Consider the following 57,671-nt stretch of genomic DNA (forward strand, 5'->3'; position numbering starts at 1 on the left):
CCCGCACAAGCTCCTGCCAGGTCGAAGGGGGGCCGGGCCCACACCGCCGGCCACCAGGCCCCCGCACCCGTGAACCCAGCAACCGCGGGCGGGGACAACCGCGGGACACCCCACCAGACCGATACTGTTTCTGAATTTTGCGGCTCCGCCCGTCGGTTTGCTTGGGGTTCAGGGGGGCTCGAGCGCTGGCTCCCGGTGGCGGGCCTCGCCCGGCCTGCCCCGTGGGAGAACGCATGAGGTCGTCGTGTGGCGCTTGACCGCGGCTGCGGTCTATGGGGTTCCGGGAGGGCGACACAACGGTCGTCGGCTTGGATCTGTGGAGCGCCTGTCTCAGGTTGAGCTGGGCGCGAGACAACGGCTGTGAGGGTGTTGCTCCAGTTTGGGTGGCCCGTTCGTTGGCCGTAACGTCGGTCGGGACTCCGCTCGGCTGGTGGGATGAGTACCCCGCTGACAGCAGCGAGTTCCGGCTCCCGTGGCTCGGCACGGCCGCTCTAGTGCGGACGGGGAGCGCCCTCGGCTGACCGTCTTCAGCGCGACGACGTCGGGCCGGGATGAGCGCACGTTTGCTTGGTGGGTGACAAGAGGGGCCCGGCTGCTGATCCGCATCGGATCGGCTGCCGGGCCCCTCCTGTCGAACGGCTCGTGGGGAGCTGACCTAGATCCAGGACGGGAGCAGCATGTGCCAGTGCCAGAAGTCGTATGAGACCGTCTGGCCGGTCCAGATCGGGTACCACAGGACGGCGAAGATGATCGCCGCCACGAGGACGAACCCGATGAGCCAGACGCCCTCGGAACGGATCCGCCACCGCGCGACGCCCGTCCACGACTCGGGTAGCCGACTGCGTGAAGGAGACAGCCCGAAGCCGAGGTAGCTGGCAACGGAGCCGCGAGGCGCCAGGCGCCCCTCACCCACGCGTCCGGCCTCGATGGCCCGGGCCTCGTCACGAGCGCGGGCGGAGCCGGCCACCGGCGTGAGGAGTCCCGCGGCGGAGCCGAGGGCGAGCGTCAGGCAGAGGACCACGAAGGGCGCGAAGGCCACCGTGTAGAAGGTGAAGATCGTCCGGTGCGTGTAGTTGAACCACGGGAGGTAGAGGCCCACGTAGCCGATGAGCGCCGCCCAGGCCCTCCAGTCGCGGTCGCGGAGCACCATGAACGCGATGACCGCCACGAGCGCGACGAGGGCCGACCACCACACGGGGATGTTCCCGATCGACGTGATCGCCTGGACGCAACGGTCCGAACCGCACTGCGCACCAGCCATCTCCGCGTCGCTCGGCCAGTAGAAGGACGTCGGACGCCACTGGACCAGCCAGCCGATCGGCTGGGACATGTACGGGTGCGTCGAGTCCAGCGTGACGTGGAAGTGGTACATCGACAGGTGGTACTCGAGCAGGTCGTTGAGGGAGTCCGGCAGCCACGACCGGGGCACCGTCTCGCCGGCGGCGCGCAGCCCTGCGGCCCACCCGTGCTTGTAGGCGGCGGGGTGGGCGAACCACCCGAACCAGCCCGCCACGTAGACGGCGAAGGCGACCGGGACCAGGTGCAGGAAGTCCGCGGCCCCACGACCGAGGATCCCCACGAGCGCCCACGAGCGCCGACCAGCCGCCCGAAGCGCCGTCGTGTCCCAGCAGACGACGAGGACACCGATCGCAGCGAGGAGGTAGGCGCCCGACCACTTGATCGAGCAGGTGAGGCCCAGGCTGATGCCCGTCGCCAGCAACCAGGGGCGGAACCAGGTGCCCAGACGCCGCTCGCCCTCGGGAAGGGCCGCGTTCCGGGCGAGGCGCTCGCGCAACCACCCCCTGTCGCGCACGAGGCAGTAGACGGAGAGCGTCGCGAAGAAACCGATGAAGATGTCCAGCAGCCCGATGCGGGACTCCGTGATGCCCTCGCCGTCGATCGCGAGCAGGAGGCCTGCCAGCCCCGCGAGCAGCGGCGAGCGCGTCAGCCTCATCGTGAGTCGGCCCAGGAGGAGCACGGTGAGGACACCCGCGAGCGCCGGCATGAAGCGCCAGCCGAAGGAGGAGTCCCAGCCGAAGATCTGGCCGCCCAGGCCGATGAGCCACTTGCCGATCTCCGGGTGGACGACGTAGCTGCCCTGCGTCGTCAGGCCCGAGAAGTTGCCCTGGGCGAAGAGGGCGTCAGAGCCGTCGTTCCACGTCGACTCGTAGCCGTTGTGCCACAGGGCGTAGGCGTCCTTGACGTAGTAGATCTCGTCGAACATGAGCGAGTGCGGGTGAGCCAGGTTGATGAACCGCGTCAGCGCCGCGACGAGCGTGGCGACCAGTGTCGCGATCCAGCCGTTGCGCGCCACGACGGCCGTGATGACGTCGCCGCGCGGACTGAGCCCGAGACGCTCGCGCCACCCGTCCTCGGAGGGCACTTCCTCGCCGGGCTGATGGCGGTGGGCGGAGCTGCCGGTGCCGTCGACAGCGGACGCCCCCCTCATCTCGGTCGACCTGTTCTCTCGGGCGTCGGAGTCGTGTTCGGCGGTCGCGGGGGCAGCGCCCCGTCCGCGCCTGGTCTCGTCGGGCTCGAGGCCCGCGTCCGCGGAGCTCGCCGACGGTGCACTGGGATCCATCACGCGGGCGAGTCTAGGTCGGGCTCCCTGCACGGTCTCCATACTGGCCCCATGACTGAGACCACGCTGACGCCCTCCGACTCGCCCCTCACCCCGCTCGAGGAGCGCGTCCCGATGGTGGACGCCGAGGGGACGGACCTCGGCCCGCGGCCGGGCACCATCACGCTCGCGGCCACCCCCATCGGCAACACCGGTGACGCCTCGCCCCGTCTGCGCGCGGCCCTCGCCCACGCCGACCTCGTCGCCGCCGAGGACACCCGCCGGGTCCTCAACCTCGCGCAGCGGCTCGGCATCCATGTTGCCGGTCGGGTCCTCGCATTCCATGAGCACAATGAGCGGGAGCGTGCCGGCGAGCTGCTCGACGCCGCCCGCGGTGGTGCGGCGGTCCTCATGGTCTCCGACGCCGGCATGCCCTCGGTCTCCGACCCCGGCTACCGCCTCGTCGTCGCCGCGACCGAGGCCGGTGTCCCGATCACGGTCGCCCCCGGCCCCTCGGCCGTGCTCACCGCGCTGGCCCTGTCCGGCCTGGCCTCGGACCGCTTCTGCTTCGAGGGCTTCCTGCCCCGTAAGGCCGGGGAGCAGGACCGTGCCCTCGCCGAGCTCGCCGACGAGCGCCGCACGCTCATCTTCTTCGAGTCGCCTCGCCGTGTCCACGCCACGCTCACCGCCATGGCCGCCGCCTTCGGCGAGGGGCGGCGTGCTGCTCTGTGCCGCGAGCTCACCAAGACCCACGAGGAGGTCCGTCGGGCCCCGCTCGGGGTGCTTGCCACCTCGACGGCGGAGGGCGAGCTCGGGGAGATCGTCCTCGTCGTCGCCGGCGCTGAGCCGCGCGGCGCAGACCCCCGTGAAGCCGCCCGTGAGGCTCTCGGCCTCGCGGAGGAGGGTCTGCGCCTCAAGGCAGCGGCCGCTCGGGTCGCCCAGGAGACCGGCCTGCGCACCAACGAGGTCTACCGGACGGCGCTCGCGCTGCGCGATGAGGACGACAGGTCCTGAGCAGCCCGGAGTCCCCCCCCCCGCTAGGATGACTGTCATGACACCAGTCTCCCGAGCGCTCATCGTCGTCGACGTCCAGCCCACCTTCTGCGAGGGCGGGGCCCTCCCCGTCGACGGCGGCAACGCCGTCGCCGAGTCCGTCGCCCGTTACGCGGCCCAGCGCCGGGACCTCTACGCCCTCGTCGTCACGACCCAGGACTGGCACATCGATCCCGGAGACCACTTCTCCGAGACCCCTGACTACGTCGACACCTGGCCCCCGCACGGCGTCGCCGACACCGCCGAGGCCGAGCTCCACCCGGCCCTCGCCGCGCTCCGCGCGGACGCCGCGGTCCGCAAGGGGCAGTACGCCGCCGCCTACTCGGGCTTCGAGGGCGTCACCGAGGGTGGACGATCGCTCGACGAGCTCCTCCGCGCCGCCGGCGTCACCGCCGTCGACGTCGTCGGGCTGGCCGAGTCGCACTGCGTCAAGGACACCGCGATCGACGCGCAGCGCCTCGGCTACACCACACGGGTCCTCACCGATCTCACGGCGCCCGTGAGCACGGAGCAGGGGGCGCAGGCGCGCGAGGCCCTCGCTGCCGCCGGCGTCGGCCTCGTCGCCTCTGGCGACGTCTGAGCGGGTCCGCGCCGTCCTCAGCGGCGCGGCGCGGTCCCTCCGGGGCGATCGGAGGGCGGCGCCGGGTGGTAGACGACCTGCTTCGGGGCGATGCCGTAGCCGCCTGCGCCGCCCTGGCCCACGGCGGTCGAGCCTGAGGACGGCCCCGGCGCGACGGCCGGGAGACGAGCGCCCCACGCAGCAGCGGCCTGGGGCGCGGCAGACACCGGCCCGTCGGCCCCTAACCCTGTCTGCAGCCGCGAGACCACGAGCGCCGCGCGCCGCCGGCGGCGCCTGACGAGCCAGACCGTGCCCGTCACGGCCGAGACGAGCCCGACGATGGTCGTCGGCCCGGACAGCACGAAGACGTTCTGCGCACGCTGGCGGGCAGGGGAGACCTCAGCCGTGTTGAGCACGACCTCGTGGGTCGCCTCGCAGGAGACCCTGTAGGTGCCCGCGCCGCGCGTCGTCAGGGAGGGGACCTGCGGCGGGGAGGACTGGCTCCGTGCGATCGGGTCCGTCACCTCGACAGGGGCCCCGCCCGGTGCGGTCGCCGTGCAGCGCAGCCCGGTGTCCTGGGAGTACAGGCCGTAGACCTCGTCCGACTTCAGGTCGACGCTCAGGGCGGAGCCGTCCGTCGGCACGGACCGCGCCTCGGCGTCGACCACTGAGGGGGGCGAGGTCATCGAGTAGACGAAGAGGATGAGCCCGAGGACGAGGAGCGCGCAGCCGACGGCGGTGAGGGCGCGCGGCGCGCTCAGCGAGGGTAGGTCCGTGTCCCTGACGACCCCCGCGCGGGGCGCACTGCCGGGTGCGGGGCGGCCGGCGGGCCACGGCTGCTGGTTGACTCCGCTCACGGGGCCCACCGCCCCACCGGAGCGCCCGGCCCGCCCCACGACCGTCGCACCCGCTCGTCCCGTCCACGGCGCACGAAGAACCAGATGATCCCGCCGCCGAGCAGGGCCAGGCCGAGGAGGCCGGCGAGGACGGCCCCGGTGGCGACCAGGGTGCCCGAGACGATGCCCGTCACCGACAGGAGCCGGCCGACCCAGACTGGGGCGCCGGTCGTCGTCGTGCACGTGAGAGCGTAGGAGCCTGCCTCCCCCGTCATGAGGCTCTGCTGCACGGGATGGCCGTTGACGGTGACCGAGGCCCTGGGCTCGCTCAGCTCGACGGGGGAGCCGTCCGGGCCGGTCGCGCTGCAGGTCGGGTCGGAGTCCGCGTACACGCCGTAGACGGTCGCGTCCTCGAGCTCGAGCGAGGTCTCCTGCGCCGAGGCGACGCGCTCGAGGGACGTGGCCGTCCGAGTCATGGCGACGAGCGAGACCACGAAGGCGATGACCGCGATGACGGTGATGACGCCGCCGACCACCATGAGGGTCACAGGGCCCTTCCGGCCTCGTGGGGCAGACGCGGCCGCTCCTGGGGACCACGGGGCGGCGTCGGGGATGCCGGTGCTCATGGGTCGCTCCTGCCTGCGTCGTGCGGTGCGCTGCGCGGCACGACGAGAGCGTGCCCCTCCCACCATACGGGGCAGGGGCCTGGGCGCCAGCCCCGAGCGGCTAGGGTGAGCTCCATGAGCCACATCCTGTCCGCGGTCGCCTGGCCCTACGCCAACGGTCCCCGCCACATCGGTCACGTCGCCGGCTTCGGCGTCCCCTCCGACGTCTTCTCGCGCTACATGCGAATGGCGGGCCACGACGTCCTCATGGTCTCGGGCACGGACGAGCACGGCACCCCGATCCTCGTCGCCGCCGACGAGGAGGGCGTGAGCGCCCGCGAGCTCGCGGACCGCAACGACCGGCTCATCGTCGACGACCTCGTCGCCCTCGGCCTCTCCTACGACCTCTTCACCCGCACCACCGCGGGCAACCACTACCGGGTCGTCCAGGACATGTTCCGCACGGTGCGCGACAACGGCTACATGATCGAGCAGGTCACCCGCTCCGCCATCAGCCCCTCGACCGGCCGCACCCTGCCCGACCGCTACATCGAGGGCACCTGCCCCATCTGCGGCACCGACGGCGCCCGCGGCGACCAGTGCGACGCCTGCGGCAACCAGCTCGACCCCACCGACCTCATCAACCCCCGCTCCCGCATCAACGGCGAGACCCCCGAGTTCGTCGAGTCCAACCACTGGTTCCTCGACCTGCCCGCGCTCGCGGACGCCCTCGGCGAGTGGCTCGACGAGCGCGAGGCCTCCGGCACCTGGCGCCCCAACGTCATCCGCTTCTCCAAGAACATCCTCGAGGAGATCCGCCCCCGCGCCATGACGCGCGACATCGACTGGGGCATCCCGATCCCCGGCTGGGAGGACCAGCCCACCAAGCGTCTCTACGTCTGGTTCGACGCCGTCATCGGCTACCTCTCCGCCTCTATCGAGTGGGCCCGCCGCACCGGTGACCCCGGGGCGTGGCGCCAGTGGTGGAGCGACCCGGAGGCCCTGTCCTACTACTTCATGGGCAAGGACAACATCGTCTTCCACTCCCAGATCTGGCCGGCCGAGCTCCTCGGCTACAACGGCCAGGGCTCCAAGGGCGGCGAGCCCGGCGAGATGGGCGTCCTCAACCTGCCCACCGAGGTCGTCTCCAGCGAGTTCCTCACCATGGAGGGCAAGAAGTTCTCCTCCAGCCACGGCATCGTCATCTACGTGCGCGACTTCCTCGCTCGCTACCAGGCCGACGCCCTGCGCTACTTCATCTCCGCCGCCGGCCCCGAGGCCGCTGACGCCGACTTCACCTGGGCCGAGTTCGTCCGACGCACGAACGGCGAGCTCGTCGCCGGCTGGGGCAACCTCGTCAACCGTACGGCCTCGATGATCCACAAGCGCTTCGGCGAGATCCCGCAGCCGGGCGAGCTCGAGGAGATCGACCGCCTCCTGCTCGACTCCGTCGAGGCGGGCTTCGGCGCCGTCGGCGACCTCATCCGGCACCACCGGCAGAAGGCCGCGCTCGCCGAGGCCATGCGGCTGGTAGGTGAGGCGAACAAGTACGTGGCGGACACCGAGCCCTTCAAGCTCAAGGGGGAGGACGAGGCCACCCAGACGCGACTGGCCACGATCCTCCACACGCTGGCGCAGGTCGTCTCCGACCTCAACCTCATGCTCTCGCCCTTCCTCCCGCACGCCGCCAACGACGTCGACCTCGTCCTCGGCGGGGAGGGGAGGGTGGCACCGATGCCGCACGTCGAGATCGTCCCCGAGCTCGAGCCCGAGGTCCTGCCCGAGGCCTTCGAGGGCCGCACCGAGTACCCGATCATCACCGGCGACTACACGACCGCTCCCGCCTGGGAGCGCCACGAGGTCGCCGTCGGCACCCCGATCGCCAAGCCGAAGCCCGTCTTCGTCAAGCTCGACGAGGCCATCGTCGAGGAGGAGCTCGCCCGCTACGCCGACGCGGCCCCCGACGACGTCACGGGCGCCTGAGCGGACCCGGACCTCGAGCCCCGCGCCGCCGCCGGCTGTCCAGGAGCACCCCGGGCGACCGGCGGTGGCGCCGTCCCCGGCACGTCACCACGGAAGGACCGCCGCACCGTGAGCCACAAGAAGCGCGACCGCTCCTGGCCGCCCGCCGACGCCGTCGAGCCCCTGCCCGCACCGGTCACCGACGACCACACCCACCTGCCCGTGCCCGGCGTCGAGGAGGGCGGTCCCGGCTCCGAGGCGCCGCTCACCGCGGCTGAGCTCACCCGGCGCGCAGCCGCGGTGGGCGTCACCCGGCTCATCACCTCCGCCTGCGAGACCCCCACGTGGGAGGGCAGCCTCGTGCTCGCCCGCGAGCTGCCCGCCGTCCGCGTCGCGCTCGCGGTCCACCCCAACGAGGCCGTCCTCCACGCCGGCGTCCGCGAGGTCGGCCCCGACGGGCTCGACCCGGGCGTCCGCGCCCACCACGACGAGCCGCTCGACGAGGCCATGAGCCGCCTCGAGGCGCTCATCCGCGCCCATCGCGACGTCGTCGTCGCCGTGGGGGAGACCGGCATGGACCTCTTTCGCACGGGCGAGCGCGGCGAGGCCGTCCAGCGCGAGGCCTTCCGCGCCCACGTCGCTCTGGCCAAGGAGCTCGGCCTGCCCCTCCAGATCCACGACCGCGACGCCCACCGCGAGTGCGTCGAGGTCCTCGAGGTCGACGGAGCCCCTGAGCGCACCGTCCTCCACTGCTTCTCCGGGGGGGCGGAGCTCGCGGCGGCCTGCGCCGAGCACGGGTGGTACGCCTCCGTCGCCGGCCCGATCACCTACCCCGCCAACGACGACCTGCGGTCCGCCGTCGCGACCCTGCCCGACGAGCTCCTCCTCGTCGAGACCGACGCCCCCTACCTCCCGCCCAAGCGGTGGCGCGGGCGTCCCAACGGCTCCTGGCTCATGGCCGACACGGTCCGCTCCCTCGCCGAGCAGCGGGGCGTCGCCCTCGAGGCCTTCTGCGACACGGTGCGCCTCAACACGGAGACCGTCTACGGGGCGTGGTGACCGGCCCCGGAGCGGGGCCGGTCACCACGGTCCGAGGTCCCTCCTGTGCCGCACGGCACCCGCACAGGGCTCGTATCACGTCCACCCGGTTGACCGATCTGTGACCTGACGCATTGAACGGGGGTGCGCGCGTCCGTTAGCGTGCCTCCAGTTCACCAACCGTTAGGAAGCTCATCGTGGGTCGTCACTCCCAGCGCAGCACCGGCAGCTCGAACGTCGCCGAGCTGAGGTCGCTCGTCACCCGGAGCCAGCGCTCCTCCTCCGCCCACCGCGCCCAGGCCGCGCCGAAGCGGCGCCAGGGCAAGGTCTCCCCGATGATGTACCGGGCCGGCGGCGTCGCCGCCGCCCTCTCCATCGCCATCTCCGGTGGCGCCTACGCGGCCGCCCAGTCCGGTGGCGAGACGGCCGCCCCCCTCACCGAGAACCAGGCCCGTATCGGCGCGCTGGGTGCTGACACCGCCGCCACCTCCGGCCCGACCGCCTCCGCGGGGGCCGGTATCACCGTCGCCGGCGACGCCACCACGGTCACCACCAAGACCGAGGACAAGACCGACAAGCACGGCACGGTCAAGAAGGAGACGGACTCCCTCGACAAGGGGCAGACCAAGGTCGAGACGGCGGGCGTCGACGGCGTCACCCGCACGACCTACCAGGTGACCACCATCGACGGGAAGGAGGTCTCGAAGGAGGCCGTCTCGACCGTCGTCGTCACCGAGAAGGTCGACGAGGTCGTCCTCGTCGGCACGCACGTCGAGCAGAAGGCGACCACGACCTCGACGGACAGCTCCTCCACCGACAGCGCGGCGTCGGACAGCACCTCGTCGGACACGACGTCCTCCGACAGCGCGTCGACCGACTCCGGCTCGAGCAGCACCTCCACGGCCGTCACCTCCGGCGACCCGCAGACCATCGCCCGCTCCATGCTCTCCTCCTACGGCTGGGGCGACGACCAGATGTCCTGCCTCGTGAGCCTCTGGAACCGCGAGTCCGGCTGGAGCTACACGGCCACCAACGCCTCGTCCGGCGCCTACGGCATCCCGCAGGCCCTGCCGGCGTCGAAGATGGCCTCGGCCGGCTCGGACTGGCAGACCAACCCCGCCACCCAGATCAAGTGGGGCCTGGGCTACATCCAGTCCACGTACGGCTCGCCGTGCGGCGCCTGGGCGCACTCCGAGTCCACCGGCTGGTACTGATCGACGGCCTACGGGCCCCCACCTGACAGGCGCCGCTCCCGGGGACAGCCCGGTCGATCCCGGCGCACCACCCCGACAGGGAGAGCACCATCAACTCCACGCTCCTCAACCGCCCCTCCGTCCGCGCCGGGGCCGCAGCCGCGGCCCTCTCGCTCCTCGTCTCCGGTGGTGCCTTCGCCGCCGTCCAGACGGGCGGCTCGACCGACGCCCCGCTCAGCGAGGGACAGGTCCGGCTCGAGGCGATCGGCGGAGACAGCGCCACCGCTGCCGCCACGAGCGCCGGCCTCACGATCGGCGGGCAGCACGCCGAGGTCTCCACCAAGACCGAGGACACCACGGAGAAGCACGGCACGGTCAAGAAGGAGACGGACTCCCTCGACAAGGGTGAGACCAAGGTCGAGACGGCGGGCGTCGACGGCGTCACCCGCACGACCTACCAGGTGACCACCATCGACGGGAAGGAGGTCTCGAAGGAGGCCGTCTCGACCGTCGTCGTCACCGAGAAGGTCGACGAGGTCGTCCTCGTCGGCACCTACGTCGAGCCGACGCCCGAGCCCACCTCCGAGGCGACCACGGCGCCGACCCAGGCCGCCACTGACGACTCGTCGAGCAGCTCGTCCAGCGACTCCGGGTCCGCCGACAAGCCCTCCTCCGACGACTCGTCGAGCAGCTCGTCCTCCTCGAGCAGCTCCTCGTCGTCGAGCAGCTCGTCGTCCTCGAGCAGCTCCTCGTCGTCGGGCAGCTCGTCGTCCTCGGCCGCGAGCTCGGGCGTGTGGGGCCAGCTCGCCCAGTGCGAGTCCGGCGGTGACCCGACCACGAACACCGGCAACGGCTTCTACGGCATGTACCAGTTCACCCTGTCGACCTGGCGGGCCCTGGGCGGCACCGGCCTCCCGTCCGAGGCGAGCGCCGCCGAGCAGACCCGTCTGGCCCAGAAGCTCCAGGCCTCCGCCGGCTGGGGCCAGTGGCCGGCCTGCGCGGCCAGCCTCGGCCTCCTCTGACACCCGGCTCGCGTCGAGCCCTGTCGCCCGCCCCGGCACCGCCGGCCGCGGGCGACCTGCGTCGCGTCGACACGGATCGTGACGCGACCGTCGCCGGAACTCGCCGTGCCGAGCGCGGTGACGACGACCCCGAGACCTACGCTCAGCACGCCATGCCTCGCACCGTCGTCCGACCCGTCCGCCGCGCCCGGTCGCGCTCCCTCGTGCACGCCGTCCGGGCGCTCGCGCTCGCGCTCATCACGACACTCCCGATCACGACGGCGCCCGCCACGGCCGCGACACCGCGCGCCTCCACCACCACCGTCGTCCACGTCCTCGCCTCCGCGGTCGCCGCAGGAGCCGACGGCTCCGACGCGCGCCCCTACCCGACCATCGCGGCGGCGCTCGCAGCGGCTCCCGCCGGCGCCACCGTCGAGGTCGGCGCCGGTACCTACCGCGAGGGCGGGCTGCGCATCGAGCGTCCCGTCGTGCTCGAGGCGGCCGCGGGGGCAAGGCCCGTCATCACCGGCGCCGACCGCGTGACGGCCTGGTCCCGGTCCGACGACGGCACCTGGACCTCCGACGAGGACATGGTCCGCTTCTGCGACGTCTGCACCATCAACGCCGACCCGGCCAAGGAGGGCATGGCCGCCCACCCGGAGCAGCTCTGGGTCGACGGCAAGCCCCTGCGCCAGGTCGCGACACGGGCCGAGGTGACCGCTGGGACCTTCTACGTCGACGACCCGGACCCCGTCACCAGGAGCACCGCCAAGGACGGTACCGCCGTCTTCTCGCCGAAGCCGCACACCGGCACGCACTACGTCCTCGGCACGGACCCGAGCGGCCACGACGTCGAGATCGCGCAGCGGGCACGCGCCCTCACCGTCGCCGCCGACGACGTCACCCTGCGCGGCCTCACCATCGAGCGCTTCTCCCCGCTCCAGGTCTGGAGCTACCAGGATCCCGAGACGGGTGGGCTCACGGGCGCCGTCATGGTCTCCGTGTCCGGTGCCCGGGCCCGGATCGAGGACATGGTCCTGAGCGAGTCCGCCGCAGGCACCGCCCTCGGGCTGTCCGGCTCCGACGACTCCGTGGTCACCGGCTCGACCTTCAGGGACAACGGCGCGGACGGCCTCGGGGTCAACGGCGGCGACGGCGACGTCATCGAGGGGAACTCCTTCGAGGGGAACAACACGGCCGGCTTCCTCACGGTCGGCTGCGGCGCGTACTGCACCATCGCCGACATGAAGGCGACGCATGCGACGGGCCTGGTCTACCGCGGCAACGTCGTCGACCACACGGGCGCCGGGCGCGACGCCTCCGATCCGACGCAGGCCGCCCAGGACGCCATGCCAGGCGTCTGGTTCGACGAGGGCATGATCGGCTCCTCCGTCCTCACGAGCTACTTCCTCAACGTGCCCGTCCCCGTCTTCATCGAGGTGTCCTCCCGCAACGTCGTCGCCTCGAACGTCATCGACGGCGCCGCCACCGGCATCCGCGTCTCCGGCTCGGACCGCACCCGCGTCGAGGTCAACACGGTCGTCCACGCCCTCACCTCCCTCGAGGTGCGCGAGGACAGCAGGCACAACGGCTGCAACGCCCTCGCCTCGGACGGATCCTGCGCCTCGGTCGAGACCTGGAGCGCCGAGCACGGACTCACCTGGGACACCACCGGCACCAGGATCCTCGACAACCTCCTCGCCTACCCCCAGCGCGCGCGCGACAGCAGCGACCCGTGGCGGTACACCCCCATGGTGCGCGTGCTCGGTGCGGCGAACGACGACGGCTCGAGCTCCCACTGGGCCAACGAGATGATCGAGCGCATGGACGGGGACGTCTACCTGCGCGAGCCGGGCACCCGCCGGCCCGCCGACACCGACGTCCTGTGGAAGGCCGGCCCCGGCAAGGGCGACTCCGTCAACGCCACCGACCTCGATGAGCTCCGGGGATCCGCCGCCGTCACGGTCCCCCATCTCGAGGCCCACGGCACGGACCTGCGCGCTGAGCGCAGGCACGACGAGGTCTTCGCCGACCTCCCGTCCGATCCCACCGACCTCGCCGGAGCGGACCTCCGGCTGGCTGAGAGCTCGCCGGCTGCCGAGGCCGGTCCCGCCCTCGACTCCGACGTCGCCTCCCTCCTCGGACTCACCGAGGCGGAGGCCTCCGCCCCCGCCCGCGGCGCCGTCCTCAACGTCGCCTGGGGCGACGGCAAGGCGCCCACGACCACGAGCTACAGCGCGAGCGCAGCGGCCCACGGCGACGCGGACGGCCACGAGTCATGGCGCGTCATCGCTGGAGCCACGGCCGCAGGCGCCGTCATCGTCCTCATCACCGCCCTTCTCGTCGTTCGGCGCCGTCGTGCCCGTGCCCGGCGCTGACCGGCGTCCGAGCGCGGCGGGACGAGCCGGCTCCCCGGAGCCCGCCCGCTACCCTGAGACCATGCCCGAGACCCCCTCCACCGGCCCCGCCCCCGACGACGGCGCGCCCGCAGGCTCCCTCCAGGAGCAGGGAAGCGGGCTCCTCGGCCCCTCCGACGTCCGCGACCTGTGCGGGGCCCTCGGCATCCGTCCCACCAAGACCCTGGGCCAGAACTTCGTCCACGACGCCGGAACGGTCCGGCGCATCGTCCGGTCCTCGGGCGTGCGCCCTGGACAGACGGTCCTCGAGATCGGCCCCGGGCTCGGGTCCCTCACCCTCGCCATTCTCGAGGCCGGTTCCCGCGTCGTCGCGGTCGAGATCGACCCGCCCCTGGCCCGCGCCCTCCCCGTCACCGTCGCCGACCGGATGCCGCAGGCCTCCCAGCGGCTCAAGGTCGTGCCCGCTGACGCGCTCACCATCGACGGCCCCGCGGCCCTCGGTCTCGCGGAGACGGACGCCCTCCCCACCCGGCTCGTCGCCAACCTGCCCTACAACGTGGCCGTCCCCGTCCTGCTCACGCTCCTAGAGGCCCTGCCGTCCCTGGAGTCCGTCACCGTCATGGTCCAGGCGGAGGTCGCCGACCGCCTCGCCGCCCGCCCCGGCTCGCGCACCTACGGCGTCCCCAGCGTCAAGGCCGCCTGGTACGCCGAGGCGCGGCGCACCATCACGATCGGACGCACGGTCTTCTGGCCGGTCCCCAACGTCGACTCCGCCCTCGTCCAGCTCGACCGCCACGAGCCCCCGACCACGACCGCCACCCGCGAGCAGGTCTTCGCCGTCATCGACGCCGCCTTCGCTCAACGCCGCAAGACCCTCCGCAAGGCCCTCGCCGCCCTTGCCGGGGGCCCCGACGCCGCTGAGTCCGCGATCCGCGCCGCCGGCATCGACCCGACGCTGCGCGGTGAGCGCCTCGACGTCGCCGCCTTCGCGGCCCTCGCCGAGCACATCGACTGGCAGGCCCTCGAGGAGGCGCGTCAGTGAGCCACCTGCGTGCCATCTCCGGTGGTGACGCCGCCCTCCCGCGACGCTCAGGGTCGGCGACCCAGGTCCGCGTCGAGGCCCCCCTCCGCGTCACTCTCACCCACGCGGCCACCCGTGACGACGCCCGGGCGCCGGGCGCCCTCCCCGTGCTGGCCGGCGTCGTCCAGGCGGTGCGGCTCATCGAGACGGTGACGGCTCGGCGCCAGAGCCTCGACGCGCACGGGCTCGTGACCCTCAGCGACGACGACCCGTCGGCCGCGCCGCAGCCCGCGCCCGCCGACGAGCCGGCCGTGCGCGCCGCCCGCCTCCTCGCCGACGAGCTCGACGTCACCGAGGGCGTCGACCTCGTCGTCCGCCGCCGTGCTCCGCTCCACAGCGGTCTCGCCGTCGGAGCGTCCGACGCCGCAGCCGCCCTCCTCGCCTGCAACGTCCTGTGGGGCACGGGGCTGAGCCAGACGGAGCTCGCCGAGCTCGGCGCGCGCCTCGACCCCGCCGTCCCCTTCGCCGTCACCGGCGCCACCGCCGTCGACCACGGCACCGGCGAGCACCTCAGCCCCCTCATGACGCGGGGCGCCTACCAGTGGGTGCTCGCCCTGCCCGAGAACGACCTCGACCCGGCTGAGGTCCTCGCCCGCCACGCCGACCGCGCTGCCTGCGGGCCCGGCGAGCCGGACACCACCGGCAAGCCGCTCGCCGCCCTCACCGCAGCCCTGCGCGCAGGCGACCCCGTCGCCCTCGCGTCCTCCCTCCGCAACGACCTCCAGGAGACCGTCATCGCCCTGCGACCCCGAGTCCGCGACGTCATCGAGCTCGCCGAGTCCGCCGGCGCCCTGCGCGCCCTCGTGACCGGCACCGGCCCCGCCGTCGCCTGCCTCGTCCCCGACTCCGGCACGGCGATGCGCGTCAGCCGGGCCCTCACCGCCTCCGGGCTGGTCGCCTCCGCCGTGCGCGCCGACGCCCCCGTGGCCGGCGCGAGGAGCGTGGGCTGATGGCGCACCTCATCGGACTCGAGTCCATCCGGATCATGGTGGGCTCCCGCGTCCTCCTCGACGACATCACCCTCGGCATCGAGGACGGCACCCGCGTCGGCGTCCTCGGCCCCAACGGCGCCGGGAAGTCGACCCTCCTAGCCGCCATGGCCGGTGCTCGCGAGGTCGACGCAGGCCGGGTCACCCGCGCCGGCGGCACCCGCGTCGCCATGCTCTCCCAGACCGACGACTTCGCCCCGGGCGCCACCGTGCGCACCGCCGTCCACGGGGACGCCCCCGAGCACACCTGGGCCTCCGACCCCGCGGTGCGGGACATCCACGCCGGCCTGCTGGCCGACCTCGACCTCGACGCACCCGTCGCCACGCTCTCCGGCGGGCAGCGGCGCCGCGTCGCGCTCGCGGCCGTCCTCACCGCCGACGCGCAGGTCGTCATCCTCGACGAGCCCACCAACCACCTCGACGTCGAGGGCGTGGACTGGCTCGCCCGGCACCTCAACGCCAGGTTCGCCGGCCGCCGGGCGGACACCGGCGCCCTCGTCACCGTCACCCACGACCGCTGGTTCCTCGACGCGATCTGCACCAACGTCTGGGAGGTCGTCCCCGGCGTTGACCCCGGCAACGGACGGCCTCAGGTGCCGGGCAGCATCGAGACCTACGACGGCGGCTACGCGGCGTACGTCCTCGCCCGCGCCGAGCGCGCCCGCCAGGCGGCCGTCGCCGCCGAGAAGCGCGACAACCTCCTGCGCAAGGAGCTCGCCTGGCTCCGTCGCGGAGCCCCCGCCCGCACCTCGAAGCCCCGCTTCCGCATCGACGCCGCCGAGGCCCTCATCGCCGACGTGCCGCCGCCGCGCGACACCGTCGAGCTCATGGCGATGGCAACCGCGCGCCTCGGTAAGAAGGTCCTCGACCTCGAGGACGTCACGGTGCGCTACCCGCGCCGTCCCGAGGACCCGACCGCGGGCGAGAAGGAGGTCCTGCGGAAGGTGACCTGGCGTCTCGCCCCGGGTGAGCGCGTCGGCGTCGTCGGCGTCAACGGCGCCGGCAAGACGACCCTCCTGCGCCTCCTCGAGGGCGTCCAGGAGCCCACTGAGGGACGCGTCGTGCGCGGCAAGACCGTCCAGGTCGCCGCGCTCTCGCAGTCCACGCACGAGCTCGACGCCCTCACCGACCTGCGCGTCGTCGAGGCCGTCTCCATGGTCGGCGAGCACGTCACCGTGGGCGGCAAGGAGCTCACCGCCGCCCAGCTCGTCGAGCGGCTCGGCTTCACCCGCCAGCGCGCCTGGACGCGCGTCGGCGAGGTCTCCGGCGGCGAGCGCCGCCGCCTCCAGCTCCTCCGCCTGCTCATGACCGAGCCCAACGTGCTCCTCCTCGACGAGCCGACCAACGACCTCGACACCGACACCCTCGCCGCCGTCGAGGACATCCTCGACTCCTTCTCCGGCACTCTCGTCGTCGTCTCCCACGACCGCTACCTCCTCGAGCGCGTCACGGACCACCAGGTCGCCCTCCTCGGCGACGGCTCCGTGCGGGGCCTGCCCGGGGGAGTGGAGCAGTACCTCGAGCTGCGGCGCGCTGCCGAGGCCGGGGCCTCCGACACCCCGACCACGCGCCGTGCGCCGGTGGGCGGCGGGAGCGACGGCTCAGTGGGCTCCTCCGGCACGGGCGGCACCGGGCTGACCGGAGCCGAGCGGCGCGAGGCCCAGAAGAGCCTCGCCCGCGTCGAGCGTCGCATGGACAAGGCGGCCCAGGCCGTCGACCTCCTCCACGCCCGCATGGAGGAGGTCTCCGCCGACCCGTCCCGCGTCACCGAGCTCGTCGAGCTCGGGCGGGAGCTCGCGGCCGCCGAGGCCGAGCAGGCGGACCTCGAGGCCGAGTGGCTCGAGGCCGCGGAGGTGCTCGAGGGCTGACGGCCCGCTCCGGGAGAGATCGGGCACGCACGCCCCGCACGTCGGCTCCCCGACCTCGGGCCGCGCTGCCGCTCCGCATAGGATCGAGGCATGCCGAACGCCTCCCAGACCACCGTCGCCTCGCGGATCGAGGACGTCGTCCGCACGATGCGCTGCTCCGGCTGCGGCCTGTGCGCCCAGTACGAGGGCGTCACCATGGCCCTCGACGACGGCGGCTACATGCGCCCCGTCGTCGCCGCCGACTCCCCGACGCGCACCATGGCCGCCCCCCGCGAGCTCGCGCTCTTCGACGGCTCCTGCCCCGGCGTCGCCGTCGAGGCCCAGCGCCCCGAGGGGGCCGACCGCCACCCGGTCATCGGGCCGTACACGGGGATCTGGGCGGCGCACTCGACCGACCCCGAGGCGCGCTTCAACGGCTCCTCCGGCGGCGTCCTCACGACGATCGCCCGCTTCCTCGTCGACACCGGTCGCCAGAGCACCGTTGTCGGCGCCCGTGCGGACGCGTCGGACCCCTCCCGCACGCAGACGGTCCAGACGGGCGACGCCGCTGAGGTGACCAGCCTCGCCGGCTCCCGCTACGCGCCGGTCTCCAACGCCTCCGCCCCGGAGGCCCTGCGGTCGTCGACGGTCTTCATCGGCAAGCCCTGCGAGGCGCAGGCCGTGCGCCGTATGTCGACCGCGGACGGCGGGGAGCCGCCCGTCATCCTGTCCTTCTTCTGCGCCGGCACCCCGCGCCAGGACGCCACGGACGGCCTCCTCGACGAGCTCGGCGCCCACCGCCCCCTGGAGTCCATGTGGTACCGCGGCCACGGCTGGCCGGGCTCCTTCACCGCCACCGGGAAGGACGGCGAGGCCGTCTCCGTCAGCTATTCCGACTCCTGGGGCGCCGCCCTCGGACCCACCGTCCAGTGGCGCTGCCGCCTGTGCGCCGACGGCGTCGGCGAGTACTCCGACATCACCGCCGCCGACTACTGGGAGTCGACACCGGAGGGCTATCCGGACTTCGCGGAGAAGGAAGGGGTGAGCGCCCTCATCGCCCGTACCCGGCGCGGCTACGAGATCGTCCAGGAGGCCGTGGCCGCCGGCGTCATCGAGGTCGAGCCCCTCGAGCCCGACGCCCTCGCCGCGGTCCAGCCCTACCAGGTCACGCGGCGGCAGTACCTGCCCGCGCGACTGGCCGCCTCCCGCACCATGGGAGTCACGCCGCCGCGGGTGCGGGGCTTCAGCCTCGGCAGGATGGCCGTCAGGGACCCGAAGGGACTGTGGCAGCAGTACCGCGGCTCCATGTCGCGGCTGCGCCGGAAGTTCGGCGTCGAGCCCCCGTGGCTCCGCCGCCGCGGCTGAGAGCCCGTCAGCGCCCGGAGGCCCGCTCCGCGTCCCGCAGGACCGGGGCAGGCTCCATGGCGCGCAGCCCGTTCCAGGCGAGGTTCACCATGTGCGCGGCGACCTCCTCCTTCGTCATCGTGCGGTTCTCCAGCCACCACTGGGACGGCATGGCGACGATCCCCACGAGCATCTGCGCGTAGAGGGGGGCCGTGCGCGGGGCGATCCCGTGCGCCGAGAACTGCGAGGCGAGGATCCCTGAGACCTGGATGGCGACGTCGGCCAGCAGCGTCGAGTAGGTCCCGGCCGAGCGGTCCGAGCCCGAGGAGAGGATCCGGAACCCGTCGGGGGAGTCCTCGATGTAGGTGAGCAGCGCGAGGGCCGCACGCTCGACGATGATTGACGCGGAGGTCGACGAGCGCAGTGAGGCCGTGATCGTCGTCGAGATGGTCATGAGCTCACGGTCGACGATGACCGCGTAGAGGCCCTCCTTGCCGCCGAAGTGCTCGTAGACGACCGGCTTGGACACCTTCGCCCGGGAGGCGATCTCCTCGATGCTCGTCGCGTCGAAGCCCTTCTCCGCGAAGAGGCCCCGCGCCACCGTGATGAGCTGCTCGCGCCGCTCGCCCGCGCTCATCCGCGTCCGCTTGCTCGCCTTGGCCGTCATGGAGCCATCATGCCCCCGGCGCGCGGAGGGCCGTCGCCACCACGGCCGTGAGGGCGACGGCCGGTGGTGAGGCTGCGGCTACGGGCGGCTCACCTCGCGGTCGAGCGGCGGCCGTGGTACCAGGTGGAGACGGCACGGCCGGTCCGGCGCGAGAGCCGGTGGCTCGGGGCCTCGATGACCTTGTGGAAGGCCCAGGCGAGCGGGAGGGCGATCACGGCCGTGATCGGAAGGGTCCACCAGGCGGGGATCGCGCTGGTGAGGTTGCGGACCGACAGCACGACCGGCTCGTGGATGAGGTACAGGGAGTAGCTCATGAGCCCGAGCCACTGGACGACCCGGGAGCGCATGAGGCGTCGAGCCGCGCCGAAGCGCACCGTGAGGACGACGATGCCGGCGGCCGAGGCCAGCACGACCGTGTCCGCGACGCGACCGCGCCAGCCTCCCATCATGAACGGCCACCAGTCCGCGGTCATGGTGACGAGGAGCAGCACGGCCAGAGGCGTGGACCACCGCCGTGGCGTCGCGGCCTGGACGCCCTCGAGGTGACCCCAGTACCAGCCGAGGGTCGCACCGATCGCGAAGACCGGCATGTACGACGCCCAGCCCGGGCTCCCGGTGACGAGGGGGACAGCCAGAGCGAGGACGACGGGGAGCCAGCGTAGCCGCCACCGCGCCACGAGGGCGACGAGGAGGACGCCGATCGGCAGGAGGAACGAGAAGATCGCCTCGGCGTGCAAGGACCACAGGACCGAGTTCCGGTACGCGTGGCTGGGGATCAGCAGCAGCTCGGGCAGGAGGTGCGCGGTCGGCCAGCCGTGCAGGGAGCGCGCCACCGTCCAGGGCCCCAGCGAGGGGTCGGTGGACCGGTGGATGACGTGCATCGTGATCGTCGCCCACACCGTCGCGGCGACGGCCGGCACCCACAGGCGCACGACCCGGCGCGGGAAGTAGTCGACCCAGTCGAAGGAGTCTCCGCGCGCGTCGCGCCGGGCGATCGGGTACACGAGGGCGACTCCCGACAGCACGAAGAAGATGAGGACGGCCTCGTGCCCCATCCAGAGGAGGTGCAGGGGCGTCGTCGTCAGGAGCCGGGCGGCCGTGGACGTGGGGATGACGCCGGGACGCGCCCCGACCTCTCCGAGGGCCGGCACGGTGAGCAGGCTGTGGTGGATGAGCACGATCACCGCGGCGAGGCCTCTCACGCCGTCGAGCTCGACGAGGCGCTGGCTGCGCGGCCGAGCGCTTCGGCTCGAGGTCGGGGAGATAGGGGTCATGGCGTCATCCTGCCCCGGGGGCCGTCCTGCGCCCCAGCCCTCGGACCGTCCCGTGCTCCGTTCCACACCCCGAGGAGCCGTGTCGCGCGGACCCTGTGGGTTCGGGCGGGGCGGGCGCCCGTGAGACACTGGTCGCCGCCGCGTCCCACGGGCCGCGGTCCTCCGCCCTGGTGTAGCGGCAGCACGCAGGCCTTTGGAGCCTTGAGGCCCGGGTTCGATCCCTGGGGGCGGAACGGACGAGCCGCTCGTCGTAGGATGGCGCTGCTCCCTGCACGGACCCCGGTGCGCCGAACGCGACCGGAGCGAAGCGAGAAGAGGATCTGTGGCTTCCACCACCCCCGCCGCCGTCATCGTCATGGCCGCCGGTAAGGGCACCCGCATGCGCTCCGCGACCCCCAAGGTCCTGCACCGGATCGGCGGCCGGAGCCTCCTCGACCACGCGGTCACCGCGGCCCGGGGCCTGCGCCCCGAGCACCTCGTCGTCGTCGTGCGCCACGAGCGCGACGCCGTCGTCGCCCACCTCGCCGAGGTCGCCCCTGACGCGGTCACCGCGGACCAGGACGACGTGCCCGGCACCGGCCGGGCGGTCGCCTGCGGCCTGGACGCCCTCCCGGAGGGCCTCGACGGCGCCGTCGTCGTCACCTCCGGGGACGTCCCCCTCCTCGACGCCGCCACCCTCGAGGCCCTCGTCGCGCAGCACGAGGAGCGGGGCGACGCCGTGACCCTGCTGACCACCGAGCTCGAGGACCCCACCGGCTACGGCCGCGTCCTCCGCGGGGCGGACGGGACGGTCACCGCGATCGTCGAGCACCGCGACGCCACCGAGGAGCAGCGGGCCGTCCGCGAGGTCAACGCTGGCGTCTACGTCTTCGACGCCGCGCACCTGCGCGACGCCCTGGCCTCGCTCGGCACGGACAACGACCAGGGCGAGGTCTACCTCACCGACGTCGTGTCCCGAGCCCACGACGCCGGTCTGTCGACGAGCGCGCTGGTCGTGACCGACCACTGGCTCGTCGAGGGCTGCAACGACCGCGCCCAGCTCGCCGAGCTCGGCGCAGAGCTCAACCGCCGCGTGCTCGCCCGCTGGATGGAGCAGGGCGTCGGCGTCACCGCGCCGCAGTCAACCTGGGTGGACGTGACCGCCGAGCTGGCGCGCGACGTCCAGCTCGAGCCGGGTGTCCTGGTTTGCGGGACCACCCGGATCGGCGAGGGGACCCGAGTGGGCCCTTACGCCGTCCTGACCGACGTCGAGATCCCGGCGGGCGCCGTCGTCGCGCCCTTCGCCCAGCTCGACGGAGACGCTCCCACGCCCACCGCGGGGGAGCGCTGAGCGTGCGAGCGCACGCCGAGGCCACCAACGAGGGCCGTTCCGGCTCCGAGAGGGGAACCATCACATGACGGGCATCATCACCAACGGCGAGAAGCGGCTGGTCATCGTCTCCGGACGGGCCCACCCAGCGCTGGCCCAGCAGGTGGCCGGTGAGCTGGGCACCGAGGTCCTGTCCTCGACCGCCTACGACTTCGCGAACGGTGAGACCTACGTCCGCTTCAACGAGTCGGTCCGCGGCTGCGACGCCTTCGTCATGCAGTCCCACGGTGACCGGGTCAACGACTGGCTCATGGAGCAGCTCATCATGGTCGACGCCCTCAAGCGCGCCTCGGCCAAGCGCATCACCGTCGTCGCGCCCTTCTTCCCCTACGCCCGTCAGGACAAGAAGCACCTCGGTCGTGAGCCCATCAGCGCCCGCCTCGTCGCGGACCTCTACAAGACCGCCGGCGCGGACCGCATCATGAGCGTCGACCTCCACACCGCGCAGGAGCAGGGCTTCTTCGACGGCCCCTGGGACCACCTGTGGGCGCAGCCGGTCCTCGTGGAGTACATCCGCGGTCGCGTCGACCCGACCAACACGACCGTCGTCTCCCCGGACGCCGGACGCATCCGCGTCGCCGAGCGCTGGGCCCACTCCCTGGGCGACACCCCGCTCGCCTTCGTGCACAAGACCCGTGACGTCACCCGGCCGAACGAGTCGGTCGCCAACCGCGTCGTCGGTGACGTCGCCGGCCGCTCCTGCGTGCTCGTCGACGACATGATCGACACCGGCGGCACGATCGCCAAGGCCGTCAAGGTCCTCCTCGACTCCGGCGCCAAGGACGTCATCGTCGCGGCCACGCACGGCGTGCTCTCCGGCCCCGCCGTCGAGCGCCTGTCGACCTGCGGGGCCCGCGAGGTCGTCGTCACCGACACACTGCCGATCCCCGAGCAGAAGCGCTTCGAGCAGCTGACGATCCTCCCGATCGCCCCCCTCCTGGCCGAGGCCGTCAAGGCCGTCTTCGACGAGGGCTCGGTGACGCGACTCTTCGAGTCCGCCGGCGTCTGAGTCCGGTGCGCGCGGTCGCACCCGGACGCGGGTGAGATGAGACGGGCGGGAGAGGCTACCCTCTCCCGCCCTTTCCTTCACCCGCGGCAGGTCCCCTCCTTCACCCGGCCAGGCGCCTTGAACACCCCTCCCGTCCCCCGGGTGGAGTGGCGTGGATCACATGCTGCGGATGGCTGCGGATCCGCAATGAGGGCGCTGGTAGCGTGGCATGCGCCTAATAAATGAGTACCGCCGTCGAAATGGCCTTCGATCCATAAGCATCGGAATCATTCGTGCGCGCGATGCGCAGGCAACGAGGGATTTCGAGAGGAGCACGATGCTGTACGCCACCAGTCAGCGCCGGCAGTTCACGCGTGAGATCGCGGATCGGCTCCGGCGCGGCCTCGGCTCCGTCGCCCTCGTCGCCGCCCCCTCCGCCCCCGGCGTCTGGTCCCTCGGCCCGCTCCTCGCCGCCCAGTGCTCGGACCACGTCCTGCGGCCCCGGGTCGTCCAGATCGACGCGAGCACCACTGAGGCCGCCGTCCTCGCCGGGCCCGATCCCTCCGGCCGCCCGAGCGTCCTCGAGACTTGCGTCGTCCAGGTCTTCGAGCGCCTGCGCTTCGACGCCGAGCTCGACGGCGTCCGTGATGAGCTCGACCGACTCCGTCAGGGCGTCCGCAACGCCGCCCAGGCCGAGTCCCAGATCGTCCTGACGTCGCGCTTCGCCTCCGTCCTCGCCCGTGTGCGGCCCCTCTTCATCGTCCTGTCCAACCTTGGTGACACCTCCGAACCGGTCGTCGCCCAGCTGCGACGCGCAGCCTCCTACCTCGCCGGCGTCCCGTGCGCCGTCATCGTCCTGCTCCCCGCGGGCACCCAGGTCGGCAACTCCGTCCCCCCGCTGTTCACCGCCTCCCTCTCCCAGCTCGACCCCGACGACGCTCACAACCTCCTCAGCGCCGTCACAGCCGCCCACGTCGACCCCATGACCGCCTCCCTCATCGCCGAGAGCTGCGGGGGACGCATCGAGGACGTCCGTGAGAACGGCACCGCCCTGTCGGCCGCGGCACTGGGAGGTCGCGAGCTCCTGCCCTACGAGCCGGTCGTCTCGGCTCCCACCCGCGCCATGGTCGCCGAGCAGGTCGGCCTCCTCGAACCCGACGAGGTCGAGGCCCTCGTCGCCTCCCAGCTCCAGCTCGTCCAGGACGACGACGTCGTCGAGCGCGTCACCGGCGCGCGTCCGGTCCGCGTCGTCGAGGGCCTCGTCCCCGCGCCCGACGCCGCCTTCAACCCGCCGCCGCGCACCGTCACCTCCCACGCCGTCATCGAGTCCGTCACGGAGTCCGTCCGGAAGGACCTCCACCTCCGGCTGGCGCAGGCCTATCCCGAGGGCACCCGGGAGCACGCCTGGCACCTCGTCGGCGCCGGACAGGGCCGGGCCGAGGACGCCGACACCCTCCTCGACGCGACCGCCGCCGAGCTCGACCACGGCCGCCTGCTCCTCGCCCGCCGTCTCACCCAGGTCTTCCGCGACGTGCCCGGCGGTACCAGCGCCCAGCGCAGTCGCGCCCGCCTCCTCGAGGCCTCCCTGGCGCTCCATCTCGGTGCGAGCCTGACCGCCTCCACCATCTACCTCGAGGTCACCGAGTTCGACGAGCTGGCCCCGGAGCACGAGGTCGAGGCGATCACAGGCTACGTCTGCGCACGGGGCGGCGAGGAGATGAGCGCCCAGGAGGACCGCCGCATGGTGGACCGCCTGACGGCGCTCGCTCCCGAGCAGCCCGGAGCCGTCGCCCGGTGCCTCATCATGATGGCGGCGCAGGAGATGCTCGTCGGTGACGAGGTCGGCCCGGCCTCCCACCTTGAGCGCGCCAGGGAGGTCATCGCGGGTGCCGGCTGCGAGAGCCTCGCGGGCTGCGCCTCCCTCGTCGACGAGCTCGCCCGCGGCGACCAGTGGAGCCTGACCGACTCCCTCATCGAGGTCCCCGAGTCGACGCCGCGCTCCGACGTCGGCGTGTGGGCGGAGCTCATCATCCGCGCCTACCTGGCCATCACCGGCGACGCTGGGCAGCGCAACACCGTCGCCATCGAGTCGATGCTGGGTCGACTGTCCGGGGTCAGCCCCCTCATCGAGGCCCACGTCTCCGCCCTTCACGCGCTCCTGGCCGAACATCGCGGCTGGACGGGCGCCGCTCGCGAGCAGCTCGAGGCGGACCGTGCCCGCGTGCCCATGCGCGTCGGCCTCAACGGCGTCGGCGTGGCTCTCGCTGCCCAGGCGGCCCTGCTCTTCGGCGACGACCTCACCTTCCGCGCCTGGCGCGAGGCCATGACCGCCTGGGGCCCGGGCGGCTGGTCCTCGCCCCGTCAGCTGTGGGCGAGCGTCCTCGAGGCCGTCTCGCGGCTCGTCGACGGCGACGCCTCGCTCGCCTCCCTCGTGCTCGGCCCCGCGGTCTCCGCCCCGGTCCCGCACGCCTACCTCATGGCCGTGTGGTCCTCCGTGGTCGACATGGTCATCCTCGAGCCGGGCCTCACCGACCGGGTTCCCGGCCTCGCCTCCTGGCTCTGCGAGGGAGCGCCCGAGCCCCGCGGGGGCAGTCTCGACGACCGCATCATCGAGGTCCTGCTCGTCGACGACGAGGAGGCCGTCGCGGTCGTCTCCCGACTCGTCCTCGACGCCGTGGTCTCCGGCTCCATCATCTGGCAGGTCCGTGCCAACATGGCCTGCGCCGCCAGGCTCCGCCGCTCACCCGAGCTCGACGTCGCCGCCCTCGGTATCAGCGGGGACGCCTCCTCCTCCGCGACCGTCCTCCTGGAGCGCGCCCGCGAGCTCGCCGCCTCCCACGGCATGGAGTTCTGGGTCGCTGCCGCCCGACGTCTCGAGCCGGAGCCCGAGCCCGAGCCGGCGGCACCCGTGGCGACCGCGCCCGTCGCCCCGAGCCTCACCGACACCGAGCTGCAGGTCGCGCGCCTCGCGGCACAGGGCTGGCGCAACAAGGAGATCGCCGGCGAGCTTTACATGGCCGTGCGCACCGTGGAGCTCCGCCTGACAGGCGTCTACCGGGCGCTGGGGATCTCGAGCCGCAAGGACCTCGCCCAGGCGCTCGTCGACACCCACCTCATGGAGGACTGAGCCGGCACCGACGGCCCCGTCCGGCGCCCCGTCCGGGGCTGCCCGCAGTACCCGCGGCGCCCGCAGGAGATGGTCCTGCGGGCGCCGTCGTGCTCGAGCGGAGGACGAGCCCTGGGGAGCGCCGGACTCGCGGCTCCCGGGCGGCCGCGGACGGCCGGCGGTGGACGCGGAACGGGCCCCGCACCGTGAGGTGCGGGGCCCGTTCGGAGCTCTCGCGGCGCCGTCCTCAGGCCGTGAGACCGGCCGTGATCGCCTCGCGCAGCATCGTGGAGGAGGTTGAGAGCGTGTACGGCATGTAGACGACCTCGGCGCCGACCTCGGCCATCTCGGCCTCAAGGCGTGCGCCCTTGGCCGTGCCCTGCCAGTCCGACCCCTTGAAGATGACGTCGAAGTGGTTGGCCTGCCAGGCGAGCCGCTTGTCCTGGGACGTGTCCGGGACGGCGAGGTCGACCACGCGCAGGGCGCCGACGATCTCGAGGCGCTCGTCGAAGCCGATGACCGGGTACCGGTTCTTCATGGCGTACAGGGACTCATCCGTCGCGACACCCGCGATGAGGCGGTCGCAGCGCTTTGCGGCCTCCCGCAGGATGTTGAGGTGTCCGATGTGGAGCATGTCGAAGCCGCCGGGAACGTAGCCGGTGATCATCAGTAGGCGCCCTTTCCGCCCAGCACGGCCTTGGCGGTCGCGGAGGCGATGTGGAGATCGAGTGCGGGGGAGGCGTTGTCGACGTAGTGCCCGTCGAGCTCGACCGTCCTCTCCCATGACAGGTCGGAGCGGCCCGAGACCTGCCAGAGGCCGGTCATTCCGGGACGCACCAGGAGGCGACGGCGCGCCTCCGCGTCGTACCTGGCGACCTCCTCGGCCAGCGCGGGGCGCGGGCCGATGAGCGACATGTCGCCGAGCATGACGTTGAAGATCTGGGGGAGCTCATCGATCGAGAAGCGACGGATGAACTTGCCGACCGGCGTGATGCGCGGGTCGTCAGCGGACTTGAAGAGCACCTCGTTGCCCTCGCCCTTGTCCTGCATCTCCGCGAGGACGGCGGCGCGGCGGGCGTCGGCGTCGACGTACATCGAGCGCAGCTTGAACATCGTGAACGGGACGCCGTCCTTGCCGATGCGCTTCTGCGTGTAGAAGGCGGGGCCGCCGTCGGTCAGCTTCACCGCGATGCCCGCGGGCACGATGATGAGGAGGGCGATGAGGGTGAGGATCCCGCCGGCGACGAGGTCGAAGACGCGCTTGCCGAGGCCCAGGGCCTTGCGAGGGGCGACCTCGACGGCGCCGGTCCACGCGGCGGCCGAGGGAAGGGCGTGCATGCGCTCGGGCGCGACGTGGGACAGGCCCGGCATCACGATGAAACGGGCGTCGGTGCCCTCGACGCCGCGCAGCGCGGCGGTCTGGTCCGCGGGGTGGACCGCGCCCACGGCGAGGACGACGTCGATGTCGTGACCGATGACGAGGTCGTGGAGCTGGCCGGGCTTGCCGAGGACACGCGGCAGGGCGACGTCGGCAGCGGGGCGGGTGGAGCCGCACACGGCGCCGACGACGAGGTAGCCGTCGCCCGGGTGCAGGCGCATCTGGTGGATCATCTCCTCACCGCCGTCACCGACGACGACGAGGGCGCGGCGCAGCCCGTGGCCGTCCATCCGCGCGTTGCGGAGGAAGGACTGGGCGGCGATGCGACCCAGGATGACGGCGAGGGTGCCGAGCGGCGCGGCCACGAGGGTCGCGTACCAGGGGACGAGCGTGCCGAGGACCTGGGCGACGAGGAGCGCGCCCATGACGGTGACCGGGAGGGCGGAGAGCGCACGGCGCCAGCCGGTGGTGGCCTCGCCGAGAACGTCCTCGCTCATGGTCCCGCAGGCCCAGGTCGTGGCGACGAGGAGCGCGTTCGTGCCGAGGACCCACTGGGTGTCAGCGGGGCCCCCCGCGACCGCGAGGGCGATGACGACCGCGGGCACCATCGCCAGGACCACGTCCTGGACGACGAGCCAGGCCCGCAGGCGGCGACGGTAGCTGCGCCAGGAGCGGCGCAGCAGCGCGGTGTCCTCCATCGCGGCGGCGCCGGCACGACGTGCGGAGCGCTGCGCGCCTGAGGGCGCCTGGTGCGAGGTCTGAAGGAGGGACATGGCCACCTAACGGTCGTTCTGGAGGGCTGCGGAGTCCCAGCGGGGATGCCAGGGCGCCGCACGCGTGCGACTGGAGTACCCGGGTAAGGAATTCCGGTCCGCGCGGTGTGACGCACAGTCTGGCCGCGCGCTGGTGGGTGAGAAAGGGTGTGAATCACGCGTTTGGTTCCGTTGCGGTAACCATGCGGTGCGTGCGGTGAGTAGCGGTGACGCGCGGCACGCGACCGTAATCTCCGCGTGATCTCCGCGTGATCTCGCCGTTTTCCAGTCGTGCCACCGCGACCTTCGGTGGATGACGAATAGGTTGCGGAATCGCGTTCCACATGTGCTCCGGGCCACGTCGGTGGTTCAATCCGAAGTGATTTTCCTTGCGATTTTGTGAGCCCGGTCGCGCTGGCTGCGTGACTGTGTCGACTTCGTCACGCGCCTGTGTCGCCAGCGTGGTGGCCCGCCGGCTCGACCGTGAGTCCCGTCCTGGATGCGGCGCTCACCTCGTGGCTACCATCGAGGCGGACCCTGGGGCGGCTGGGGCGGCTCGTCACCACGAGCTCTCCGCTCCGGCCCCTGCCGAGCTCCCTGATGGTCCCGTCCTGCTCGCGACGCACCCCGACGAGCCCATCGCTCGCACTCACCCCTCACCGGAAGCAGCCATGACCGCCGCACCCACCCGTCCACGTCACGACTCCGAGCCCACCACCCGCACCCCGGGCACCGACCGCCGACCCACGGTCTCGGAGAACATCCAGGCCCTCGCCTCAGCCCAGAAGTCGAACGCCGGCGCCCCGCTCTACTCCCGCGTCATCAACCGCCCCGCGGGCCGGGTCCTCGCGGCGGTCGCCCACCGGATCGGCCTCACCCCGGACCAGGTCACCGCGATCTCAGCCGTGTGCACGTACCTCGGCATCATTCTCATCGCCGTCTGGCGTCCCACCGTGCTCGCCACGGTCGTGACCTCGCTCCTCCTCATGCTCGGATACGCCCTCGACTCGGCCGACGGGCAGCTCGCGCGCCTGCGCCACGGCGGCTCGCGGGCGGGCGAGTGGCTCGATCACGTCGCGGACGTCATCAAGCTCTCGACGATCCACGGCGCGATCGCCATCAGCCTCTACCGGTTCGCCCTCGGCTCCGGCATCCACAGCGCCTCGCTGCTGCTCATCCCGCTCGCCTTCGGCGCCGTGCAGAACATCCACTTCTTCAGCTACATCCTCACCTACCAGCTGCGCTACAACGGCGGCACCCCGTTGGCGAAGGACGAGCGGAAGCCGTCCTTCCTCAAGTCCGTCCTCTCGGCGCCGACGGACTACGGCCTCATGTGCTTCGTCCTCATGCTGCGCTTCGTGCCGGTGGCCTTCCTCTGGGTCTACGGCCTCATGCTCGTCGGATACGCCGCCTACGTCGTGCTCGCGCTGCCCAAGTGGTACCTCGAGCTCCGTCGCGAGCGCTGAGCCCGATCCGTCGCGCGTCACGGAGCTGCGGCGCGGCGGCAGCGCTGAGGGGGCGCACGACCCGCTGGTTCGTGCGCCCCCTCGTCGTGTCCTGGACGGGCCCTCCCGCGGGCGTCAGCGGCCGATCATCTCGCTGATGACCCCGGACATGGCCTCGCGGTAGACCGCCGTCGTGAAACGCTCGGCGGCCTCACGCTGACCATCCGTGGCGAGCCGCGCCGCCAGGGCCGGGTCGGCGGCGATCCGCGCGAGTGCCGAGGCGAGCGCCTCAGCGTCCTCCGGGGGCACGAGCAGGCCCGTGACCTCGTCCGTGACGACCTCGGCGAGGCCCTGGACCCGTGAGGCGACGAGCGGTCGTGCCGCGTGCATCGCCTCGACGGCCGTGTTCCCGAAGGGCTCGGCCCTGGACGGGACGACGACGGCGTCGGCGGCCTCGAGGACCTGCCAGGTCGGGTGGACGTAGCCGAGGAGGTCGACGTGCCCGGCGAGGTCCGGCTGGGTGGCCCGCTCACGCAGCTGCTCCTCGTACCACTCGTAGCCCGGGAAGATCGAGCCCGCGACCTGCAGCGAGGCGTCCACGCCGCGAGCGCGCAGGAGGGCGATCGCCTCGAGGAGGACGTCGACGCCCTTGCGGGGTGACAGGCGCCCGACCATCGCGACCCGGAAGTCGTCACCGGCGGTGCGCTCGCGCAGCGGGGCGAGCGGCTCCGGGGGAGCGGCGACCCCGTTGTGGACGACCTGCGTCCGCGAGGCCAGCACCGGCTGCGCCGCGAGGAGCGCGTCGCGGGCGGCGCCGGAGTTCGCGACGATCCGGTTCGCCGCGAGGAGCGGGGCGTTGAGGCCCGCGCGGATGACGAGCCGCTGGGTGTCCTCGGCCTCGTGCACGTGAGAGAGCACCGGGACGCCCGCGAGGCGGCCGGCGACGGGCCACCACGGGATCGTCACCGTGTTCGACAGCAGCAGGTCCGCCCCGCACGCCCGGATGAGGCCCCGCAGGTAGGAGACCTCGCCGGGCGTCCGCATCGCGAGCCTTGCCAGCCCCTTCGGGGTGAGCAGCGTCTTGCGCAGGACGGTGAACGGCAGGACCGCCACCCTCGCACCCACGCCCTCGAGGACGGGGACGAGGGGACCGTCGAGCGGCAGCGCGACGTTGACGCGGTAGCCGGACTCGATGAGCCCGCTGATGGTCTCGACGAGCTGCCAGTCCGAGCCGTAGAGGTCGGGCGAGGGGTGGGCGACGAGGACGAGGGGGGAGGCGGCGCTCATGCGGGGAAGGCCCCCGTCCGACGACCGGACGGACGGTGGCGGACAGGCCCCTCGAGGGCGAGCCGACGGCACAGCTCCTCGTAGCGGTCGGCCACCTCGTCCCAGTCGTAGAGCGCGGCGCGGTCGCGGGAGAGCCGGCCGCGGTCGACCTGGGCCACGGGGTCCGCCTCGGCGGACTCGACGAGGGCGCGCACGTCCTCGGCCGTGCTCCAGTACCGGCCGGCGTCTCCGAGGACCTCGCGGTTGAAGGAGACGTCGAAGGCGTCCACCGCCGCGCCGGCGCCGATCGCGCGCAGGAGGGACGGGTTCGTGCCGCCCACGGAGTGGCCGTGGTAGTAGACAAGGGCGTTGCCGTAGAGCTGGTCGAGCAGCTCCTGGTCCCACAGGCCCCCGACGAGGCGGACCCGGTCGTCCGCCAGGGCGTTGATCCGCTCCGTGTACTCGTTGCCGTAGGGGGCCGAGCCGACGACGACGAGCGGAAGACGGGCACCGGACCGGACGTAGCCGTCGACGACGACGTCGACGTGGTTCTCGATCTCGAAGCGGGCGACGACCAGGTGGAACCGGCCCGCGGCGAGGTCGAGCTCCTCGAGGCGGCTCGACTCCGCGTGGATCCGCAGGGCGCCGTAGGCGATGAGGTCGGTCGGTGCGTGGAACTCGTCCGCGTAGTAGTCGGCGATCCCCTGGGCGTCGGCGATGAGGGCGTCGGAGTAGCGCACGGCGACGGCCTCCGCCGCCCGGTAGTAGCTCTGGCCGGTCGGACCCCACTTGCCGCGGCGCCACTCGAGGCCGTCGACGTGCGTAGCCACCGGGATCCTCGCCGCCCGCAGGACAGGCACGAAGGGGGAGTTGGCCGCGTTGAAGACGATGGCGCAGTCCGGGTGGACCCTCGGGAGGAGGTGCGCCACGGAGGCCGCCGTGTGCGAGAGCGTCTCCAGGCTGCGCTTCTTGACCGCGGGGAGCTCGACGACGCGCATGCCCTCGTGGACGCGGGGGAGCGGGCCCTCCTCGGGCGCGGGGTTGCGGGAGTAGACCAGGACCTGGTGACCCTTGGCGGCCAGGCGCTTGCCGACCTCCTCGATGGCGGTCTCGAAGCCGCCGTAGCGTGCGGGGACGCCGCGCGTCCCGATCATGGCGATGCGCAGGCGGTTCGGGTCGGGGACGGTCATCCACGTGCCTTTCGGTGTCGACAGGGGAGCAGAGGGTGCTCGGGCCAGGGTATCCGCTCGCCAACGGGGTCGGGCGCCTGTCGGGCCGAGACGCCGCGCCGCCGGCGCCGGTCACCCGCTCGAAGCGTCCACGGGCGCCGCATGCACCCGTGGGGGTGAGCCGGGCGCGGGGCTCTTCACCCGCTGGAGGTGAGTCCGGCGGGGGCTGTGTTCACCCTCGTCGTGACGCGTCCGAGACCGACGTGATCCGGACGTGACCAATGCGGTGACGTGCGTCTCCGCGCAATCGCAGTGAGTGGATCGTTGTCGGTTCGTGATCCTCAGCAGAACCCTTGCGCCCCACACTTCCCTCCAGCTCACTTCCTCCAGCTCGAGTCCGCGTCCCCGCCCCGTGGGACGGGGGGGGGCACCTCACCCGGAGCCAGCTCACCCACCCCTTCTGGAGGATCCGTGAAGGTCACTCGTACCAGCCGCCACGGCCTGGCCGCCCTGGCGGCTGCGCCGCTCATCATCTCGTCGCTGGTCGTCGCCGCTCCAGCCTCTGCCTCGGCGTCGGCGTCAACGGCTGGCCGGGGGCCTCGAGCACCGGCAAGGTCCTCAACGGCGACGTCGACGACGCCGCGGTCTACCCGACCCAGCTGAGCGCCGAGCAGGTCGCCGCCCACTACAAGGCCGCCACCAAGACCGCCGTCACCCCCACGCCGGAGCCGACTGCCACCGACGCGCCCACGAGCGCCCCGAGCTCCTCTGCGACGCCGACTGACGCCGGCACCCCCGCCGTCGACGCGGGTGGCCAGGACGCGAGCGTCCGCGCCTCCGACTCCTTCGACCGCACCGGCGCCGGTGCCTGGGGCTATGCCGCGACGGGCGGTGCCTGGGCGGTCTCGCCGGCGACGCGATTCTCCGTGGCTGACGGCGCGGGCGTCATCGCCCTCGACAAGGCGGGCTCGACCTCGACGGCGACCCTGACGGGTGTCTCGTCCACCTCGACGACGGTCGACACGACGTACACGCTCTCCGAGGCGCAGACGGGTGGCGGTGTCTACACGACGGTCAACGCCCGGCAGACCGCCGTCGGCTCCTACGGGGTCAAGGTGCGCACCACCTCGACGGGCTCCCTCCTGGCGAGCCTCGTGAAGAAGGTCGGCTCGACGGAGACGGTCCTGGCCTCGAGCACGGTCAAGGGCTGGAGCGCGGGCGCGCCGGTCCACGTCTCGGTGACGGCCGACGGCACGGGGGAGACGAGCCTGGCTGCCTCTGTCTGGCTGGGTGACTCCGCTCCGGCCGCGCCGATGATGACCGCGACGGACGGCGCCGACGGGCTCCAGACGGCCGGCAGCATCGGCATCACCGAGTACCTCTCCGGCGCCAGCACCTCGACGACCGGGGTCATGCGTCTCGACGAGCTCACGGCGACCAGCGCCGACTGAGGTGGTCCCTGCAGCGCGAGACTCGACGCGGTCCCCAGGCGGGCGGGGCGGGCACCAGCCCGTCCCGCCCGCCGCGCTCGTGCTGTCCCGTCGGCGTCACCCGGGTGACCTGCTCGGGTGGTCGAGGTCCCCACCGGGTGAAGCCCGGGCGTCGCCACCTCACCCTTCGGCGTGACCTCGTCGTGACAACGGTGACGCGTTCGTGACCCTTGCTGTTAGGCACGTCCCACACCGGCCGCAGGGACCTCGCAAGGCGGTCATCGTTGCCCGGCCGTTACCTGAGGGCTCCTGAGGGAGCCGGATACTCGGTCGCGTCAATCCCTGGTCGGTGCGCCCTGTCGCCGCCTCGTTCCCCCTAGTACTCCACGATCGGAGGACCCGTGAAGCTCTCTCGTACCGGCCGTCGCGGCCTGGTCGCCCTCGTCACCGTGCCCGTCGTGGCCGCGTCCCTCTTCGCTCCGGTGGCGGCCTCCGCCTCCCAGGTCGACGACGCCAGCGGCCGCCTTCAGACCGACTACACGGCCAAGCCCCTGCCGACGGTTCAGGTGGACGGTGTGGTGTGGGACCAGCTGGTCGTCGGTGACGTGGTGTACGTGACGGGTCAGTTCACGTCGGCGCGTCCGGCTGGTGCGAAGGCCGGCGTAGATGAGACGCCGCGGTCGAACATCCTGGCGTACGACCTCAACACGGGCGAGCTCATCGAGGACTTCGCTCCGGTCCTCAACAACACCGGCCGCTCGCTGGCGGTTTCGGACGACGGCAAGACGCTGTACGTGGGCGGCTCCTTCGACAAGGTCGACGGGGCCTGGCACGGCCGCCTCGCCGCCTTCGACCTCACCAAGGGCCACGGTCAGCTCATCAGCTCCTTCAAGCCGATGTTCTCCACCACCGTCAACGCGATCGACGTCCACGGGAGCACGGTGTACGCCGGCGGCGCTTTCTCGACCGTCAACGGTGTGGCGCGGGCCGAGCTGGCCGCCGTCTCCGCGGACAGGGGCACGCTGCTGGACTGGACGGCCTCCGCCGCCGGCACCAACTCGCAGGTCTACGCCCTCAAGGTCTCCCCGGACGGGTCCAAGGTGGTCGTGGGCGGCTCCTTCCAGACGCTCAACGGCTCGTCGAACCCGGGCTACGGCCTGGCCATGCTCGACGCCTCCACCGGAGCCATGCTCTCCACGCCCGTCGACTCGACCGTGCGGGTCGCCGGCAACTACGGCGCCATCCGCGACATCGAGGTCGACGACTCCGGCTTCTACGGAGCCGCCTACTCCCAGTCCGTCAGCCAGGCCAACCTTGAGGGCACCTTCAAGGCCGACTGGGACGGCAACCTCACCTGGGTCGAGCCCTGCCACGGCGACTCCTACGGAATCTACCCCGACGGTGACCAGGTCTACGTCGCCGACCACGCCCACTCCTGCCAGACCATCGGCGGCTTCTCCGACTACACGTGGAAGACCGACTCGGGCACGACGCTGACGAAGTACTACCGCGGGCTCGCCTTCACCAACAGCCCCGACGTCACCATCTCCAGCACCGGCACCAACGGCTACAAGGACTGGTCCGGCTACAAGAGCCCCGAGCTCCTCGACTGGTACCCCGACCTCACCGCCGGCACCTTCACCGGCATGAACCAGGCCGCCTACAACGTCACCGGCACCGACGACTACCTCCTCATGGCCGGTGAGTTCACGCAGGCCGGCGGCAAGACCCAGCAGGGCCTCGTCCGCTACGCCAAGCGCACGGCCACGACCTCCGAGGCCCCCGAAGGCACCGGCGACGACCTCAAGCTCACCGCGAGCTCCTACGTCAACGGCCTCGTCAGCATCTCCTACCAGCCCACCTGGGACCGCGACGACACCTCGCTCACCTACAAGCTCTACCGCGACGACCAGACAGCGCCCGTCGACGAGCGCACCATCTCCTCGCGCCACTGGGAGCTGCAGGCGCAGAGCCTCACCGACAAGGGCGTCTCCGACGGCACCCACACGTACCACCTCGTCGTCACCGACGCCGAGGGCAACTCGGTCGACGCGACCACGACCGTCGAGGTCGGCAGCGGCTCGACCCTGAGCCCCTACGACACCCGCTCCGTCGAGCTCGGCGCCACGCACCTGTGGACCTTCGACGAGACCAGCGGCTCCACCCTCAAGGACCTCGTCGGCGGCGACGACATGACCACCGCCTCCGGCGTCTCGCTCGGCCAGTCCGGCGTCCGCTCCGGCTCCTCCGCCGTCGGCCTCAACGGCCTCAGCACCGGCACCGCCACCGCCGCCTCCTCCGACGGTGACATCCAGACCTTCACGGTCGAGACCTGGATCAAGACCGACTCGTCCTGGGGCGGCCCCATCGTCGGCTACAAGAACGGCAGCTCCCTCGACCGCCTCCTCTACATGGACTCCGCCGGCCGCGTGCGCTTCGGCGTCTACCCGGGCACGGTCAAGGCCCTCTCCTCCGGGACCGGGTACAACGACGGCCAGTGGCACCTCGTCACCGCCACGCTCGGCAAGGGCGGGACCGCGCTCTACGTCGACGGCAAGAAGGTCGCCGCGGACTCCAGCGCCACCGCCGCCCAGTCCTTCAGCGGCTACTGGACGCTCGGCGTCGGCACCACCTCGGGCTGGCCCGGCTCCGTGTACGACCGCTCCCTCGAGGGCTCCGTCGACGGTGTCACCGTCTACCCGAGCCAGCTCACCGACCAGCAGGTCTCCGACCACTACGGCTTGAGCACCAACCAGGCCCCGACGGCTTCCTTCAGCGCCTCGACCTCCGACCTCACCGCCGACGTCGACGCCTCCGCGTCCGCCGACGCGGACGGCTCCATCGCCTCCTACGCGTGGGACTTCGGCGACGGCAGCACGGGCACCGGCAAGACCGCCTCGCATACCTACGCCGAGGCCGGCACCTACACGGTCGCCCTCACCGTCACCGACGACAAGGGCACGACGACCCGCACCACCTCCAAGGTCACGGTCGCGGCGCCGGTCGCCGCCAACCATGCCCCGGAGGCTGCCTTCACCGCCACGGTGAGCAGCCTCACCGCCGACGTCGACGCCTCCGACTCCGTCGACCCCGACGGGTCCATCGCCTCCTACGCCTGGGACTTCGGCGACGGCAGCACGGGCACGGGCAAGGCCGCCTCGCACACCTACGCCGAGGCCGGCACCCACACGGTGACCCTCACCGTCACCGACGACCAGGGCCTCAGCTCCCAGACGACCCAGGAGGTCACGACCAGCGAACCGGTCGCGGCCAACCAGGCCCCGACCGCCTCCTTCTCCGCCCAGACCTCGGACCTCGACGTGGCCCTGGACGCCAACGCGTCCTCCGACCCCGACGGCTCCATCGCCTCCTACGCGTGGGACTTCGGCGACGGCACGACCGGCGAGGGCACCTCCGTCACGCACTCCTACAAGGAGGCCGGCACGTACACCGTGACCCTCACCGTCACGGACGACAAGGGCGCCACCGCTGAGACGACCCAGTCCGTCGTCGTCGCCGCCCCCGCCGTCGCCGACGGCGTCCTCGCCAAGGACTCCTTCGCCCGCGACGTCCCGGCCGGCTGGGGTGACGCCGAGCGCGGCGGCTCCTGGACCGTCGCACCGCAGTCCCGGTTCTCCGTCGCCAACGGCCAGGCCGTCATCGCCCTCAACAAGGCCGGCTCCACGTCGACCGCGGCCCTCAAGTCCGTCTCCTCCGACGCCACCGAGGTCCTCGCCTCGTACACGATGACCGAGGCCCCGACGGGCGGCGGCGTCTACACCTCCGTCGTCGGCCGCCAGACCGGCACGGGCAGCTACAACGTCCGCGTCCGCACCGCCTCCGACGGTTCGCTCGTCGCCTCCCTCACCGCCATCAGCGGCGGCAAGGAGACGATCCTCGCCGCCAAGCGCCTGACCGGCACCTGGACCCCCGGCACGCCGATCAACGTCCGCTTCCAGGCCGTCGGCACCTCGCCGACGACCCTCCAGGCCAAGGTCTGGACCGGCGACACCGAGCCCGACGCGTGGACCCTCACCGCGACCGACTCCACGGACGGCCTGCAGACCGCCGGCTCGATCGGACTGAGCGCCTACACGTCCGGGTCCTCGACGTCGACGACCGGAGCCCTCGAGCTGCTCTCCCTGAGCGCCTCCTCCGTCATCGAGTGACCCCACCCGCCGCGGGGCCCGCCGAGCCGTGATCCACGGCCGACGGGCCCCGCGGCGCACCCGCCCGACGCACCGCGACGGGCTCGCAGAGCCGCGCAACGCGCGCGGCAGAATGGCACCGGTCCGCGTCCTCGCGCGGACCGACCCGGAAGGAAGACCACATGACCCTGTCCACCACCGCGCGTCGCACCGCCGCCGGCCTCGGCGTCGTCCTGCTCGCCCTCGGCGCGGGAGCGTGCTCCTCCGACTCGGGCTCCAGCGCGAGCGCCAGCTCCTCCGCGACGGCCGCCTCAGCGGGGGTCACCGCCTCGGACCGGGCCGGAGACGGCGCCACGCTGGCGCCCGTGCCGACCCCGACCGTCACCGTGACCGCCGGATCGACCGCCGCGCCCTCCGCCGCCGTGGCCGCCCCCTCAGACGGCGCCAGCCTCGTGCCCGGCCAGGCCGGCTACACCCAGCCCGAGTCGACCCCCGTCGCCCTCGACAAGGACCAGACCGCCGGTGACGTCAAGGTCACCCTCGGCAGGATCATCTCCACCAAGGGGGTCGCGAACGGGCCCGGCGAGGTCTCCGGCCCGGCCCTCGTCGTCACCGTCACGCTGGAGAACACCGGCTCGAAGGACGTCGACCTCGCCGCCGCCTCCGTCACCCTGTCCTACGGGAAGGACCAGACCCCGGCCACCACCTTCGCGAGCATGGACGAGGCGAAGAGCGTCCCTGCCACCGTCGCGGCCGGGAAGTCGGTCACGGGCTCCTACGTGTTCGCGGTGCCGAGCGACGAGCAGGACGACGTGACCGTCGACGTCGTCGTGACGACCGACCAGCCAGTCGCCGTCTTCCACGGCTCGGCCTCCTGACGGAGGCGGCTCCGAGCACACGAGGAGGGGGTGAGCAGCGCGCGCTGCTCACCCCCTCCTCGTGTCCGGGAGACCGGGTGTCAGGACTCCTCGGAGACAATCTCTGCCTCGGGCGCGGTGCTCGCGTCCGCACCCGGCTCGGCGACCGTGGACCCGTCCCCGTCGCGGCCCGCGGCGCGGCGGCCGTGGTCGGCACGCTTGCGGTCCCGGCCCTCGGCCCACATGGCGTAGAGGATCGCCAACATGAGGCCCACGGCGGTGGCGACGATGACGTCGCCCTTCGCGCCCGTGCGGGCCATCGTGGCGCTCTCCGTCGTGGCCGGGGTCGTCACCGCCGGGTTGAGGACGGTGCCGCCCACCCCCAGGAGCTCGCCGGAGGCGAGCTGGGTCTGCAGGGCCTCAACCGTCGCGTCGACGCGGGCCACGGCCTCCTTCTTCGTCGCGGCGGTCGCCTTGACCGAGAGCAGGAGAGTGCTGGTGGGGTTGGAGGCGGTCACGGCCTTCGCGAGGGCGTCGGAGTCGTCACCGGTGGTCTTCGCCGCGGCGTCCATGATGGCGGGGCTGGTGGTCAGCTCGACGAGAGTCGGCATGGCGGTCATCGCGTAGGTCGCCAACTGGTAGCTGTTGTTCGTCGCCGCAGAGCTCTTCGTCGCCGCCGCGAGGGCGGCCCCCTGCTGCGACTGGGTCTTGTCCCCGGACGACGAGGCCGCGGCGCTCGTCTCCTCACTCGTCGAGCCGGGCAGTCCCGGCTGCATGACGAGCTGCTCCTCCACCGTCGCCGACGGCTGGATCCGCAGCGCCATGCCGACCCCGGCGAGCGCGAGGACGACGGTGATGAGGAGGAATCCGACGAGGTGGTGGCGGATGGCGGAACCGATCTGAGGGGGGTTCACGGTGCTCCTGAGAGTGAGGGTCGCCGCAGGACCACGGCCTCGTCATCGTAGTAGCGTGACTATCCGGTGAGGCTATTGCCCTGCTCACCGAATGACCGCATCATCGGCGGAGAGACCCACGTGCACCACCTGATCATCCTGCTCATCGAGCTCGCCGTCTGCGCCGTGCTCGCGGTCGCGCTCGTGAGGGTCATGGGGCGCAAGCCGTGGCTCGCGATGCTTCTCGTGCTGTGCTCCATCGCCTTCGTCCCCGTGTGGGTCGCGCCCCCGGTCAACCCCTACGTGCCGCCGGCCACGCTCGCGTGCGTCCTCGCGCTCGTGGTGCTGCTCCCGCGCTTCTCCTTCCGGCTCACAGCCGGCGACGTGCTCGTCCTGGCGGCGATGCTGCTCGTCATGGCCTCCCGCTTCGTGGGCGCCAACAAGCTCTACGTCCAGTCCGACGTCTGGCTCGGCGCGCTGCCCGCCTACCTCGTCGGACGCTGCGCGATCGAGACGGTCGGCCGCAAGCGCGTCTACGCGCTCATCGCCGGCGTGTGGGCCGTCGTCGCCGTCCTCGCCCTCGTCGAGTTCGCGACCCGGACGAATATCTTCGTCAACATCCGCTTCCACAACTCGATGTACAGCACGTGGTCCCAGATCCAGATCCGAAGCGGTCTGGCGCGTGTCGAGGGGGCCTTCGGGCACTCCATCGCCCTGGGAACCTCCCTGGCTGCGGGCATCCCCTTCGCCGCGGCCGCGCCCTGGAAGCGCTCCGTGCGCGTCGGCGTCATGCTGCTCATCCTCGCGGGCACGCTGCCGACCCTGTCCCGCACGGGCATGCTCTGCGCGTTCGTCGCGCTCGCCCTGTCCGTGACCCTCATGCGATCCGACCTCGGGGCCGTCGCGCGAGGCTCGGTCATCCTCCTCCTCGGCGCGGGTGCCGCGCTGATCCTGCCGACCATCCTCCAGGTCTTCGCCGTGGCCGGCACTGAGCAGTCGGGCTCAGCGGACTACCGCGGTCACCTCCTGCGCCTCATCACGCGCCTCATCCCGCTGGGCCAGTCGCCGGCCGCCCAGAGCAACGGGCGCTCGACCACGTGGGACGGCTTCGAGTCCGTCGACGACCAGATGCTGCTCGGCGCGCTGCGCTTCGGCTGGGCTCCCGTCGTCCTGCTCAGCATCGGCCTGGCCGTCCTCATCATCCGTACGCTGCGCACGCGCGCCACCGCTCCGCAGATCGCCGTCGTCTCCTTCATCCCCGCCTACGTCACGGTCGCCTTCATCACCCAGCTCGGCACCGTCGTCTGGCTCGTCATCGGTCTCGCCGTCGCGACGCAGGCGGAGCACCTCCTGGGGGGCGCCGGGGCTGGGGAGGGTCATCGACGTCCCGATCCTGCTGCGGTCAGGAGTGCGGATCCCGCTCCCGTCGCGCGGGTACTGACCGCGTAGGGTGACGGCGGCGCGAGCCGCCTCCCTGATCAGTCCCGTCCCACAGCCAGGAGTTCCCTATGAGTGACACGCTGCCCGAGAGCCGCTCCCCGAGAGCCTCGGTCGCCGTCGCCGTCCTCACGTACAAGCGCCCCGACCACGCCAGGGTGCTCGTCCCGGTCCTCGACGCCGCCATGGGCGAGGTGGCCGACGGCCGCCCACTGCGCCTCATCGTCGTCGACAACGACCCCGAGGCCACCGCGCGCGACATCATCTCTGCGGGCGCCGCGTCGGCCGCCCACGAGGTCACCTACGTCCACGAGCCGGAGCCCGGCATCGCGGCCGCCCGCAACGCCGCCCTCGAGGCGTGCACCGAGGATGCCATCGTCTTCATCGACGACGACGAGCGACCCGAGCCCGGTTGGCTGCCCGCACTCATCGCCACCTGGGAGTGGACCGGCGCGGACGCCGTCGTCGGTCCCGTGCTCCCCGACTTCGAGGTCGAGCCCGACCCGTGGGTCGTCGCGGGCGGCTGGTTCGACCACGGGCGCCACTCCACCGGCTACGTGATGCCGGCTGCAGCGACGAACAACCTTCTCCTGGAGATGGCGACCATGCGCCGCCTCGACCTGCGCTTCGACCTCGGCTTCGGGATCTCCGGCGGCTCAGACACGATGCTGACCCGGACCCTCATCCGCGACGGCGGCCGCATCGTGTGGTGCGACGAGGCCGTCGTCAACGACGAGGTGCCCGCCAAGCGCCTCACGAGGCAGTGGGTCACCAAGCGCGCCTACCGCTCGGGCAACTCCTGGGCCTCCGTGGACGTCGCCCTCGCCAAGCAGCAGGGCGGAAGCGCCGTGTTGCGCTCCCGCCTCCACCAGGGTCTGCGCGGGGCGGAGCGCGTCGCCCTCGGCTCCGTCATGGTCGCCACCGCCCTCCTGCGCGGCTCCGAGCGCGCCCACTCGAGGTCCGTGCGCGTCGTCCAGCGAGGCCGCGGCATGGTGGCCGGCGCCCTCGGCACCCGCTACATGGAGTACCGGCGCTCGTGAGGCGCCCGGGCCCACGAGCCGCGCAGCCACGCGACGAAGGCCGTCTCCCCGTTCGGGGAGACGGCCTTCGTCAGTCTGGGCTGATCCGTGCAGGCGCCGACGCACCTGATCAGGAGCGGCCGAAGCGCACCCGGCGCACGTCGCGCAGGCCGTCGCGGGCTCCGCGCAGTGCGGGCAGGACCGTGAGCGAGGGATGCTGGACCATCTGGCGGCGGCCGCCGCGCATGAGGATCGCCCAGGACTCCTGCGGGGTCCGGAGCACCCAGCGCTGGAGCTCCTCGCGCCGGGCCCAGTGGGCTCCGAGGAGCAGGCGGTTGCGGACGTTCCAGTAGTAGTAGGTGGGGGAGTGCCGCGTCTCGCGGGACTCCTCCGCCTGCGTCCCGCCCTGGACGTGCCGGGCGACCGCCTCGGTGTCGTTGACGAGGCGAGCGCCCGCGCGCAGGGCGCGCAGCGAGAAGTCGACGTCCTCCCAGTAGAGGAAGTAGTCGTCCGCCATGCCACCCGTGGCGACCCAGAGGTCCCGGGACACCGCGAGGCACGCTCCCGTGAGCCACTCCTCGTGGCGGTGGCCGGGCAGGGTCTGCGCGCGCGGCGGGCGGACGGCGCCGTCGGTGAGGTCGACGCGGTATCCCCAGAAGGTCTCCCGGCCCTCGCCGTCGACGATCATGGGGGCCACGAGCACCATCGGGTCGTCGTGGACCTGCTGCGCGAGACGCCCCACGGAGGACCGGTCGAGGGTGGCGTCGGGGTTGAGGATGATGACCCGCTCCGCCCCGCGGTGCAGGGCCTCGGCCACGCCCAGGTTGACGCCGACGCCGAAGCCCGTGTTCCTGTCGGGCAGGACCGTCGTCCAGCCGTTCTCGGCCGCCAGGGCGGTGAGCGCCTCGCGCTCCTCAGGAGTGGTGAGGTTGTCGACGACGACGGCGCTCGGGGCGTCCTCGCCCGCCGTGACCGGCACGAGGTTCTCCGCGAGGAGCGAGTGGGAGCCGTAGCTGACGACGACGAGCGCCGTCGTGGGCATGAGCGAGGACATCGGGCGGAACCCTTCGGGTCGGAGACGGCGCACGCGGGCTCCGTGCGCCCGCGCGCCGGATAGTATCGCGGGGACCCGCCCCGTCCCCCAGGGAGAACTCGTGGCTGAAGACCACCGCACCCTCGACGTCGCCGTGTGCACCTTCCGCCGGCCCGCCCTCATCACCACCCTCGTCCCCCTCCTCCTCGCGCAGGCGGACGCTCTCCCGGAGACGGACGTCCGCGTCAGCGTCATCGACAACGACCCCGACGGCTCCGCGCTGTCCGCGCTCGAGGCCGCCGGTCTCACGGACCGCGCCCACGTCGTCGTCGAGCCGACCGCGGGCCTCGCCGCCGCGCGCAACCGCGCCCTCACCGAGGCGGCCGGGCGTGACCTCCTCGTCTTCATCGACGACGATGAGGAGCCCCGCGAGGGCTGGCTCCGCGCGCTCGTGGACCAGCAGGCGAGCACGGGTGCCGCGGCCGTCTCCGGTCCTGTCGTCTCCGAGCTGGCCGCCGGCACGGATCCTGTCACCGCCGCCTCGCCGCTCTTCGCCCGACCCCGGCGTGCCACCGGAGCGCGCCGCGACTCCGCGGCCACCAACAACCTCCTGCTCGACCTGCGCCGGGTGCGCGCCGCCGGCCTCGCCTTCGACCCCCGCTTCTCCTTCACCGGCGGGGAGGACACCTTCTTCACGCGCGGGCTCGTCGCAGCGGGAGGCGAGATCGTCTGGTGCGACGAGGCGGTCGTCTCCGAGGTCGTCCCGCCGGAGCGCTCGACGCCGCAGTGGGTCCGGGCTCGTGCCCGGCGCAACGGCGAGACCTGGGCCTGGGTGAGGATCCTCGGGACCGGGGGGCGCGAGCGCACGGCGCTCCGTGCACGCCTCGCCGCCCGCGGCGCCGCCCTCGTCGCGCTCCACACGGCCCGCGAGCGCCTCGCCTCGGACCCGGTCGCCAAGGCCGACCACGGCCACCGCGCCGCCGGCGGACTGGGCATCCTCCGGGCCGCGACCACCGGGAGGGTCACCGAGGAGTACGCGCGCTGAGCCCTCCGGGCCCGCCGTCCGGGTCCGGTCCTGAGGGGCCCGACCGCAGCGGGTGGGCGCGCGTGAGCCCGCTCACGGGACGCCCGCATTCGGGCCGGGAGCGTCCTGGGTCACGGCGCTCGACGCGCGCGAGGCGCTACCTTTGCGGAGCCTCTGAGCGCGGCGTCCGGCGGACGCCCCGGCGCCCAGCCCCACCGACTGCATAGGACGACATGCGCATCCTCATCCTCTGGGCCTCCCTCGACCAGCCGAACCTCGGTGTCCGCGCGCTCGCGGTCGGCACCAAGGCCCTCGCCCAGCGCGTCTTCCCCGACGCCGAGATCGAGATCCAGGGAACCGGCTGCGGCGACTCGCCCATGGGCATCATGCGCGGCCGCAGCCTCGTCAAGGAGCGCCTCACCGGGGAGAAGGGCTTCTACGACTGGCTCTCCTCCTTCGACCTCATCCTCGACACCCGCGCCGGCGACTCCTTCGCCGACATCTACGGCTTCGACCGTCTGCGCAAGATGTCGATGGTCCCCGAGATCGCCCACGCCACGGGCGTGCCCGTCGTCCTCACCCCCCAGACGATCGGCCCCTTCACGACCCGCCGCGGCACGCTCCTCGCGCGCCGCGTCCTGCGCCAGGCCTCCCTCGTCGCCAGCCGCGACCCTCGCTCCGCCGCCTTCTCCGCCGAGCTCGGTCGTCCGGTCGACGTCGAGTCCACGGACGTCGTCTTCGCCATCGACCACCCCGCCGTCGAGCGCACCCGCGACGTCGTCCTCAACGTCTCCGGCCTCCTGTGGGACGAGAACCCGCACGTCGACGCCGCCCGCTACCGCCACGACGTCGTCGAGGTGGCCCGCCGTCTCCAGGCCGACGGGCGGACGGTCTCCCTCCTCGCGCACGTCGTCGGCGCCGACGACTCCGCGGGCGACAACGACCGCTACCCCCTCGCGGACCTTCGCCGCGAGCTCGGTGACATCGAGGTCGTCATCCCCACCGGGGAGGACGCCCTCACCCAGGTCCGCGAGACCGTCGGCTCCGCCTCCGTCGTCCTCGGCTCGCGCATGCACGCCTGCCTCAACGCCCTCTCCATGGGCACCCCCTCGATCCCGCTGGCCTACTCCCGCAAGTTCGCCCCGCTCCTGTCGGACCTCGGCTGGGAGCACGTCGTCGACCTGCGCGAGGACGGCGTCGTCGAGCGGGTCCTCGCTGAGCTCGCGACCCCGGACCTCGCGGGTGAGGCCGCCGCCCTGCGCGAGCGCGCCGACGCCTCCGTCAGCCGCTTCGCCGACGCCCTCGGCGAGATGGGAAGCACCCTGCGATGAGCGAGAACGAGCTCGACCCGATCACCCCGCCCCTCGACCCGGAACCCGCCTCCGGCGACGCCGTGAACTCCCCGGTCACCGGCTCCGCCGGGACCCGGTCCGTCTTCGACGACGCCGGTCGCGTCACCGTCGCCGAGGACCCCGAGGGCGCCGAGGAGGTCGACGAGCTCGCACCCGCGAAAGGCAAGAGCCTCGGCAACCAGGCCGCGAAGGCCGCTGGCCAGACCGTGTGGACCCAGGCCCTGCGCATCATCGTGCAGCTCGGCAACGTCGTCGTCCTGGCCCGCCTGCTCGACAACCACTCCTACGGCGTCGTCGGCATGGTCACCGCCGTCATCGGCATCGCGACCATCTTCCAGGACTTCGGGCTCTCCACCGCGGCGATCCAGGGCAAGGGCCTCACTCTCGCCCAGCGCTCCAACCTGTGGTGGCTCAACACGGGCGCCGGCTTCATCCTCATGGTGATCGGCATCGCGATCTCGCCGCTCCTGGCCGTCTTCTACCACGAGCCCGCCGTCACCCTCGTCTCGATGGCCATCGCCCCCACCTTCTTCATGGCGGGCATGGTCAACCAGTACCGCGCGGACCTCAACCGCAACCTCCAGGTCGGCCGTCTCCTGTCCGTGGACCTGGTGGCCTCCCTGCTCGCCCTGGTCGCCGGCGCCGTGACCGCCGGCTGGGGCTGGAGCTACTGGGCCCTCGTCGTGCAACGCGTCGTCACGGCGCTCATCCCGCTCATCGTCCTGCCCTTCCTCGCGGGCTGGCTCCCGCGGCGCTGGGACCGGAGGGCCCCGATGCGCGCGCTCCTGGGCTTCGGCGTGCAGATGGCCGGCACCTCGGTCGTCTCCTACGTCGCGGCGAACCTCGACTCGATCCTCATGGGGCGCTTCTTCGGAGCCAACGTCCTGGGCCTCTACAACCGCGCCGTGCAGACCATGCGCACCCCGCTCAACCAGTTCCGACCGCAGGTGACCACCCTCGGCCTGTCCGTCATGTCCAAGCTCCAGGACGACGACGAGCGGGCGCTGGCCTACCTCCGTCGCGGTCAGCTGGGCCTGGGCTACCCCGTCTTCCTCTCGATGGGCCTCGTCGTGGCGGCCGCCCCGAGCGTCGTGGACGTCGTCCTGGGCTCCCAGTGGCTCGCCGTCGTCCCGTACATGCGTCTCGTCGCCATCGGCGAGGGCCTCAGCACCCTGGCCTCGGTGGGTGGCTGGATCTACACGTCCCGAGGGCTCGGGCGCGCGTACCTCCGCTACACCATGCTCTCCGCCGTCGTCCGCATGATCGCGATCGTCATCGGCGCCCAGTTCGGCGCCATGGGTGTCGCGTACGCCTACGTCGCCTCGCCGTTCATCCTCTGGCCCATCTCGGTCCTTCTCGCCGGGCGCGCAGGCAACCTGCGCACCTGGCCGCTCGTGTGGAACGGCCTGCGGATCTTCGCCGTGTCGGCCGTCGCCACCGGGGTCACATGGGCCGTGTGCCTCCCGATCGCGCACCTCCCCGCAATCGTCGTCTGCCTCGTCTCCTGCGTCGCGATGGCCTTCGCCATGGCGCTGCTCGCGCTCGTACTCCCCTTCGTCCGTCACGACATGAAGGAGCTCGGGATCATGGTGCGGATGATGGTCAAGCGCTGAGTCGCCTCCCGCTCGCCGCGAAGCGGCGCCCACCTCGGCGGACGGCGCCCCTAGACTGCCCGCCGTGCGCCTGACAGCCCTCCTCCCCCCGCTCCTCACCGACCCGACCACGGCCGAGCTCGTGGCGGCGGCGGGAAGCCGGGCCCGCACGGACCGCTCCGTCGTCGTCGCCCCGGGGGCCCGGCCGGCCGTCCTCGCCCTCATGGCGATGGGCCCCGACGGCGTCGCCCGCGCGGTCGGACAGCGGGCCGCGGCCCCCTCGGCCGGCAACTGCCTCGATGCCGCTGGGACCGCGCCGGCCGCAGGGGAGGGCACCCCGCTGCTCGTCCTCACGGCCACCACGCGCGAGGCCGAGGAGACTGCCGCGGCCCTGGCCTGCTACCTCCCGGAGACCGACGTCGCCGTCCTCCCCGCCTGGGAGACCCTGCCGCACGAGCGGCTGTCCCCCCGCGCCGACACGGTCGCCACGCGGCTCTCCGTCCTGCGCCGCCTCGCCCACCCCGAGGACGGCGAGCGCACCGGGGACGCCTCGCGCGGCCCCATCCGGGTGCTCCTCACCCCGGTGCGCGCTCTCCTCGCCCCGATCGTCGCGGGCCTCGGCGAGCTCGAGCCCATCCGCCTGGCCGCGGGCGAGGAGATCGGCCTCGAGGCCACGGCCCGGCGCCTGGCCGACGCCGCCTACACGCGCGTCGACATGGTCGAGAACCGAGGCGAGTTCGCCGTCCGAGGCGGCATCCTCGACGTCTTCCCGCCCACCGAGCCGCGCCCTGTCCGCGTCGACTTCTTCGGCGACGAGATCGAGTCCGTCTCCTCCTTCGCGGTCTCCGACCAGCGCACCGTCGAGGAGCTGGGTGCCGTCACCGCCACGGCCTGTCGCGAGGTGCTCCTCACCGACGAGGTCCGCGAGCGCGCCGAGCGCCTCAAGGGCGTCATCCCTGGCGCCGGGGACCTCCTCGAGAAGATCGCCGCCGGGGTGCCCTCCGAGGGAATGGAGTCCCTCGCCCCCGTCCTCGTGCCCCGCATGGTGCCCCTCCTCGACCTCGTCGGGGACCGCCTCGTCGTCGGCCTCGAGCCCGAGCGACTGCGCAAGCGCGCCGAGGACCTCACCGCTACCACCCAGGAGTTCCTCGCCGCCGCCTGGACGAGCGCCGCGAACGGCGGGAACGCCCCCATCGACCTGTCGGCCGCGGCCTTCGCCCACCTCGCGGAGGCCCGTGGCCTCGCCCTGTCCTCGAACCTGGGCTGGTGGTCGCTCACCTCGCTCAAGGCCACACCGGACACGGTCGAGCTGCCGCTTCGGGACCCCAAGGGCTACGGCGGCCGGCTCGAGGAGGCCGTCCGAGACATCGGCGGCCTGGCGCGCGACGGCTGGGGCGTCGTCGTCGCCACCCAGGGCCCCGGTCCCGGCCGCCGCATGGCCGAGCTCCTCGGCGACGGCGGTGTGCCGGCCCGTATCGTCACCCAGCTCGACGAGCCCGCCGACCTCGGCCGGGGAGAGGGGCCGGACGCGTCCGGCGGCTCGGCCGGTGACGGCGTCGTCCGCGTCACCCAGGCGAGCGCCGGCCACGGCTTCGTCTCCGACGAGCTCAGGCTCGCCCTCCTCGCCGAGTCCGACCTCACCGGCCGCGCCGGGGGAGGACCTCGCCAGCGCAAGGTCCTGCCCGCCCGCCGCTCCCGCAAGAGCGTCGACCCGCTCTCCCTGCACCCCGGGGACCTCGTCGTTCACGCCCAGCACGGCGTCGGCCGCTTCGTCGAGCTCATGCGCCGGGGGGTGGGGTCGGCCAAGAACACTGCGAATCCAGCAACGCGCGAGTACGTCGTCATCGAGTACGCCCCCTCCAAGAAGGGACAGCCCGGCGACCGGCTCCTCGTGCCCACCGACGCCCTCGACCAGGTGAGCAAGTACGTCGGCGGAGACAACCCGACCCTCAACAAGATGGGCGGCGCCGACTGGCAGCGCACCAAGTCGAAGGCGCGCAAGGCGGTCCGCGAGATCGCCGGCGAGCTCGTGCGGCTCTACGCGGCCCGCTCCGCCACCACGGGCCACGCCTTCGGCCCCGACACCCCGTGGCAGACCGAGCTCGAGGAGGCCTTCCCCTACACGGAGACCCCCGACCAGCTCTCCACCATCGACGAGGTCAAGCGGGACATGGAGTCGCCCCAGCCGATGGACCGCCTCATCTGCGGCGACGTCGGCTACGGCAAGACCGAGATCGCCGTGCGCGCCGCCTTCAAGGCCATCCAGGACGGCAAGCAGGTCGCCGTCCTCGTGCCGACGACGCTGCTCGTCTCCCAGCACGCCGAGACCTTCACCGAGCGGATGGCGGGCTTCCCCGTCAAGATCGCCCAGCTCTCCCGCTTCCAGTCCGCCGCGGAGTCCGAGAAGGTCCTCGCGGGCCTGGCCGACGGCTCGGTCGACGTCGTCGTCGGCACCCACCGCCTCATCACCGGGCAGGTGCGCTTCAAGGACCTCGGCCTCGTCGTCATCGACGAGGAGCAGCGCTTCGGCGTCGAGCACAAGGAGACCCTCAAGGCCCTGCGCACGGACGTCGACGTGCTGTCCATGTCCGCCACCCCGATCCCGCGCACCCTCGAGATGGCGGTGACCGGCCTGCGCGAGATGTCGACCCTGGCCACCCCGCCCGAGGACCGCCACCCGATCCTCACCTACGTCGGCGCCTACGAGCGCAAGCAGGTCTCCGCCGCCGTGCGCCGCGAGCTCCTGCGCGACGGCCAGGTCTTCTACGTCCACAACCGCGTCGAGGACATCGACCGCGTCGCCGCCCAGATCTCCGAGATGGTCCCCGAGGCCCGCGTCGCCACCGCCCACGGGCAGATGAGCGAGACACGCCTCGAGCAGGTCATCGACGCCTTCTGGCACAAGGAGATCGACGTCCTCGTCTGCACGACGATCGTCGAGACCGGCCTCGACGTCTCCAACGCCAACACCCTCATCGTCGACCGCGCCGACCGCATGGGCCTGTCCCAGCTCCACCAGCTGCGCGGGCGCGTCGGCCGAGGCCGCGAGCGCGCCTACGCCTACTTCCTCTACCCGGCCGACAAGCCGCTCACCGAGACCGCCCTGGAGCGCCTGCGCACCATCGCCACGAACACGGACCTCGGCGCCGGCATGCAGGTCGCCATGAAGGACCTCGAGATCCGCGGCGCCGGCAACCTCCTCGGCGGCGAGCAGTCCGGGCACATCGCCGGGGTCGGCTTCGACCTCTACGTCCGCATGGTCTCCGAGGCCGTGGCCGCCTACAAGAAGGCCCTCAAGATCGACCCGTCCGCGGCCGGTGCGGCCGGCGACGCCGCCGAGCGGGCCGGCGAGGCCGAGGCGGAGATCGACGAGGATCTGCGCGTCGAGCTGCCCGTCGACGCGACGATCCCCGAGGACTACGTCCCCCACGAGCGCCTGCGGCTGGAGGCCTACACGAAGTTCGCCGCCGCCCGCTCCGAGGCCGACGTCGCCGACGTGCTGGACGAGCTCACCGACCGCTACGGGCCCGTCCCCGAGCCGGTCCAGCGCCTCGCCGCGCTCGCTCGCCTGCGCTCGCTCGCCGCGCACCTCGGGGTGCGGGAGATCGTCGCGCAGGGCAAGTCGATCCGCTTCGCGCCCCTCGACCTGCCCGAGTCCGGCCGCATGCGCCTCACGCGCCTCTACCCGGGCACCACCCTCAAGCCCGCCACCCGCACCATCGTCGTGCCCGCCCCCGGCGCGGCCCGCATGGGCGGGGGAGCGGTCGAGGGCGAGGAGCTCCTCCGCTGGGCCGAGGTCCTCCTCCACGCCGTCGTCGAGGGCGACGAGGACTACGCCGCCGAGGCGACGAGGTACCGCCGCAGGCGCTGAGGCGGGCCCGCGCGCCGTCGCAAGGACGGTGCGCGGTGCGCGCCCCGACGCCCGGGAGCGCCGCAGCACCGGGCTACACTCGCCCCGGACCCCGTCCGCTCACCGGGCAGGGTTCCCGCCAGCAACCAAGGAGCACACCGTGACCCGTTCCGTCCCGCGCCGCACCCGCGCCCTCGCCGCCGCCGGCTCCCTCGTCCTGGCGGGCTCGGCGCTCGCGGGCTGCTCGGCCCACCCCGGCCGGGCCGCGTCGGCGTCCTACGACCTGCCCGACGGCACCCACGAGTCCGTGACGATCTCGGAGAACGAGGTCCAGAGCGCGGCCAGCCAGCTCAAGAACGTCCAGGGCCTCACCTCCGACACCGTCCTCACCGACCTCATCTGGCTGCCCGCCTACGAGAAGGTCGGTGCCGAGCACGGCATCACCGTCACCGACGCCGACGCGCGCTCCGCCCTCAAGGCCGCCAGGCTCAGCGCGTCGGACGCCTCGCAGACCACGATCGACGTCGTCCGCTCGGTCCTCTACTCCAACGCCTTCTCCTCGCTCGACCAGGACACCCTGGCCAAGGTCGCCGTCGAGTTCCAGGACATCGAGTCCTCCTCCTCGATCGAGGCCTCCCCACGCTACGACACGAAGCGCGACTTCCTCGACACGACCGGCTCCTCGAGCGTCAAGGTCGGCTGAGCGGCCCGCCCCGCCTCCCGACGGCGCCCCGCACCCACGTGCGGGGCGCCGTCGTCTCGCCGCGCGTGAACGTCCTGGATCGGAGGACCATGGCCCTCGTGCGCGTCGGTGCGGGCCGGTACGCTAGGGACCGCATCCGGATTCTCACAACAACAAGGAGCACCCACCGTGGCCCTCATTGAGAACGTTCACGCCCGCGAGATCCTCGACTCCCGTGGCAACCCGACCCTCGAGGTCGAGATCCTCCTCGAGGACGGCGCCTCCGCCCGCGCGGCCGTGCCCTCCGGCGCCTCCACCGGCGCCTTCGAGGCCGTCGAGCTCCGTGACGGCGACAAGTCCCGCTTCGGCGGCAAGGGCGTCGAGAAGGCCGTTGCCAACGTCAACGACGTCATCGCCCCCGAGATCATCGGCTTCGAGGCCTCCGACCAGCGCGGCCTCGACCAGCTCATGATCGAGCTTGACGGCACCCCGAACAAGGGCAAGCTCGGCGCGAACGCCATCCTCGGCGTCTCCCTCGCCGCCGCCCAGGCCTCCGCCGAGTCCGCCGAGCTCCCCCTCTACCAGTACATCGGCGGCGCGAACGCCCACGTCCTGCCCGTCCCCATGATGAACATCATGAACGGCGGCTCGCACGCCGACTCCAACGTCGACATCCAGGAGTTCATGATCGCCCCGATCGGCGCCGAGAGCTTCCGCGAGGCCCTGCGCACGGGTGCCGAGGTCTACCACTCGCTCAAGGCCGTCGTGAAGGACCGTGGGCTCTCCACCGGTCTGGGAGACGAGGGCGGCTTCGCCCCGAACCTCGACTCCAACCGCGAGGCCCTCGAGCTCATCGTCGAGGCCATCGAGAAGGCCGGCTACAAGCCCGGCAAGGACGTTGCCCTCGCCATGGACGTCGCCTCCTCCGAGTTCTTCGACGACAAGACCAAGACCTACGCCTTTGAGGGCGAGCAGCGCGACAACGCCTTCATGGTCGACTACTACGAGAAGCTCGTGCAGGACTTCCCGATCGTCTCCATCGAGGACCCGCTCTCCGAGGACGAGTGGGACGACTGGAAGGCCCTCACCGACAAGATCGGCGACAAGGTCCAGATCGTCGGCGACGACTTCTTCGTCACCAACCCCGAGCGTCTCGCCAAGGGCATCAAGCTCGGCGCCGCCAACGCCCTCCTCGTCAAGGTGAACCAGATCGGCTCCCTCACCGAGACCCTCGAGGCCGTCGAGATGGCCCACCGCGCCGGCTACAAGTCGATGACCTCCCACCGCTCCGGCGAGACCGAGGACACCACCATCGCCGACCTCTCCGTCGCCACCAACGCCGGTCAGATCAAGACCGGTGCCCCGGCCCGCGGTGAGCGCATCAACAAGTACAACCAGCTGCTCCGCATCGAGGAGGAGCTGGGCGAGGACGCCGTCTACGCCGGCGCCTCGGCCTTCCCGCGCTTCCAGGCCTGAGCCCGTGCCGGGCGCGCCCGGCACCCGCTGGTGAGCTCCTCCGCTGAGGCGGGCGGCTCACTCGCCTGACGCACCGACGGGGTGCGACGGAGAGATCCGTCGCACCCCGTCGTCGCGTCCGCGCGCACCAGCGGCGCCGCTGCGCGGAAGCGCGTCGGCTCCGCACGCTCGCGAGCGCGACGCACCCCGACCGCGTCGAGCCTCTTCCCAGGCCCGTCTGCCAGGATCAGAGCATGTCTCCACGCCGCCCTGCCGCCCGACCGGGCAACCGCGCGGGCGAGCGCCCGAGTCCCTCGCGCAGCCGAGCCCGCGACACCCGTGGCGCCGGCTCGACGCGTCCCGCGGGCCAGGGTGGGAGCAGCACGCGGTCGGGCCGCGCCCGCACCGTGCGCAGCGCGGACGCCGCCACCGGCTCCGGGGTCGGCTCGCGCAAGGGGTTCCGCGGGGGCAGCAGAGGCGCCCGGGACGCCCGCACGCCCCAGCACACGGTCCTCAGGCTCGGAGGCCCCGACGGCGTCGCCGTCCCCGCCCGTGTCCTTGTCCTCGTCCTCGTCCTCCTCGGCGCCTTCATCGTCACCTTCCCCTCCTTGCGCGGCTACCTCCACCAGCAGGCGCAGTACGACGCCGTCATCGACGAGATCGCCTCCGCCAAGGCCACCTCGACCGCCCTCGAGCAGGACCTCGCCGACTGGAACGACGACGACTACGTCAAGGCCCAGGCCCGCGAGCGCCTCTCCTACGTCATGCCCGGTGACACGACCTATGTCGTCGTCGGCGCCCAGGCCTACGAGGACGGCTCCGCCTCGGACGGCGGCTCCGCCTCCGACACGGCGACCGGCCCCTGGTACGACACCCTGCGCGAGTCCGCCCGCGTCGCCGGTGAGGACGGCGAGCAGACCACGGACCCGGCGCAGCGCGGCTGGTCCACGGCCGTGCCCACCGTCCCGACCCCGACCTCGGCCCCCACTGACCTGAACGCCTACTCCCGTACCCTCGGCGAGCCGTGAGGAGACACCCCGTGACGCAGCAGCCCACCACCCCAGCCGGTCCGGCCGAGCCCACGACCGCCGACGCCGCGCCCGAGGCCGGCGCCGCGCAGGCCACCTCCTCCGCCGACGCCGCCGTGGCCCCCGAGGACCTCGAGGCGCTGCGCGAGCAGCTCGGCCGCGTGCCCCGCGGCGTCGTCGAGATCGCCGCGCGCTGCGTGTGCGGGCGCCCCACCGTCGTCCGGACCGCGCCGCGACTGCCCGACGGCTCGCCCTTCCCCACGAGCTACTACCTCACCCACCCGGCGGCCGTGAAGGGCTGCTCCACCCTCGAGGCCGAGCACCTCATGGAGCAGTACAACGCCGACCTCGCCGAGGACCCCGAGCTCGCCGCCGCCTACGCCCGGGCGCACGAGGACTACCTCGCCCGCCGCGCCGAGCTCGGCACCGTGGAGGAGATCGAGGGCGTCTCCGCCGGCGGCATGCCGACCCGCGTCAAGTGCCTCCACGCCCTCCTCGGGCACGCCCTGGCCGCCGGCCCGGGCACCAACCCCCTCGGGGACCGGACCCTCGCCGTGCTCAAGGAGCGCGGTCTGTGGGACTCCGAGCGCTGCTCCTGCTGAGCGCTCCCGCTCCCCAGGGCAGGCCCCCTCCGCCACGCTCGCGCCGGCCCCCTCCCTCCCCCGATCCGCCAGGAGCACGTCACCATGACCCGCGTCGCCGCCATCGACTGCGGCACCAACACCATCCGCCTCCTCGTCGCCGACCTCCGTGAGCCGGGCGCGGACGGCCCCGCCCTGAACCCCGTCACCCGCCTCAACGAGATCGTCCGCCTCGGCCAGGGCGTCGACCGCACCGGCCGCCTCGACCCCGAGGCCCTCGAGCGCACCATGACGGTCCTGCGCTCCTACGCCGCCACCGTGCGCGAGCTCGGCGCCGAGCGGACCCGCTTCGTCGCGACGAGCGCCACCCGGGACGCCGAGAACCGCGCCGACTTCGTCGACGGCGTCCGCGAGGTCCTCGGCGTCGAGCCCGAGGTGGTCACCGGCGAGGAGGAGGCTCGGCTCTCCTTCGCGGGCACGCTCCTCGGCGTCGGCGAGCCCGACGACGGCCCGGGGCCCGAGCGCCTCGTCGTCGACCTCGGTGGCGGCTCCACCGAGCTCGTCCTCGGCAGGCGCGTCCCCGAGGCCGCCTACTCGATGAACACCGGGTCCGTGCGCGTCACCGAGCGCCACCTCGCCGACGGCGTCACGCCCGAGGCCGAGCGCGCCGCCCGCGACGACGTCCGCTTCCTCCTCGACACGGCCTGCGAGCGCGTCCCTGTGGCCCGCGCCGGCGAGCTCATCGGCCTCGCCGGCACCATCACGACCATCACGGCCCACGCCCTGGGGCTGACCGCCTTCGATCCCGAGGCGCTCGACGGTGCCCGCCTCAGCATCGACGAGGTCCTCGCCTCCTGCGACGCCGTCCTCCACTCCACGGCCTCCGAGCGCGAGTCCTGGGGCTACCTGCGACCCGGTCGCCGTGACGTCATCGCCGCCGGCGCGCTCGTGTGGAGCGAGGTCATCGGCCGCGTCGTCGAGGAGACGGCGGCGGCCGGGCATCCCGTGACGAGCACCGTCACGAGCCTCACCGACATCCTCGACGGCATCGCCCTCTCCCTCGCCGACGACCCCGCTCCCGAGCAGACACGGGACTGAGCGCCGTGGCCTCCCTCGCCCGGCTCCTCGACGGCCCCGGACCCCTCCCCGCCATCGCCGTCGCGACGACGGCCCCCGACGCCGACGGCGTCGCCCGCCAGGCCGAGCAGGCCGTCCGCGAGGGCGCCGAGGTCATCGAGCTGCGCGCGGACCTGCTGCGCGGTACCCCCGCCGCCCAGGACGGGGCCGACACCGCCGGTGCTGCGGTTGAGCGAGCCCGACGGGCGGTCGAGGTGCTGCGCAGCGCCCGCCGCGCGAGCGGGAGCGCCCCGCTCCTCCTCACCATCCGCTCCGGCCTCGAGGGCGGAGCCCTGGACGGCGGCGAGGCGTCCTACGCGGCTGCCCTCGACGCGCTCCTGGGCGCGCTGGCCGACGTGGCGGCCACGGAGCGCCCCGACGCCCTCGACGTCGAGATCGGCCGCCCGGACGCCCCCACCCTCATCGAACGGGCCCACGGGCTCGGGCTGGACGTCGTCGCCTCCTTCCACGACTTCCACGCCACGCCGGGCGACGCCGACCTGTACGGCCGCCTCGCCGCCATGGAGGCCGCCGGTGCCGACGCCCTCAAGGTCGCCGTCACGCCCTGTGACGCCGTCGACGTCGCCCGGCTCCTGCGCGTTACCGCGGAGGCCTCCGCCGCCCTCAGCGCCCCCGTCATCACGATGTCCATGGGAGACCTCGGAATCGTCACCCGCGTGGCAGGCGCTGTCTTCGGCTCCGCCCTCACCTTCGCCACCGCCGGCGACCGTCCCTCCGCCCCCGGACAGCCCCCGATCGCACTCGTGCGCTCGGCGCGCGAGCTCCTCGGGCCGGACCTGCGCGCCACGAGCTGACGTCGCGCCCGCGCCGCGCCGCGCCGCGCCGCGACGTCGGCTCGAGCGCCGGGAGCGCGAGCTCCGCGGGCGCGTGAGCAGCGTCGCGCTGCACGGGCGTACCGCCGTCGGCCGCGCCTCGGGTAGAGTGCCTGCGTTGCCCCGGCGAGGGACGCGCGGTCGTCTGCGCGCATCCGTGATCGACGTGGTGGTGCCGGAAGGTGCTGCGCGTCGTCGCGCCACGCCGGACCACCAGACCTGCGGGGCCTCTCCCCGCACCGACCGAGGAGAACCTCATGGCTAACAAGGCCACCACCCTCAAGGCCCAGAACCGCACCGACTTCGGCAAGGGCTCCGCCCGCCAGGCCCGCCGCGCCGGCCAGGTCCCCGCCGTCGTCTACGGCCACGGCACCGACCCGCGCCACGTCATCCTCGACGAGCACGCCACCCGCCTCGCCCTGCGCTCCAACGAGAACGCCCTCATCGAGCTCGACGTCGAGGGCGAGTCCGTCCTCGTCCTCACCAAGGACGTCCAGCGCCACCCGATCCGTCCGGGCGTGCAGCACGTCGACTTCCTCGTCGTCAACCGCAACGAGCGCGTCGAGGTCGAGATCCCGGTAGCCATCATCGGTGACCCCGAGCCCGGCACGATCCACATGATCGACTCCTCCCACCTCCTCGTCTCCGCCCCGGTCACCGCCATCCCGGAGACCATCGAGGTCGACATCACCGGCGTCGCCGCCGGCACCGTCATCACCGTCGCCGACCTCAAGCTCCCCGAGAACGTCGAGGCCGCCGTCGACGCCGAGACCGCGGTCGTCAACGTCGCCGACGAGGAGGCCGTCACCGACGAGGTCCCCGAGACCGTCCCGGCTGAGGGCGACGAGGCCGCTGAGGGTGCCGAGGCCGCCGAGGGCGAGTCCTCCGAGGAGGAGTCCTCCGAGGAGTGACCCCGCTCCCGCGCTGATCGGCGCGGGAACCTCTCGCAGGAACCCTCACGAAGGAGCTCTCATGAGCGACCCCTGGCTCATCATCGGGCTGGGGAACCCGGAGACCCGGTACGCCCGCAACCGCCACAACGTCGGCCACATGGTCGTCGACGTCCTGGCCGGGCGCACCGGGTCCCGGCTTTCCAAGCACAAGGCGCGCTCCCAGGCCGCCGAGGCCCGCATCGGCCTCATGCCGGGCGGTGCGCCCGGGCCCCGCGCCGTCCTGGCCGAGCCCTCCTCCTACATGAACGAGTCCGGCGGCCCGGTCAAGGCGCTCGTCCAGTTCTACGGGATCGACCCGACCGAGCGGCTCCTCGTCGTCCACGACGAGCTCGACCTGCCGGCGCACGAGCTGCGTCTCAAGCGCGGCGGCGGCGAGGGCGGGCACAACGGCCTGCGCTCTATCAGCCAGGCGCTCGGCACGAAGGACTACGTCCGTCTCCGCGTCGGGATCGGACGGCCGCCCGGCCGCCAGGATCCCGCCGACTACGTCCTGTCGGACTTCCCCGGTCGCGAGCGCGCGGGGCTGGAGGTCACCCTCGAGGAGGCCGC

At 72.8% G+C, this 57,671-nt stretch carries 43 protein-coding genes and 1 tRNA gene (1 of these 44 running past the window's edge); 33 read left to right on the plus strand and 11 right to left on the minus strand.

What is annotated here, in order from left to right:
• Positions 1-655 precede the first annotated feature (655 nt).
• Complete coding sequence (locus IXW69_RS09410) at positions 656-2,449, minus strand: dolichyl-phosphate-mannose--protein mannosyltransferase (RefSeq protein WP_194786089.1); 1,794 nt, start codon at positions 2,447-2,449, stop codon at positions 656-658.
• Positions 2,450-2,695: 246 nt separating this feature from the next.
• Here IXW69_RS09410 and rsmI point away from each other — a divergent pair, with 246 nt between their 5' ends.
• Together rsmI and IXW69_RS09420 are read left to right on the plus strand one after the other, a co-directional pair.
• Complete coding sequence (gene rsmI, locus IXW69_RS09415; RefSeq protein ID WP_194786139.1) at positions 2,696-3,574, plus strand: 16S rRNA (cytidine(1402)-2'-O)-methyltransferase; 879 nt, start codon at positions 2,696-2,698, stop codon at positions 3,572-3,574.
• Between the two features lie 37 nt (positions 3,575-3,611).
• Positions 3,612-4,193 (plus strand): isochorismatase family protein, encoded by a 582-nt coding sequence (locus IXW69_RS09420; protein ID WP_194786090.1) that lies wholly within the window; start codon positions 3,612-3,614, stop codon positions 4,191-4,193.
• 17 nt (positions 4,194-4,210) lie between these two features.
• Here IXW69_RS09420 and IXW69_RS09425 read toward each other — a convergent pair whose 3' ends face one another.
• Positions 4,211-5,029, minus strand: a complete 819-nt coding sequence (locus IXW69_RS09425) for a hypothetical protein (RefSeq protein ID WP_194786091.1) — start codon at positions 5,027-5,029, stop codon at positions 4,211-4,213.
• The gene (locus IXW69_RS09430; RefSeq protein ID WP_194786092.1) at positions 5,026-5,634 is read right to left on the minus strand and encodes a hypothetical protein; all 609 of its coding nucleotides are present in this window, start codon (positions 5,632-5,634) and stop codon (positions 5,026-5,028) included. The genes IXW69_RS09425 and IXW69_RS09430 overlap by 4 nt, the downstream gene beginning before the upstream one ends.
• 114 nt (positions 5,635-5,748) lie before the next feature.
• Here IXW69_RS09430 and metG point away from each other — a divergent pair, with 114 nt between their 5' ends.
• From metG to IXW69_RS09475, 9 genes are all read left to right on the plus strand, one after another.
• Positions 5,749-7,596, plus strand: coding sequence for a methionine--tRNA ligase (metG, locus tag IXW69_RS09435; protein WP_194786093.1), 1,848 nt, complete (start codon positions 5,749-5,751; stop codon positions 7,594-7,596).
• Between the two features lie 108 nt (positions 7,597-7,704).
• On the plus strand, positions 7,705-8,634 hold the full coding sequence (locus IXW69_RS09440) for a TatD family hydrolase (RefSeq protein ID WP_194786094.1): 930 nt from the start codon (positions 7,705-7,707) through the stop codon (positions 8,632-8,634).
• Positions 8,635-8,810: 176 nt separating this feature from the next.
• The gene (locus IXW69_RS09445) at positions 8,811-9,827 is read left to right on the plus strand and encodes an aggregation-promoting factor C-terminal-like domain-containing protein (RefSeq protein WP_194786095.1); all 1,017 of its coding nucleotides are present in this window, start codon (positions 8,811-8,813) and stop codon (positions 9,825-9,827) included.
• A 290-nt stretch (positions 9,828-10,117) separates the two neighbouring features.
• On the plus strand, positions 10,118-10,828 hold the full coding sequence (locus IXW69_RS12080) for a resuscitation-promoting factor (RefSeq protein WP_323745268.1): 711 nt from the start codon (positions 10,118-10,120) through the stop codon (positions 10,826-10,828).
• Between the two features lie 152 nt (positions 10,829-10,980).
• Positions 10,981-13,185 carry a right-handed parallel beta-helix repeat-containing protein gene (locus IXW69_RS09455; protein WP_194786096.1) on the plus strand — a complete coding sequence of 735 codons (2,205 nt, stop codon included), beginning with the start codon at positions 10,981-10,983 and terminating at the stop codon, positions 13,183-13,185.
• 61 nt (positions 13,186-13,246) lie between these two features.
• Entirely contained in the window at positions 13,247-14,206 is a 960-nt protein-coding gene (gene rsmA, locus IXW69_RS09460; RefSeq protein WP_194786097.1) for a 16S rRNA (adenine(1518)-N(6)/adenine(1519)-N(6))-dimethyltransferase RsmA, read from the plus strand.
• A complete protein-coding gene (locus tag IXW69_RS09465; RefSeq protein WP_194786098.1) occupies positions 14,203-15,195 on the plus strand; it encodes a GHMP family kinase ATP-binding protein in 993 nt (330 codons plus the stop codon). The genes rsmA and IXW69_RS09465 overlap by 4 nt, the downstream gene beginning before the upstream one ends.
• Complete coding sequence (locus IXW69_RS09470) at positions 15,195-17,102, plus strand: ABC-F family ATP-binding cassette domain-containing protein (protein ID WP_194786099.1); 1,908 nt, start codon at positions 15,195-15,197, stop codon at positions 17,100-17,102. Before IXW69_RS09465 ends, IXW69_RS09470 begins: the two co-directional genes overlap by 1 nt.
• Positions 17,103-17,192: 90 nt before the next feature.
• Positions 17,193-18,446 (plus strand): Coenzyme F420 hydrogenase/dehydrogenase, beta subunit C-terminal domain, encoded by a 1,254-nt coding sequence (locus IXW69_RS09475; protein WP_194786100.1) that lies wholly within the window; start codon positions 17,193-17,195, stop codon positions 18,444-18,446.
• Positions 18,447-18,453: 7 nt separating this feature from the next.
• Here the strand turns inward: IXW69_RS09475 and IXW69_RS09480 are convergent, their stop codons facing one another.
• Together IXW69_RS09480 and IXW69_RS09485 are read right to left on the minus strand one after the other, a co-directional pair.
• Positions 18,454-19,092 (minus strand): TetR/AcrR family transcriptional regulator, encoded by a 639-nt coding sequence (locus IXW69_RS09480; RefSeq protein ID WP_194786101.1) that lies wholly within the window; start codon positions 19,090-19,092, stop codon positions 18,454-18,456.
• A gap of 89 nt (positions 19,093-19,181) precedes the next feature.
• Positions 19,182-20,366 carry an acyltransferase family protein gene (locus IXW69_RS09485; RefSeq protein ID WP_194786102.1) on the minus strand — a complete coding sequence of 395 codons (1,185 nt, stop codon included), beginning with the start codon at positions 20,364-20,366 and terminating at the stop codon, positions 19,182-19,184.
• Positions 20,367-20,527: 161 nt separating this feature from the next.
• Between IXW69_RS09485 and IXW69_RS09490 the strand changes: the two genes are divergently transcribed.
• The 4 genes from IXW69_RS09490 (at position 20,528) to IXW69_RS09505 (ending at position 25,850) form a co-directional block, all read left to right on the plus strand.
• A tRNA-Gln gene (locus IXW69_RS09490) sits at positions 20,528-20,599 on the plus strand.
• Between the two features lie 89 nt (positions 20,600-20,688).
• The gene (locus IXW69_RS09495) at positions 20,689-21,696 is read left to right on the plus strand and encodes a bifunctional UDP-N-acetylglucosamine diphosphorylase/glucosamine-1-phosphate N-acetyltransferase GlmU (protein WP_194786103.1); all 1,008 of its coding nucleotides are present in this window, start codon (positions 20,689-20,691) and stop codon (positions 21,694-21,696) included.
• A gap of 64 nt (positions 21,697-21,760) precedes the next feature.
• Positions 21,761-22,744 carry a ribose-phosphate diphosphokinase gene (locus tag IXW69_RS09500; protein ID WP_194786104.1) on the plus strand — a complete coding sequence of 328 codons (984 nt, stop codon included), beginning with the start codon at positions 21,761-21,763 and terminating at the stop codon, positions 22,742-22,744.
• A gap of 316 nt (positions 22,745-23,060) precedes the next feature.
• On the plus strand, positions 23,061-25,850 hold the full coding sequence (locus tag IXW69_RS09505; protein ID WP_194786105.1) for a helix-turn-helix transcriptional regulator: 2,790 nt from the start codon (positions 23,061-23,063) through the stop codon (positions 25,848-25,850).
• 226 nt (positions 25,851-26,076) lie between these two features.
• On the opposite strand, the gene IXW69_RS09510 is transcribed toward IXW69_RS09505, so the two are convergent.
• Positions 26,077-26,496, minus strand: a complete 420-nt coding sequence (locus tag IXW69_RS09510) for an adenylyltransferase/cytidyltransferase family protein (protein WP_194786106.1) — start codon at positions 26,494-26,496, stop codon at positions 26,077-26,079.
• Positions 26,496-27,980, minus strand: coding sequence for a sugar transferase (locus tag IXW69_RS09515; protein WP_228525232.1), 1,485 nt, complete (start codon positions 27,978-27,980; stop codon positions 26,496-26,498). Before IXW69_RS09515 ends, IXW69_RS09510 begins: the two co-directional genes overlap by 1 nt.
• 650 nt (positions 27,981-28,630) lie before the next feature.
• On the opposite strand from IXW69_RS09515, the gene IXW69_RS09520 reads away from it, so the two are divergent.
• Entirely contained in the window at positions 28,631-29,425 is a 795-nt protein-coding gene (locus tag IXW69_RS09520; protein WP_194786107.1) for a CDP-alcohol phosphatidyltransferase family protein, read from the plus strand.
• A gap of 114 nt (positions 29,426-29,539) precedes the next feature.
• Here the strand turns inward: IXW69_RS09520 and IXW69_RS09525 are convergent, their stop codons facing one another.
• On the minus strand, positions 29,540-30,691 hold the full coding sequence (locus IXW69_RS09525) for a glycosyltransferase family 4 protein (protein ID WP_194786108.1): 1,152 nt from the start codon (positions 30,689-30,691) through the stop codon (positions 29,540-29,542).
• A complete protein-coding gene (locus IXW69_RS09530; RefSeq protein WP_194786109.1) occupies positions 30,688-31,860 on the minus strand; it encodes a DUF1972 domain-containing protein in 1,173 nt (390 codons plus the stop codon). Before IXW69_RS09530 ends, IXW69_RS09525 begins: the two co-directional genes overlap by 4 nt.
• Positions 31,861-32,192: 332 nt before the next feature.
• Here IXW69_RS09530 and IXW69_RS09535 point away from each other — a divergent pair, with 332 nt between their 5' ends.
• The 3 genes from IXW69_RS09535 (at position 32,193) to IXW69_RS09545 (ending at position 38,295) form a co-directional block, all read left to right on the plus strand.
• Positions 32,193-33,290 carry a hypothetical protein gene (locus tag IXW69_RS09535; protein ID WP_194786110.1) on the plus strand — a complete coding sequence of 366 codons (1,098 nt, stop codon included), beginning with the start codon at positions 32,193-32,195 and terminating at the stop codon, positions 33,288-33,290.
• 380 nt (positions 33,291-33,670) lie between these two features.
• Complete coding sequence (locus IXW69_RS12085; RefSeq protein WP_194786111.1) at positions 33,671-37,438, plus strand: PKD domain-containing protein; 3,768 nt, start codon at positions 33,671-33,673, stop codon at positions 37,436-37,438.
• Between the two features lie 161 nt (positions 37,439-37,599).
• Complete coding sequence (locus tag IXW69_RS09545) at positions 37,600-38,295, plus strand: DUF4352 domain-containing protein (RefSeq protein WP_194786112.1); 696 nt, start codon at positions 37,600-37,602, stop codon at positions 38,293-38,295.
• An 80-nt stretch (positions 38,296-38,375) separates the two neighbouring features.
• Here IXW69_RS09545 and IXW69_RS09550 read toward each other — a convergent pair whose 3' ends face one another.
• Complete coding sequence (locus tag IXW69_RS09550) at positions 38,376-39,188, minus strand: hypothetical protein (RefSeq protein ID WP_194786113.1); 813 nt, start codon at positions 39,186-39,188, stop codon at positions 38,376-38,378.
• Between the two features lie 120 nt (positions 39,189-39,308).
• On the opposite strand from IXW69_RS09550, the gene IXW69_RS09555 reads away from it, so the two are divergent.
• Both IXW69_RS09555 and IXW69_RS09560 read left to right on the plus strand, forming a co-directional pair.
• Positions 39,309-40,616: a hypothetical protein gene (locus tag IXW69_RS09555; protein ID WP_194786114.1), complete on the plus strand. Its 1,308-nt coding sequence runs from the start codon at positions 39,309-39,311 to the stop codon at positions 40,614-40,616.
• Between the two features lie 59 nt (positions 40,617-40,675).
• Positions 40,676-41,644, plus strand: a complete 969-nt coding sequence (locus IXW69_RS09560) for a glycosyltransferase family 2 protein (RefSeq protein ID WP_194786115.1) — start codon at positions 40,676-40,678, stop codon at positions 41,642-41,644.
• Positions 41,645-41,753: 109 nt separating this feature from the next.
• Here the strand turns inward: IXW69_RS09560 and IXW69_RS09565 are convergent, their stop codons facing one another.
• Positions 41,754-42,677, minus strand: coding sequence for a glycosyltransferase family 2 protein (locus IXW69_RS09565; protein ID WP_194786116.1), 924 nt, complete (start codon positions 42,675-42,677; stop codon positions 41,754-41,756).
• 100 nt (positions 42,678-42,777) lie between these two features.
• Here IXW69_RS09565 and IXW69_RS09570 point away from each other — a divergent pair, with 100 nt between their 5' ends.
• From IXW69_RS09570 to pth, 12 genes are all read left to right on the plus strand, one after another.
• Positions 42,778-43,701 carry a glycosyltransferase family 2 protein gene (locus tag IXW69_RS09570; RefSeq protein WP_194786117.1) on the plus strand — a complete coding sequence of 308 codons (924 nt, stop codon included), beginning with the start codon at positions 42,778-42,780 and terminating at the stop codon, positions 43,699-43,701.
• Between the two features lie 212 nt (positions 43,702-43,913).
• Complete coding sequence (locus tag IXW69_RS09575) at positions 43,914-45,011, plus strand: polysaccharide pyruvyl transferase family protein (protein WP_194786118.1); 1,098 nt, start codon at positions 43,914-43,916, stop codon at positions 45,009-45,011.
• The gene (locus tag IXW69_RS09580; RefSeq protein ID WP_194786119.1) at positions 45,008-46,645 is read left to right on the plus strand and encodes a lipopolysaccharide biosynthesis protein; all 1,638 of its coding nucleotides are present in this window, start codon (positions 45,008-45,010) and stop codon (positions 46,643-46,645) included. Before IXW69_RS09575 ends, IXW69_RS09580 begins: the two co-directional genes overlap by 4 nt.
• 64 nt (positions 46,646-46,709) lie before the next feature.
• Complete coding sequence (gene mfd, locus IXW69_RS09585) at positions 46,710-50,495, plus strand: transcription-repair coupling factor (RefSeq protein ID WP_194786120.1); 3,786 nt, start codon at positions 46,710-46,712, stop codon at positions 50,493-50,495.
• Between the two features lie 139 nt (positions 50,496-50,634).
• Positions 50,635-51,177: a hypothetical protein gene (locus IXW69_RS09590; RefSeq protein WP_194786121.1), complete on the plus strand. Its 543-nt coding sequence runs from the start codon at positions 50,635-50,637 to the stop codon at positions 51,175-51,177.
• A gap of 168 nt (positions 51,178-51,345) precedes the next feature.
• Positions 51,346-52,632: a phosphopyruvate hydratase gene (eno, locus tag IXW69_RS09595; protein WP_194786122.1), complete on the plus strand. Its 1,287-nt coding sequence runs from the start codon at positions 51,346-51,348 to the stop codon at positions 52,630-52,632.
• Positions 52,633-52,865: 233 nt separating this feature from the next.
• Positions 52,866-53,639, plus strand: coding sequence for an FtsB family cell division protein (locus IXW69_RS09600; protein WP_194786123.1), 774 nt, complete (start codon positions 52,866-52,868; stop codon positions 53,637-53,639).
• Between the two features lie 116 nt (positions 53,640-53,755).
• Positions 53,756-54,241 (plus strand): DUF501 domain-containing protein, encoded by a 486-nt coding sequence (locus tag IXW69_RS09605; protein WP_323745269.1) that lies wholly within the window; start codon positions 53,756-53,758, stop codon positions 54,239-54,241.
• Between the two features lie 84 nt (positions 54,242-54,325).
• Positions 54,326-55,318: a Ppx/GppA phosphatase family protein gene (locus tag IXW69_RS09610; RefSeq protein WP_194786125.1), complete on the plus strand. Its 993-nt coding sequence runs from the start codon at positions 54,326-54,328 to the stop codon at positions 55,316-55,318.
• A 5-nt stretch (positions 55,319-55,323) separates the two neighbouring features.
• On the plus strand, positions 55,324-56,151 hold the full coding sequence (gene aroD, locus IXW69_RS09615) for a type I 3-dehydroquinate dehydratase (RefSeq protein ID WP_323745267.1): 828 nt from the start codon (positions 55,324-55,326) through the stop codon (positions 56,149-56,151).
• Positions 56,152-56,426: 275 nt separating this feature from the next.
• Positions 56,427-57,080, plus strand: coding sequence for a 50S ribosomal protein L25/general stress protein Ctc (locus IXW69_RS09620; protein ID WP_194786126.1), 654 nt, complete (start codon positions 56,427-56,429; stop codon positions 57,078-57,080).
• Between the two features lie 61 nt (positions 57,081-57,141).
• Positions 57,142-57,671: the 5' portion of an aminoacyl-tRNA hydrolase gene (gene pth / locus IXW69_RS09625; RefSeq protein WP_194786127.1), read on the plus strand. It continues 67 nt past the right edge of the window; only the first 530 of its 597 coding nucleotides appear in the window; the start codon lies at positions 57,142-57,144; the stop codon falls past the right edge of the window.

Source organism: Actinomyces haliotis (assembly GCF_015355765.1).
Lineage (GTDB): Bacteria > Actinomycetota > Actinomycetes > Actinomycetales > Actinomycetaceae > Actinomyces > Actinomyces haliotis.

Coding starts and splice junctions, on each gene's coding strand:
- IXW69_RS09575 (WP_194786118.1), top strand. CDS start 43,914: ATGCGCATCCTCATCCTCTGGGCCTCCCTCGACCAGCCGAACCTCGGT.
- IXW69_RS09475 (WP_194786100.1), top strand. CDS start 17,193: ATGCCGAACGCCTCCCAGACCACCGTCGCCTCGCGGATCGAGGACGTC.
- IXW69_RS09510 (WP_194786106.1), bottom strand. CDS start 26,496: ATGATCACCGGCTACGTTCCCGGCGGCTTCGACATGCTCCACATCGGA.
- IXW69_RS09480 (WP_194786101.1), bottom strand. CDS start 19,092: ATGACGGCCAAGGCGAGCAAGCGGACGCGGATGAGCGCGGGCGAGCGG.
- IXW69_RS09560 (WP_194786115.1), top strand. CDS start 40,676: ATGAGTGACACGCTGCCCGAGAGCCGCTCCCCGAGAGCCTCGGTCGCC.
- IXW69_RS09580 (WP_194786119.1), top strand. CDS start 45,008: ATGAGCGAGAACGAGCTCGACCCGATCACCCCGCCCCTCGACCCGGAA.
- IXW69_RS09410 (WP_194786089.1), bottom strand. CDS start 2,449: ATGAGGGGGGCGTCCGCTGTCGACGGCACCGGCAGCTCCGCCCACCGC.
- IXW69_RS09530 (WP_194786109.1), bottom strand. CDS start 31,860: ATGACCGTCCCCGACCCGAACCGCCTGCGCATCGCCATGATCGGGACG.
- rsmI (WP_194786139.1), top strand. CDS start 2,696: ATGGTGGACGCCGAGGGGACGGACCTCGGCCCGCGGCCGGGCACCATC.
- IXW69_RS09420 (WP_194786090.1), top strand. CDS start 3,612: ATGACACCAGTCTCCCGAGCGCTCATCGTCGTCGACGTCCAGCCCACC.
- IXW69_RS09520 (WP_194786107.1), top strand. CDS start 28,631: ATGACCGCCGCACCCACCCGTCCACGTCACGACTCCGAGCCCACCACC.
- IXW69_RS09600 (WP_194786123.1), top strand. CDS start 52,866: ATGTCTCCACGCCGCCCTGCCGCCCGACCGGGCAACCGCGCGGGCGAG.
- IXW69_RS09515 (WP_228525232.1), bottom strand. CDS start 27,980: ATGTCCCTCCTTCAGACCTCGCACCAGGCGCCCTCAGGCGCGCAGCGC.
- IXW69_RS09610 (WP_194786125.1), top strand. CDS start 54,326: ATGACCCGCGTCGCCGCCATCGACTGCGGCACCAACACCATCCGCCTC.
- IXW69_RS09485 (WP_194786102.1), bottom strand. CDS start 20,366: ATGACCCCTATCTCCCCGACCTCGAGCCGAAGCGCTCGGCCGCGCAGC.
- rsmA (WP_194786097.1), top strand. CDS start 13,247: ATGCCCGAGACCCCCTCCACCGGCCCCGCCCCCGACGACGGCGCGCCC.
- IXW69_RS09500 (WP_194786104.1), top strand. CDS start 21,761: ATGACGGGCATCATCACCAACGGCGAGAAGCGGCTGGTCATCGTCTCC.
- IXW69_RS09525 (WP_194786108.1), bottom strand. CDS start 30,691: ATGAGCGCCGCCTCCCCCCTCGTCCTCGTCGCCCACCCCTCGCCCGAC.
- IXW69_RS09455 (WP_194786096.1), top strand. CDS start 10,981: ATGCCTCGCACCGTCGTCCGACCCGTCCGCCGCGCCCGGTCGCGCTCC.
- IXW69_RS09620 (WP_194786126.1), top strand. CDS start 56,427: ATGGCTAACAAGGCCACCACCCTCAAGGCCCAGAACCGCACCGACTTC.
- metG (WP_194786093.1), top strand. CDS start 5,749: ATGAGCCACATCCTGTCCGCGGTCGCCTGGCCCTACGCCAACGGTCCC.
- IXW69_RS09565 (WP_194786116.1), bottom strand. CDS start 42,677: ATGTCCTCGCTCATGCCCACGACGGCGCTCGTCGTCGTCAGCTACGGC.
- IXW69_RS09505 (WP_194786105.1), top strand. CDS start 23,061: ATGCTGTACGCCACCAGTCAGCGCCGGCAGTTCACGCGTGAGATCGCG.
- IXW69_RS09545 (WP_194786112.1), top strand. CDS start 37,600: ATGACCCTGTCCACCACCGCGCGTCGCACCGCCGCCGGCCTCGGCGTC.
- IXW69_RS09470 (WP_194786099.1), top strand. CDS start 15,195: ATGGCGCACCTCATCGGACTCGAGTCCATCCGGATCATGGTGGGCTCC.
- IXW69_RS09430 (WP_194786092.1), bottom strand. CDS start 5,634: ATGAGCACCGGCATCCCCGACGCCGCCCCGTGGTCCCCAGGAGCGGCC.